We start from the raw sequence: 57,671 nt of genomic DNA, 5'->3' as shown, positions 1-57,671 counted from the left end.
TCCTCCCGTTCGCCCGGCAATGGCGCCAATGTGTAAAATGCCACCGTACAGACCTGCAACTATAACCAGACTGCACATAATCGTTTGTAACCATCCTGCCCATGAATAAGGGAAGACAACCACAAGGAAACTTGTTAATGCAAAGAATGGCAAGGCAAAAACGGGGATCCACATTTGCCATTTATGAAATTTACCTCTGTGGTGCCATACGGTAATTTGCAACCAAATCATTAATATGCCTAGCGTTAGGAGGAGGGTAAGTACTTTTCCTAAGGTCCATGAATCCCAGTTTTCTAACATACGGTCACCTCATCTATGTATTTACATCTATTTTTGGCAAATATGGGGACGCTATACATCGTCCACCTAGACAGATGGGGAGATTTAGCATTACGATAGTTAAGAGAGAAATTTTTGACAGAAGGGACAAGTGAGTCATGTCAAAGTTAGATTTATCCCAATTTGAGAAGAAAGTTATTGTTCGAAATATAAGGCATGAAGATATTAAGCCAATCATGAATTTGCAGTCGATTTGTTTTCCAAATATGGAGCCTTGGGAAGAAGCCCATTTAGAGAGTCATCTAGAGCACTTTCCTGAAGGACAATTTTGCGTAGAAGCTGATGGAGAGATTGTGGGGAGCTGTTCAAGTCTCCTTGTAAACTTTGATGAGTATGACGACCAGCACACGTGGGATGACATTACTGATGAGGGGTACATCACGAATCACGATCCTGAAGGGTATAACCTTTATGGGATTGAAGTTATGGTTCATCCAGAGTATCGAGGATTAAAGATCGGACGCCGTCTATATGAAGCGAGAAAAGAATTAGCCCAGCAAATGAATCTGAAAAGTATCATCATCGGAGGGCGGATCCCAAACTACCATCAGTACGAAGATCAAATGTCGCCACGAACGTATGTAAAAGAGGTTATGAATAAAAACATCTATGATCCGGTATTAACATTCCAGATTATGAATGGGTTCACGGTCATGCGAGTAAATCCGAACTACTTACCTGATGACCAAGCATCTAGCAAGTATGCAACGCTAATGGAGTGGAATAATGTAGACTATCGCCCGACGACAAAACGCTATTTTAAGACCTCCTACCCTGTACGCATTACAGCGGTACAGTATATGATGAAAAATATCAGCACGTTTGATGAATTTGCCCGTCAGGTAGAATATTACGTTGATGTTGCAAGCGATTTCGGATCAGATTTTGCTCTGTTCCCAGAGATCTTCACAACGCAGCTGATGTCTTTATTCAATGAGAAGATTCCATCTAAAGCTGTACGAAAGGTAACAGAGTACACGGAAGATTATATTGAACTGTTCACACATTTAGCTGTAAAATATAACGTCAACATTATCGGTGGTTCTCATTTTGTAGAAGAGCAGGATCAAATTTATAACATTGCTTATCTTTTCCGAAGAGATGGAACAATTGAAAAACAGTATAAAATTCATGTAACACCAAATGAAAAGAAATGGTGGGGCATTCAGGCAGGCGATACGGTGAAAGTGTTTGATACAGATTGCGGTAAGATTGCCATCCAAGTCTGTTATGATGTTCAATTCCCTGAATTATCTCGCTATGCTGTAGACCAAGGGGCGAATATTATCTTCTGTCCATTCTGTACCGATGACAGGCAAGGATACCTTCGGGTACGCTATTGTGCTCAAGCGCGCGCTGTAGAAAACCAAGTATACACGGTCATTGCTGGTACGGTTGGGAACTTGACGCAAGTAGAGAACATGGACGTGCAGTACGCCCAGTCAGGAATCTTCACACCTTCTGATTTTGAATTTGCAAGAGATGGAATTGTAGGAGAAAGTCAACCAAACACCGAAACCGTCGTTGTAGGAGATGTAGACCTTGAGGTGTTAAGGCGTCAACGAAAATCAGGAACGGTCCGACAACTTCGTGACCGTCGCAAGGATTTATTTGAAACGAAGTATAAGAACTTAACGACAGAAGTAGTAGAAAACGAATAATAGATCAGGGGTGGTCGAGAATGTTTGAAGGACAAACTGCCATAATCACAGGAGCTTCTAGAGGGATCGGGAAAGAGATTGCCCGTCAGTTTGCTGAAAAGGGGGCGAAGCTTGCCATACTCGGAAGTTCAGATCACATTCACGCGACGAAACACGAATTAGAGAAAGAGGGATACGGTGACATCCTATCCTTTCAAGCTGATGTAAGTAATGAAGATGAAGTAGATCATGTCGTAGAAGCTACGAAGAATGCGTTTGGACGAGTAGATATCTTAATCAATAATGCGGGAATTGGTATGTTCAAACCTGTTGAAGAGGTCACAGTAGAAGAGTGGAGAAAGGCGTTTGAAATAAACGTACAAGGGGTGTTTTTATGCACCAAAGCTCTAATTCCTACTTTTAAGAAACAAAAAGCAGGTACAGTCATAACGATTTCTTCTGATGTGGGCCGCTACACGATCCCTAATGGTTCGCTGTATACTTCAACGAAATATGCCGTTCAAGGCTTTATGGGGGCAGTGGCTCAAGAGGTGAGAGAATACGGTGTTCGAGTAGGAACGATTAACCCAGGAATGGTCGATTCCTATTTTGCTGATTCAAAACAAGGCGACCCCGAGAAAAAGGATTGGCTAAAAGTAGAGGACATCGCAGAAGCTACGGTTTATATGGCTAGTGCCCCAAAGCATATGCAAATCGATGAAATGCACCTTCATCCACTTGTTCAAGAATATCCAAGAACGTAAACTCTCAGGCGGTCAGCTTTTTTAGCTGGTCGCTTGTAATCGTTAGAACTGTAAAACATTTTAAAGAGTGTTATGATTTGGAGAAGCCCCTTCTCTGGCAACGTATACATACCAGATATTAAGACTGTCAAAGGAGGAAGACCATGAACATTGTGGTTATAAACGGTACACCAAGAAAGTACGGCCGCACTCGTATTGCGGCAAAACACGTAGCCGAACGGTTAGATGCTCATTTAGTGGATTTAAGCACGATGAATTTACCTATGTTTAACGGGGAAAAAGAGCAAGGAGACCTTGCTGAAGTTCAATTGTTACAAGAAACCGCGATGGAAGCCGATGCTTTCGTTTGGCTTTCTCCAGAATATCATAGTGGCATGAGCGGAGCTCTAAAGAACTGTTTGGATTTCCTCGGCGGTGATCACTTCCGTCATAAGCCGACCTTACTTTTCTCCGTTGCAGGTGGTGGTAAGGGCGGGATTAATTCCCTCAACCAAATGAGAATTATAGGTCGTGGTCTTTATGCGAATGTTATTCCAAATCAACTCGTTCTAGATCCACATTGTTTCTTAAGGGATGAGGATTGTTTAACAGACGATGCAGCAGAGAAAGTGCAAGTGGTCTTAGACGAATTTAAAAGCTATATAGAGCGCTATGTAAAGTAACAATAAGGAGAGGGGGACCCTCGCAGTTTAGGCTGCGGGGGTTTTTGGTGCATTCAAAAAAGGTGCTCCTGTAAAGGAACACCCTGGATGCTAAACTTCTTCGGTATATTCTGAAATAGAAAAGGCAGGCATATGGATCATCGCGTGATCAATATAGTGCATTAAATCTCCATGCGACGTCATAACTTCCTGATCATTCTGGGAATAATGATACGAATGAAGGAACGACTCAATTTTCTTCGCCAAAAAATCATCTTTCGTTCGTACCATTAAGATCAGTAAGTCGTCCCACTGCCCCCAAAGTGTGAAATACAAAGCTTTATCATAATCAGCTATATAAACTGTCACTGAGGCATTGCCCCTTTCAAAAAGGGTTACTTCTAGTTTGACCAGAATGAAGTTCTTCACTCTTTAACGTTGTTGGTGATCTTGTCAAACAATGCCTGAATAGTTCTGAGATTCATTTAGGATAATAAATGTATGACAACTAAAAGGAGTGATGAACCATGACAAGCCGAAATGGAAGTAAAGGAAGCCAAAATCAGAACTCACCGAAACGAACAGGAAAACTAAAGGGTGGGAAAATGAACGAAGAGTTCGGAAAAGAAATCGCTTCTGGCGATAACAATAAAAACACAGAATACCGTTCAAAAAAAGGAAGTAAATCACAACTTAAGAACCCAGGAAACCACTAAGGTGAATGATACAAGCGCGTCCAAAAATTGGGCGTGCTTGTTTTTGTATAAACCGATATGAACGATTCCATACTAAGGGCACAAATACAACTAGGAGGTACCAACATGAACATGAAATTAGTAGGCGTAACGATTCTTTCTGCTGCAGTATTATTTGGTTGTACAGCTGAAGGAGATAAAGAATCCCGTATGGGTACTCAAGGCAATAACTATGACGAAAGTGCTCATAATCAGCAAAACTACGATGCTCAAAGAGATGGCTTTAACCAAGTCGACTATGACAACGGTCCATACAATGGCCAAATGAATAACGGTCAGGACTACGGCGAGGAAAACGTAGGTAATGAAGACACATACAAAGATGACAGAGATAATAACCGTCGTTACAGCGTAGCGGACAAAGTTGCTGACAAAATTACAGCAGATATTGATGAGGTGAAACGTGCATACGTTCTGAAAACAGACCGTAATGCATATGTTGCTGTTGTGAAAAAAGGCGAAAGTACACAAGAACTAAATGATGATTTAAAGAAAGAAATTTCAAAAGCAGCAAAAGCAGCAGACAAAGACATTAACAATGTATTTGTTTCATCAAATCCAGATTTCTTCGACATGACAGGTGACTACGTACGCGACGTACAAAACGGTGATCCTGTAAGAGGATTCTTTAAAGAATTCGGTCAGATGGTCGACCGTATATTCCCTGAAGCTAACTAAATATAAGGTAGCCCCTGTTTTGGAGTGCCCCCGCGCGCTTTGGAGCGGGGGTTTTTCTATTGGTTTTGGTGCGTCAGGTTGTCTGAGGCAGGGGAGTGGCTCAAGTTCATGTGGAGCGGCTCAAGATCATGGAGAGCGGCTCGAGTTTGGTGAAAGAGACTCAAGATGGTTTGTAGTGGCTCAAGCTGATCGGAAATTGACTCAAGTAGGAAAAAAATCGGCTCGAGTCAGCAGAGATCGGCTCACGTTGAATAGCGGCCGGCTCAAGAAGAAAAGAAGTGGCTCAAGATTTGGAAAAAATGACTCAAGTGGCCAGTGCTGGTTTGGGGAGTGGCTCAAGTTCATGGGGAGCGGCTCGATTTCGGTAAAAGAGACTCAAGATGGTTTGGAGTGGCTCAAGCTGAGCGGAAATTGACTCAAGCAGGAGAAAATTCGGCTCGAGTCAGCAGGAAGTGGCTCAAGCTGAATAGAGGCCGGCTCAAGAAACGGAGAAGCGGCTCAAGATTTTAGAAAAAAGGCTCAAGTGAAGGGGGAGTATAACTGTAGCGACTCAAGTTCATGGGAAAATGGCCCTATTCTTACCCTACACACTCAGGATCAGAGACAACTTAACTCCATATAAGACTAATCTTTTCCACTAAACGGTAATTGTTGTTATATTAAGAGGTGAAAGGAAGTGGTTTATTGGTAAATGTCAAAAAGAGAACAGTTCCTCCTGTGATTAGGCAAACTGAGGCTTTGCTTAGACGATTGCCTCAAAATCATCCAAAACGTGACACTATTGAAAAGGATATAAATAAAAGGTGGGCTGGATATAGAGGGGAACAGGCCTTAGATTATTTTTTAGGTTTTTTGCCGTTCTCCACATATCGAATTTTTCATGATCTTCGTTTGAGCGTTTATGGGAAATCGTTTCAAGTAGACACCCTTATCCTTACACCTCATGTTGGCTTTTTAATTGAAGTGAAGAATTTGGCTGGTGTTATTACAGTAGATGATGAGTCAGGTCAATTCACGGTTGTGAAGCATGGAAGTGCTAAGAGGTACCAAAATCCTCTGGCTCAAGTTAACCGGCAGCTCTCTCAACTCAAACAGTGGCTCCATGTCCATGAAGTCTACACTTATCCCTTACTTCCTCTAGTTGCAATTAGCAATCCTAACGCTGAGTTAAATTTTAAAGATACACTCTCCGTTCCTATTACACACCTTGATGTGACCGTGGAGCGAATAAAAAAACTACACGCCTCTTATGAAAACAAAAAGTCATTCTCCTTAACTCCCCTTGAACAGTCATTACTTCAAAAACATCGCCCTTATTATTCTGATATCCTACAGACGTTTTCTATTCCTTCCTCTCATATCCAAACAGGAATCCGTTGCCCTACATGCAAAGAATATAGTATGACTCGTAAGAAGCTCTCTTGGGAATGTCCTACCTGTACGACTCGCTCTCGCATGGCACATAGATTAGCCGTGGCGGATTATTTTTTATTATATGGTTCTACGTTGACAAACCAAACGTGTCAACATTTCCTCGGACTCGATTCAAGACATGCTATTTCGAAGCTGTTAAGTCGAATGCGTCTTTCCTACACAGGTTCTACTAATGCTTTAACCTACGTCAGACCCTCCAACATAGAAGAACTCATTGGGCAATAAAAAAACACTCAAGATGCCTTGAGCGTTTAATTCGGTGGCGGGTATTCACTGGTGTGGATGGTGTTGTCCCCGTCTAAGACATAGGCGAAAAAGATCGGAAGAGTTGAAGTATAATTTTGTTTTTTGAGTTGTTCTAGTAACCAGGTTTCATCTTTTTCAATAAGAGATAAATTACGGTGCTGAATTTTTCCTTCAACGATTACAGATAAAGGAATCCCTTGATAAGGTAATTCCATTCCCATATCAGCAGGGGTGAGAGGGGCGCTCTCTCGTTTCGGGATGACACTTACGTCTCCGTTTGGTTCTAAAAAGGCGTATTCAATTTCTTTCACGCGTGGATGACCGGAAGTCCTTAGAACAGAGAGCAATTCATCTAAGGAGAACCTTGATTTCTTCAAGTTTTCCGGTAAGATTACCCCGTTTCGGACTAATACTGTTGGCTGTCCAATAATAAGGTGTTTAATGCCATCCATTAGACTCATACGAGAGAGAGCGTAGTGGGTTAGTCCGATTCCTATAATTCCGATAAACGATTGGAAATATGTATCAATCTGTATCGGTTGAAAAGCCACATAAGCCAGGAAAAACAAGGCCGCAAAATCGTGTGGGGTCAATTGGGCGAGGGCTGACTTTCCCAATAAGCGGACCACGAGAATATATAAGACAAAAATCAGTATCAACGGTGGAAGAAAGTTAAACATACGATCCCGCCTTCCCAACAACATTAAACGTTAGTCTATGTTGGGAAGTGAAATGTATGCACGTTATTTTGCTACCTTCATGCGTTCTCTTTCTTCCATCTCAGCTGGGCGAATCCAAGCGATTTTACTTGAATGATCTAAATGTTCCTGCAGATTACTCTGAATTGTTTCGATATGACTGACCATTGTTGAGACTGTCATTTCTAACTCCATTAAGTGGGATTGTTGCTCCATTGTAAGTTCTGAGGAGCCTTCCGTTTTAGAAGTAAGCCCCTCTGTGAGGTTCATTACTTCTTGCATCATGTCAATCAGGCGTTGATTTTCTGATTCGACTTCTGTTGAATCTTTTTTGATTTCAAGTGATTGAGCAGAAAGAGTCCGGATGCTTGTGATTACGTCATCAAAAATATGGATCATTTGCGTCCCTTTTTGTTTGCCCTCTTCTAATACATGTATATCGCGCTCATATGATTTTTCTTGGTCGGCAATACTCGTATTTACGTCCGTAACGATTTTCTCAATGGTTTCGGCACTTCCTTTAACTTGGGTGGAGAGCTTCCGAATTTCTTCTGCTACAACACCGAATCCTGCTCCGTGACTACCAGCGCGAGCCGCTTCAATTGATGCGTTAAGAGCAAGCAAGTTTGTTTGATTTGAAATGTACTCAATGCTACTTAGCGCTTGTGTCACTTCTTTCATTTTGACAAGAAGTTGTTGATTATATTCGCCGAATTGTTTGGTAATCGTGATGATTTTAGAGAAGACGAGGTTAAAGTCGTCTGCTTTTTGTTTACCTGAATTGGACAGTTCGGTTACTTCCTCAGTCGTAGCATTTGTGACTTCAATAATGGCATCTAAATTTTGAATCATGCCATTAATTTTACCAAGCTGATCTCCAAAATGGTTGATGTGGTCTTGTTGTTGGTAGATGTCTTGAACCATTTCCATCAGCTGATCATTGACTTGTTCTGAAGAAGAGCTTACTTGGCTGTTCATGGAGTTCATATGGCCAATATGAGTTTCTAAATGACGCAATTCTTCTAAAGACGTTTGGATTGCGTTTGTATTAGTTGAGGTGCCTTCTTCATTAGGTATAGACTCAGGGTTCTCACTTTTGTTTGAAGGTTTATGGTTAATCAGGTAAATGAATGCTAAGATCACCGAAGCGAAAAGAGATCCACCAATTGCAAAGAACAGGTTTGTGCTATAGAAATTATAAACAGTCAGGACCAGGCTATAGATGAGAAGCGAACAGATGGATATAGTCGTTTGTTTGGAAAACGTCATCTTCATGTGATTAGTCTCCTTTTTTGTAAGATTCGTTGAAGTTTAAAGGAAAAAGGCAGTCCAACAGCGTACACAAACAAGATTTTAATCAAGTTAAAAGGGATGATGACGAGTAAGACGGCTGTACGGAAGTCGGTTACATATGGATTGGCCTCTGTGAAAGAGGTTAAGTATTGTTCCATGTTTAGTCCTAAGAGGTTCATGATGGTAGGAAGTATGAAATAGTAATTCAAAAAGAACATGGCTGTTAGAAAAACCGTTATGGATAAGACAAAGCTTTTCCAATTGAGTTTCTTTTGGTAGTGATAGAATCCTCCGATTAATCCAACAATTAGGGCTCCTGAAAGGAAGTTGGCAATTTGGTTAATGGGTAGTCCAACGTAGCTGCCGTGGGATAGGTATTCGAGTATATTCTTTAGCAATTGCACCATTACCCCTGCAATAGGTCCCATTGTAATTGCGCCAATGAGAGCAGGGACATCACTCACATCGAGGGTTAGGAATATCGGGAAAAACGGAAGGGGTACCTTAAAGAAATATAAAATCATACTGATGGCCGCTAATATTCCAATGGCGGTCATTTTTTGTAATTTAGTCATAGAAATCTCCTTTATTGATTAGATAGAAAAAAAGAAAAAGGCAACCTTATGTGTGATTGCCCTTCTTGGATAGGACGTTACGCGATAGGGGTTGCTTTTGTATGAGGAGCAAGAAGGTCTGTCGCTTTGTTAATGACGCGTGGACTAGAGGACTTCATTCCTCTGAATTTACGATCTTCTTCAATTTCGTGTGTCCCGAAACCTTCCATATCATAAGCAACCATCATTGATTTAAACTTTGGTGAGTCGATCACAAGGAACCATTCGCGCATAAGTTCACTTTCTGGTGGGATTTCAATATAGTTAATGCCGTCGTTAGGGTCCATAGCAGCATCATTCTGTCCAAAAATGTACACGTTGCTGTATTCTGCCATGGCTTGGAAACGATCGATTACGTTCTTGGCACGGGAGAACTTTTGGAAACCAGCGTATACGTTTCCTTCTAGTTTCTTGGTCAGCACCATATTCTCCATCATCAAGCACATATACTCAAGCTGAGGTACTTTGGTTTCGTATTTAAGGGAACGAGCGTTTAATTGTGAAAGGGAAGCATCACTTAATTTGTCTGTAGCACCTTCTACTTCACCAAAACATTCTTTGAAAAGGGATAAACTTTTTAAATCCATCTAAATTCCTCCTAATAATGTAGTGTTTTCCTTAAGATTAAGACTAAAGAACTAGAACGAGGTCAAAAAAAAGCAGCCGACTAAACGGGCTGTAAAACGAATTATGTAGATCTTTAAGAAGTATAGAGTTGTATATACGTTACCTCGCTAATGTATCAAAGTTTATTTACCCTATTAAACATGCTTTAAACATAAAAGATAAAAAAACTAAAATTTTTTAGTTGTATGATTCATAACCCCTGGTGAAAAGGTAAGACTATCCTATTCTAAAGGAGATTCGGTTATGAAATCTATAATGGTAAGTATTATGGCTCTTCTTATAATGGTCCCAGCTGCTGGATTTGCTCAAGATGCAGATCGTACAGCTGCATTTGTGAGGAACGGGGATTTGTGGGTGGTTCAAAATGGTGATGAGAAGAAGGTTACGCACACCAAAACAGTGACAGGTAAGCCGATTTGGTCCCATGACGGTCAATATGTTGCGTTTTTGCAAAAGGGTGTATTGAATGAGCAAGGAGAACTTTCCAATGAACTTTGGACTTATCGTATCGATGACCAAAAGAAACAGAAAGTATATACAAATGCATTCAATCCACAATGGTCGCCTACAGACAATCGAATTGCGTTTCAACATGAAGGAGCCTTGAGTATCTCAGACTTACGTAAATTCTATAATGTCTCAGTAGGAGTTGGTGGGTACACATGGCTTCCTGAGGGGGATGGATTCTTATTGTCCTCGAATGCAACGCTCACCCCAGATGGTTGGACGAATGCTGTTCTTTATAAAAAAATGATTCCGGATAAGCTTGTGGATGCAATCGATAAAGGAGCAGAAACGTTCTATACAATTCCGAAACAGTTGGAGACTGGTGAGGCGGAAATTCCTGCGATCGGGGCAGAGGTATTTCGTTTTTCCCCGAGTGGAGAATGGGTTTCTTTTATTGTGTATCCGACAGCTTCCTGGTCGATGGACAGCAACATGCTTAGTGCGATTCGAACAGATGGGTCTGGTTTTTCGGTAGTCGATGAGGTCATTACGGGAGTTGGAGCACCTAAGTGGGCAGCTACTAAAGACATTCTCGCTTATATTGGAGGGAGCGGGCGGCTTGTCTTCGGGTTTAAGGATAAGAATTTGAAAGTTAAAGAGTTTCCAGCTTCGAATTCGCTTACCCCGAATAAGTATGCGGAGCTTGATTTTACATGGATGTCAGATGAAGAGCTCGTTACCTCCCGGGTGAAAGAAGCGGAATGGTCAAATGATCCTACCATGCGTCCGAAGCCATCGTTATATACAGTCAATATTAATGACCAGAATCAAACTCAAATTACCTCACCGAAAGAGGGAAAGGGAGACTATCGACCAGTCTATTTAAAGAAAGAAGAAAAACTTTCCTGGGTAAGAGGAGAGAGTCTTACTGATGAACACCTGGAAGTATGGATTGGGGACAAGGACGGAAAAAATGCAGAGAAATGGCTTGAAAATGTGAGTGAAATCTCGTTTTATCAACCATAACACTCCGAAAAACGTTCATTCCTAAACAACCTCCTTCATACAATTGTTATAAGACTTGTATGAAGGGGAGATCGATGTGAGTAGTGAATATAATAAGCAGCTTGAATATGCGATCGACGAGATAACGGAAATCGCTGAAGGATTTGGGCTTGATTTCTACCCGATGCGTTATGAAATTTGCCCGGCGGACATTATCTATACATTTGGCGCATATGGAATGCCGACCCGTTTCTCTCACTGGAGCTTTGGAAAACAGTATCACAAAATGAAACTACATTATGACTTGGGTTTGAGTAAAATTTATGAGCTCGTGATCAACTCTGACCCATGTTATGCATTCCTATTGAATACGAATAGCTTAGTGCAAAACAAGCTTATTGTTGCTCACGTATTGGCCCACTGTGATTTCTTTAAAAACAATGTTCGTTTTCAGAATACGAACCGTGACATGGTCGAGAAGATGTCGGCAACGGCTGAGCGTGTTGCTCATTATGAGAAGGTTCATGGACGTAAAAATGTCGAAGAGTTTATTGATGCCGTCTTAGCCATTCAAGAACATATCGATCCATCACTCCTCCGTCCGAAGCTCGCCTGGTCGCTTGAAGACCTTGAGGAAGAAGAGGAAGAAACAGCACGAATTACACCATATGACGATTTATGGTCTCTTGATGAAGCGAAGAAGCAAGAAGAGGCACCTAAGAAGAAGCGGAAGAAATTCCCGCCGCGCCCAGAGAAAGATATTCTTCTTTTCATTGAAGAGCACAGCAGAGAACTAGAGCCTTGGCAACGTGATGTGCTAACCATGATGCGGGAAGAAATGCTTTATTTCTGGCCTCAGCTTGAAACAAAAATCATGAACGAAGGCTGGGCTTCCTATTGGCACGCACGTATTTTACGCGAAATGGATTTAACAAGCGATGAGGCAATCGAGTTTGCGAAACTGAATGCTGGCGTTGTACAGCCATCTAGAACGCAAATCAATCCGTACTATTTAGGTCTTAAAATATTTGAAGATATTGAAGAGCGGTATAATAATCCGACTGAAGAAATGAAGTTAAATGGCGCTAAGCCTGGGGCTGGTCGGGAGAAAATGTTTGAGGTACGAGAGATCGAGTCGGACATCTCCTTTATTCGAAACTATTTAACGAAGGACCTTTGCTTTAAAGAAGATTTATATTTGTTCCAAAAGCAGGGCAGGGATTATAAGATCACGGAAAAAGATTACCAAGCCGTTCGCGATCAGCTCGTCACCATGCGAGTAAACGGTGGCTTCCCGTACATCACTGTGCAGGACGGGGATTACTTACGGAATGGAGAATTGTATTTAATGCATCATTTTGAAGACGTGGAGTTAGACCTGACGTATCTAGAGCGAGTTCTTCCGTATTTGTATCAGCTATGGGGGCGCACTGTTCATATGCAAACAATGGTGGAAGGGCGTAGCGTGTTGTTTACGTACGAAGGGAAGAAGGTTGGCAGGAAGTTTATATCTTAAGAAGGAGAGGGGCCGTCACGTGCGGTCTCTTTTTATTTGTTAAAATTTCTTTAATACATACGGGAACCTTTTTCCAATCTTTACGTCAAAGGTAGTGGAAAGGGAGGAGGGAGTGCCACCTTGGAAATTATGGATGGAGAGATACAGGAAATGCTTCAGGATGAAGAGATGAGAGAACGATTTATTGAGCGAATGATTGACCAATATAACCAGCAGATCCTCTGGCTTGCATATACCTATGTAAAGGATCATGCGCTGGCTGAGGAGATTACGCAGGATGTTTTCCTAACGTGCTATCACAAGATTGATACGTTTCGAAATGATTCTAGCATACGTACGTGGCTATATAGGATTACGATAAATAAATGTAAAGATAAGCTAAGGAAAAAGAAGCTTCGGGCTTTCTTAACGTTTGAAAGTCAAAAACAAGACAATCTTGCGGTTGAAGAGCATCACCCTGAATCGATTACCATTCAATCAATGGAAGATCAGATATTGTCAGAGCGTGTGCTGGCGCTGCCAACGAAATTCAAGGAAGTAATATTTATGCATTACTTTGATGATATGAAGATCCGAGAGATCGCTGACGTGTTGAGTGTGAAAGTGAACACGGTGAAAACACGATTGAATCGCGGACGGAAAATGCTCAAATCCATGTACGAGGAGGGGTCGGAATGAGTGTTGATGACAAATTGAAGAACCTTCGAAAATCTATGAAAGAGACTTCCTTGAAAGAGGTTGAGGCGGATAAAGAAAAAACGAAACAGTATGTGATGAGTCATAAGAAAAAACGCTTTTCTATGAAGGGGCCTAAACGACTTGGTCAAATTGGTGCAAGTATAGTGGGCATGGCGGCCCTTATATTATTTGTCGTTTATGCTGGGAGTGGAGAAATGAATTTAACTCAAGGGGATCAGTCAGGCTTTGGCCAAGAAGAAGCAAATGAAGATCTCCGCTATGAAATGGTTGTCATCGATGATGAGGAAGAGTTAGAAGATAAGGAGTGGAAGTATCTCTATAATAAACAACCGATGGAAAACTATATGAAGGAGACACGCGTCCTTTCTGATAAATCTATGGAAGCTAGACGCATACTAGCAAGCAACCCAAGGCCAGAGGGAATGTATTTTCCAATTGCCTATGTGTTTGACTCTGAGAATGATCAGCTCCTCTATCGGACAGATCAACTAAAAGATCTGAAAGACTTCCTTCCTCTTTTATACCAATCGCCGGAATCAGACGTAGAGAAAGGGGTGTATACGCTTAACGGTATTACACTAGGGGATTCCTTTAACACAGTGTTAGAACAATTAGGAGAGGCGAATGTTTACAGTCCTAATCCAGATCAAGGGCCCCCCTATGCGGTATACAAAGAAGGAAAAACAACAGTGATGGGTGTTTCTCTAAGCGAAGATAATGATGTGGGCGAAATCCGTGTAGAGGTAGCCAAGACTAAGGAAATGGAAGTTCCTCGAACGATGAAGAGCGTGAGAGAACAGTACGGAGAACCAACGAGCTCGATAGATATTGTTTGTAGCGAACAAGCTACGTGCCTTGTAGAACAATTTGGTCGTTTGAATGTGAAGTATAAGCCAGATGGTGAAACCGTAGAGTATATTGAATACGATACACCAGAATCGGTAGAAGAGTTTATACAAGCTCTCTTACCTAAGGAAAAAGGGACGCTTAGTGCCATATATGTTGAAGGAGAAGATGAGGTTGAGGGAATGCAAGATGTGATGAAAGAACATCGTGGCCTGGCGCTTTCTAATCCACTATCTATACAGGAACCATCCAATCCACTATCGCCTTCCACGTATAATGTAATGCTCCCTGTTTTCTTAGCTTATAATCTTAATGAGCATGGGGAAGTCCTGCTTATCAATGACGAAGGAAAAGTGGTATTACGAACAAAGGAAATTGAAAAAGTAGATGAATTCTTAGAGAACTGGGAAGAAAATAAGTGAATAAGGACCACGCAAGAGCTTAAGCGCTTGCGTGGTTATTAATTGAATCGGGTATTGGAGGTGATTTGTAAAATCCAACACGAAATGAGAACAGTTATCATTGACGTTGATCTTTTTATCCTTATAATTGTAGGTAGATGAGAATGAGTTTCAATTATAGGGAGAGTTGTAGATGGAACTAAGAGAAGCCATTATGAATAGAAGATCCATTCGTTCCTTTAAGAAAGAAGAAGTAGACGTTTCTGCTATAGAGGAACTATTAGAGATCGCACGGTATGCACCCAATCATAAAATGACGCAGCCATGGCGTTTTGTCGTATTAGATCGTCACGATCAAGCGCCTCTGCAACATCTCATTAAGAGCAAAAAGGCGCTTAAGAAAGGCAAGCCAGTTCCGGAAGAGGAGCCGATTGCAGATGATGCCCCGTCTCATATGCTAGCCGTCATTATGAATGTAAATGAAAAAGAGAAAGTCTACCGTGATGATTATGGAGCTGTTTCAAGCTTAATTCAGAACTTCTCGTTACTCGCTTGGGAGAAGGGGATAGGAGTCGTTTGGAAAACGCCTGGATTCATGCAAGATGAAGAAATGAAAAAACTCCTTGATATAGGTGAGACTGAAGAATTGGTAGGGCTTCTTCATATAGGATATCCCGCTGTCGTACCAAAAATGAAAGAACGAGATCCACTCGAATCAAAACTCCGCTATGGCTTAACTAGGGATTCTGAGTAATCTTTCTGATAGAGGATCGTCTTAATGATTGCAATAGGAAAGCTTGCGCTTGTTGATCAAGCGCAAGCTTTTTATGTAGTCATAAATGGCGAATGAAACGCTCAGGATAATTCAGAAAATCCTTCGTTAATTTAACGTGCTCAATGTCCTCAAATGAAACGTTCTTCAGTTCTCCTTCTTCAATCTGATAAATGTCAGCCTCAGGTAACGCCATTAACATTGGAGAATGGGTGGCGATGATAAACTGAGCATCCTTCTTCACCATCTCTTTAATCATAGAAATGAGGGATAGTTGCTTTAATGGAGACAACGGGGCCTCCGGTTCGTCTAGTATGTATACGCCTCCTGGTTTAAACCGGGCTTGGAAGAGATCCAAAAAGCTCTCACCGTGTGAACGGATCTCTAATCCTTCCCCGTATAATTGCTTGAGATCATGGACGGTTCTAGCATAGGGGAGTACCTCTAGCGAATACGGATCTTTTTCTTTAATTTCACGTAATTTTTCTTTCGATTCATCGCGTACTTCTGCTATTCGTTTCGTAAACGAAATGAAATCCTCTGCCCGAAAGAAGAGTCCCTTTTTCGTTCGGGCTCTCCACGTTACCTTCATGGCATCTCCTAAAGGTCTCACAGGATCGAGGGAAGGGTCAAGGTCAATAGACTCACCGCCGATTAGGATGCTTCCAACATTAGTGGCGAGCCCTTCTAGAAATGTGGATTTACCTGTACCATTTTCGCCAACAAGAATTGTAATAGGTTTGTTAAAGGTAAGGTGATCAAATGTTTGAATGAACGGAAGCGAGAAAGGATACTCATTCTTCTTTGCTTTTTTCTGGAGTTCTACGGACTTTAGTTGGATCATACGTTCACTCCTTTTTAAAATGTTATCGGATGAAGAAGAAATAGACGCACACAATTCCGATATCAGCTAGGGAGTGGCTGACCATTGTTCCGATCATGGTATTGTACTTGTGCCTCATCCATCCCCAGAATAATCCTGCGACAAATACGGGAACCACAAACAAAAAATTAACAGGCCACTCAAAAATGGGAACAAGGGAAAGGAGGTGGTACAAAGAATAGAAAAAAGCCGTGATGAAAATGGCTCGTCTAAGTCCTTTTCGTTCCACAATTTTAGTATGCATATATCCGCGCCAATACGTTTCTTCAAGAATAGGGTTAATAACGACCAGAACGAGGACCATCACAATAATGCCTTTGTCTGTAATTCCCCATCTTTCTAAAAGTGATATGGCTTTTTCTTTATTTATAATCCAATCATGAAGAACAGCCACTCCACCGAAGATAGATATAAAAGCAATAATTCCACTGATTAGTCCGATCTTAATGGAGTGGTGCGGCTTGTGAAAGCATATCCAGTTCAATGTTTCGCGCCACGTATTGCGCTTTATAAGCAACCCATCGATTAATGGGACGAGGAGTAACCAACTATAGAAGAGCCAAAAGGTGAGTGGAACGCTTGAGAAAATTTGCAACCCAATAAAAATCATCACCGATGGCCCGAAGTACAACACATACCGCATGCCAATATCCTCCAATCGAACTCCCCTTTAGTGTAACAAAAGATACTCGTTTAGTCGTAGGAATATAGGATAGGAGCCCGTATTAATCTTTTGTATTCTTTTTGTTTTCTAAGCTCGTCACGACTATTAATAAATAACATATAAAACGCTTCCCACATAAATATCCAACTCCCAACCGTAATGCTTTCAAGAAGGAAGTGTTGAAATAAGGCTAAGTCTGTTGCATTTCTTAAATAGAATGAACCGATGATAAACACGCTCGAGATTAGCATGAACAGAAAAGCCTGCCTACGCTTAAAGGTGATATTTTTTCGTTCGACAAATAGTAAATATTCATAGTATTTATGAATGCCTTCCCGGATTGTCTCCTCTTTATCAAGATCAGGTTGTTCTTTGGATAAGTGGAAACGCAGTCCAACATTCCGAGACAAATCGATGTCTTGTGAACAATCGGAAATGAACGATTTAAGGCTGCTATCCAAATCCCGGACATTATATACAGAGGAATCCCAATTATTAAAGATGTCGTCGTATTCCTTGAGTTTAATTTCGATCAGGAAATCACCGCTCTTCTTATCAACCGTATAGAACTGTTCAAGGTAATGCTTGGGTTTTCTCACCTCTGCCCCCTCCTCTTGTGTGAGATTCTTCTTTATATTTTGGTTCAAAAACGGTCACAATAATCTTTGATTCTTAAAGAAGGTGAAAGAATGAAGAAATTATTTGCGGTAACTTTAATCGTATTGTATATCGTGGCTATGCCCATAATGGCAAAGTATAACGTGACATGGGCTTCTAGCATAAACCAGCCTATCCCGGATTCTTATCGAATGAAGATCCCTGTCATTCGACAAATGCCTGAACTTCCACGCGGTTGTGAAGTAACGAGTCTTGCCATGGTTCTTCACTCAAAGGGGATTGAAGTAGATAAAATGGACCTGGCAAGAAAAGTGAAGAAAAATCCAGAGATCTACCAAGTTAAAGGTGGAAAGGTCTATTTTGGAGATCCGAACGAGGGATTTGTAGGAGATATGTATACGTATAAAAACCCAGGGCTAGGTGTGTATCACAAGCCAATTCATGAACTGGCAACTTCTTATGTAGGTGACCTTGCGGTTGATTTAACAGGTCAACCGTTCGAAGAGATTCTTCGTGAAGTTGCAAAAGGTAATCCGGTCTGGGTAATCCAAAATTCTCGCTTTAATACCCTCCCACCACAACAGTGGGTGACATGGCATACATCAAATGGAGCCATTCGTGTGACGTACCGAGAGCATTCGGTTGTCATTACAGGTTATGATTCCAAGTACATTTACGTAAATGACCCTCTCACAGGAGAGCAAAATCGTCGTTTGCTTCGATCATCCTTTATAAAAGGGTGGAAACAAATGGGCTCACAAGCGATTACGATCCAAAATGGGAATAAGGAAGTGTTTCATTTTTGGCAAAGTATTAATTAAGATGGATGATGTAAGAGCACTTTTAAAAAAGTGCTCTTTTTTTTGTTAGAACAAATTGTATATAATTGGATTTTTATTAATAATATTGACTTAATTCAAAATGAGAATAACGTATGTATGCTCGTTAAAGAGGCTTTTATGTAATAAAAAGGATATAAAAGGGACTGTATTAACCATGAATAAGTATGAATAAATGATAGAAATATATCAGTTTCTTGCACTGAGAGAAAAGGTAAGTGAGAGAGTGTGAGAGAGTTCTCATAACAAAATTTTTAAGGAGGAGAGAAATGAAGAACTTTTTATCGATCTTAAAACGCAAAGCAGTGGTGACAACAGCGCTCGCGACAACGCTAGTTGCAGGGTCATTATCCACGCAAGTCCAGGCTGAGGTGGACGAAGATACTTCCGTATGGTCCTGGGAACAAGCAGATAAGATTGAGCGTACGGACGAAAACACAGCACCGCAAATCTCTGAAGAGGAAATTAAGGATATTGCTCCAGACCTCCATGTATGGGATACGTGGCCACTGCGTAATCGCGATGGAAGTGTAGCGCGTGTGAATGGCTATAAGGTGATCTTTTCCTTAACGGCTAAGAAAGAAGGCGTAACTCCAAGCGAACGTCATGGTATTGCAAAGATTCGTTATTTCTACTCTAAAGATGGAAAGAGTTGGGAGATGGGCGGCTTAGCTTATGATCCTGAACAAGCTCTAGGATCTCGCCAATGGGCAGGTTCAGCTATGATTGATGATGGTAAGGTAAACTTGTTCTATACAGCAACAGGTCGTAAATCGAATGAAACGAAAACATATGAGCAGCGTTTAGCAAAAGTATCCGCTGATATTGAAACAAATAAAGATGGTGTTGAACTTACAAGTAATGGTGACCACGAAATCTTACTTGAAGCAGATGGAGAACACTATCAGACACTAGAACAGTCTGAAGGTAAAGGAGTAATTTACTCTTTCCGTGATCCTTGGTTCTTCCAAGATCCTAAATCTGGTGAAGAATACTTAGTATTTGAAGGAAACTCTGCAGGAACAGCTTCTGAACAAACTTGTCAACCTGCCAACTATGGTAGTGAATCATTCCAACAGACTCATGATGCGCCTGAAGATGCAAAGCTTTATAACGGTGCAGTCGGAATCGCGAAGAAAGGGGAAGACCTTTCTGATTGGAATCTTCAAAAGCCAATCTTAGAAGCAGATTGTGTGAACCAACAATTAGAGCGTCCACACTTTATGGTGAAAGGGAACCAATATTACCTATTCACGATTACGCATAAGTTTACGTTCGCTCCACAAATAACTGCTCCAGATGGTCTTTATGGTTTCACAAGTGATTCACTACACGGTGATTACAAACCATTAAACGATTCTGGTCTTGTTATTGCGAACCCTGAAAATGACCCGCTACAAGCTTATTCTTGGGTAGTCCTTCCGCACGGTGAAGTATCAAGCTTCGTAAACAAGTACAATACAGAAGACGGTGAACAGAAGTTCGGTGGTACCCTTGCTCCAACGCTTAAACTATCTGTTCATAAGGACGAAACAAAAATCGTTAATGAATCGAAGTTCCCTAAAATTAAATAACACACCACGAAAAAGGAACAACCCTTTAGTGATGTGAATGAGTGAAGGGGGACAGGTACATGTCAGTGCTTTAATGCATAGAAGCGTACCTGTCCCTTCATTAAATTAAGAGGAGTTGAGAAATGTGAAAAAGGTGTTGATGGCTTCTGTGTTGGCGGTAACGAGTGTGCTTCCGACAACAATGTTACATGCAGAGCCTAAAAGTGAAAGTCCAGCGGCTTGGTCACACCAGGAAGCAAGCAAGATTGAACGTGATTCGAGCAATACGGCACCACTTATTGAAAAGGAAGAGATTGAACAGATGGCGCCGAACCACTGGGTTTGGGATACATGGCCTCTACGGAATAAAGATGGCTCTGTCGCTAAGGTAAATGGTTATAAAGTTATTTTCGCTTTAACAGCTCCTGATGATGTACTTCCAGGTAAGCGTCACGACATTGCGACGATTCGTTATTTTTACTCGAAGAACGGCCAGGACTGGAAAATGGGTGGAGAAGCCTTTGATCCTGAACAAGCATACGGCTCGAGACAGTGGGCAGGTTCAGCGATGGTGGAAGATGGCAAAATCCACTTATTCTACACAGCAACAGGACGAAAAGGTGAAGATGGAATTACGTATGAACAACGTCTAGCCCTTGCGAATGGTGAGATGAGCGTATCAAAAGATGGGATTTCTTTCTCAGATTGGTCTCATGATATCATCCTTGAACCACAAGGCGAGTACTATCAGACAGAAGAACAGTCTGAAGGCGGGATTTTGTATTCCTTCCGTGATCCATGGTACTTCGAAGACCCTAAAACAGGAGAAGAATACATTACATTTGAAGGGAACTCAGCAGGACATGCGAGTGAACAAACGTGTCAGCCTCGTAACATAGGAGATGAGCAGTATCAGGGATCGACTGAAGTTTCTAATGAAGCATCAGCTTACAATGGTAATGTTGGCTTAGCGAAATTAGATAGTGAAGACTACACAGAATGGGAGACCCTACCGCCTGTACTTGAAGCGGATTGCGTAAACCAACAGCTAGAACGTCCTCACTTCGTAATGAAGGGAAATCAGTACTATCTGTTTGTGGATAGCCATAAGTTTACCTTCTCCCCTGGCATCGAAGGACCAGATGGGCTGTATGGATTTACAGCAGACTCTCTATATGGGAATTATGAGCCATTAAACGAAAGTGGTCTTGTTGTAGCTAATCCAGAAGATAATCCGTTCCAAGCTTATTCATGGATTGTCCTTCCAAATGGAAACGTGATTAGCTTTGTAAACTATATCGATCTTGGAGACGTTAGCTTAAAAGAAGTTGGAGCTCAACCCGTTGATTTCCAATATGAACATTTCGGGGGAACCCTTGCCCCGACGTTGAAGTTGTCTATTCACAAGGATGAAACTCGTATTGTGAATGAACTTCAATATGGAAAAGTGAACTAAATTTAAGTTGGGAAACCACGAAGCTCTTTGGCTTCGTGGTTTTTTAATTGGTGGTTGATGTTATGAGCGGGGCGGAGAGGCTCAAGTTTTGGGGTTGTGGCTTGAGAGTGTGGGGAGTGGCTCAAGTATGCGCGGCACATGATTGGAGGTCGGCGCACCGGCTCAAGTCTCGGTTTAATGGCTCAAGATTGTGGGCGACCGGCTCAAGTTAGGGGTTTACGGTTCAAGAGCGGAGAAAACCGGCTTAAGTTTTCGAATTAATGACTCAAGAGGGAAAAATAACAGCTCAAGTCCAGTAGAACCGGCTCAAGTGGTGAGAGAGTGGCTCAAGAAGAGAGATGCACGGATCGAGTTAGAGAAATAACGGCTCAAGTATGCACAGTACATGATTGGAGATCGGCGCACCGGCTCAAGTCTCGGTTTAATGGCTCAAGATTGTGGGCGACCGGCTCAAGTTAGGGGTTTACGGCTCAAGAGCGGAGGAAACCGGCTTAAGTGGTGAGAGAGTGGCTCAAGTGGGGAGAGGGTGGCTCAAGAAGAGGGATGCACGGCTCGAGTTAGAGAAATAACGGCTCAAGTATGCGCAGCACTGATTGGAGATCGGCGCACCAGCTCAAGTTTCAGTTTAATGGCTCAAGATCGTGGGCGACCGGCTCAAGTTAGGGGTTTGCGGCTCAAGAGCGGAGGAAACCGGCTTAAGTTTTCGAATTAATGACTCAAGAGGGAAAAATAACAGCTCAAGTCCAGTCGAACCGGCTCAAGTGGTGAGAGAGTGGCTCAAGAAGAGGGATGCACGGCTCGAGTTAGAGAAATAACGGCTCAAGTATGCACAGTACATGATTGGAGGTCAGCGCACCGGCTCAAGTTGGAAGAGTTCCTATCCCCATAGGAACTCTCCCCTTGCTAAAACCATCTCATCCCCATGATTAAAGAGTATCTAAAAAAAGATTACATTACAGAAGCCTAACAATTAGAGCATAACTGTACACAATGTTGCGACAATTTGATACACTATATCGAACCGGAATTTATAATGGGACAGGTGGAACTAGTCGTTGTCCCTTTAAGAAGAGTAACCTAACGAGATGAGGTGGTTCAAAATGAGTATAAAGCCATATTTGTTAACGGATCAGGGGTTTGTAAATCGCGATGAGCTTTATTATCCGTTTGAAGAACGGGGGCTTCAGTTTGGTGATGGAGTCTATGAAGTTATTCGAATCTATCGCGGAAACTATTACTTAATTAAAGAACACGTAGAGCGTTTGTTCCGTTCGGCAAAGGCAATCAAGATTAATGTGCCTTACTCGAAAGAAGAAATGTATGAGAAATTAGATGAACTTCTTACAAAAAACAGTGTAGAAACTGATGCCAAAGTATATTTACAATTAACGCGGGGATCAGCTCCTCGTGATCATGCTTTCCCTAAAGATGTTCAGGCGAATTTGTATGCGTATGTGCAGGACCTTCCTAGGAAAGTGGAACCTTTGCAAAACGGTGTTACAACCATCACGCAGCCAGACGTTCGGTGGGATTATTGCTACATTAAAAGTTTAAATCTATTACCAAACGTTATGGCTAAGCAAGAAGCGACTGAAAAGGGTGCATTTGAAGCCATACTCCATCGGAATAAAAAAGTAACAGAGGGTAGCTCATCAAATGTTTATCTTGTCAAAGATGGAATTGTTTACACGCATCCTGCAACAGAAAATATTCTGCATGGGTGTGTTCGTATGCGTGTTGTAGCGTTGACGACTCAACTTGGCTTCCCGTTTATTCAGGCGGCATTTAGTTTAGAGGATATTGCGGAGGCTGATGAATTGTTTATTACGAGCAGTACCGCAGAAATAATGCCCGTCGTTAAGGTAGATGATATTCAAGTTGGAACGGGTAAGCCAGGACCTGTAACACAGCAACTTCAACAAGCCTATGAAAAAGACGCTAAAATCCCTCAATCAGATTCAATCTTTCCTGCCGCTGCTCAAGAGCGCCCTGTGTCCGGATAGATGAAAAGCATGGTTCCCATAATTATTGGGACCATGCTTTTTTTGTGTTTCCTTGGTTTGAACTGTAAGGTAGTGTGATCTAGCGAAATTGCTCTGCAATTAGTAGGTTTTCTTCATAGGGACGATCTTATTCTACGTTTTCGTCTAACCATTCGGTAATGATCGTAGCAATTTCTTCGTTATTCTTATCTTGCATCATAATGTGTGTATTTCCATCAATGCCTTCTTCTGTTAACTCGATTACTTCAGCTGTGCCACCGTTGTCTCTGATAATCTGCGCTGTTGTTTTAGTAGCTTCTAGTCTGCCGGTTTGATTACGAGATTCTATATAGTCACCGTACACGATAAGGTAAGGGATGTCGGCGAACTTCTCTATTACTTCTTCTTCGTTGGTAGGTGACCCAACAGGTTCAATTGCTACAAGCGCTTTGACAAGATCTGGTCGCTGTCTTGCAACTTCATAACCAATTTCGCCTCCCATGGAATGAACGAGTAGCACGGACGGGCCTTTATCTTCTAATAGCTTAATCATGTTCTCGACTTCTTGTGTATTTACCCTCGAACTGCTCGCTTTGCCACTTGTTGTATCCGTTCCCGTTCTTTGACCGCCGGAAGCTTTCCCTTGTCCCTGCTGCGAGGATTGAGCTGAACTATTTCCTTGGCTGCTGCCTGATGATGCATTCGTCTGCGAAATTTGAGGGGGGATCGCGTTAAAGAATTGGTCAATAGATTCTGTTGGGTATTGTGTATCTTCATACGGCTGACCTTCGCTTGAACCAAAGCCCCAGCGTGCCCATACTGTCCCTTCTTCCCAGTCAGATAGAGATGGTTGAGTGGAAGGGTCAGCTTGTCCCGATTTCACTGCTTGGAAGGGTTCTGGATTTAAACCAGAGACGACAAGGTCAGACGTATCAACTGTGTAAACAGGGTGTCCATCCTCAGCGAAGTGATAGGCCCAGCCATTTCGGCCATCTGGTGTTGTGTTATAAATATAAGAACTTAAGCCTAATCCAGGCACCATGACAACAGATGACTCATCGGCATTGGTTGGGATATACGAGTGAATAAAGGACTGTGAAGAAGAGTCCCCTGACTCACTTCCTATGTAAAATTCTCCGAGTTGTTCAAATGCAAAACCCGACGGATTAGATGGTTCAGTTTCTTTCTCATCTGTCGTGGTATCGTCTTGGCAGCCGCTTGCAATTAATAAAGCTGCTAGTGTTCCGGTTGCTATTTTTTTCATATGTATGCCTCCTTCTAAAAGTACTTGTTCAGTGTAAGGGTCATTTGTGGCACAAATGTGGCATGGGGTAGGAAATATGGTGGAAATGATGGATTTCCTGTATGTTTCATACATACACTGTACTAGTTGTCCATTTTGTACTTCTTGAGTGGAAGTACATATACACATACGAGAGGGGAGAACATGCATCATGAATGCACTAGTACTTAAATTGTTTAACCTGGCTAGTTTTGTTTATTTAATTGTCACTTCGGTTTTCATTGCGGACTTTATGGGTGGGGCCATGGAACAAGTTTATGTTATGCCTGCGCCGTATGCCTTTTCGATTTGGGGACTTATTTACCTGTTGCTACTATGGTTCGTTGTGAAATCTTTTTTTGCAGACGAAGAATTGGATCGAGTCGTGAAGGGCATTGGTCTTTGGTTCCCGATTAGTATGATCTTATCGGGAACATCGGTCGTAGTGGGTACGAACCCTTCGATCCTGTTTATCGCGTTGTCACTACTTACGCTTTGTGTGGTGTATACGATTATTCAAGGGTTAGGCTTATCATCGACTAATTATCGCATTCCGTTCTCGATCTATTTAGGGTGGACATCAATCGCGACCATTGTTGCGGCCTTTGTAGCGATAAAAGGGAATGGAATTGAGGAGATTCTTTCCATTGGTGAACTTGGTTGGGCAGTTATTATGCTCACAGCCGGAGGCCTCATTGCACTGGCTTTTCATTTTCTGCAAAAAGATTACTTGTTTCCTCTCGTTTTTGTTTGGGGGTACGTGGCGATCTATCTCTATCAAGACAGTGCTCTTATAAAATTTATTACGGGTGGATTTGCGGCTCTGTTGTTGATTGTTCTTTGTGTGAACTGGTTTAAAACGAAAGGGAAATAACCCCAAAAAAACCTGCCCTATATATAGAGCAGGTTTTTTGATGCGAAGAATAACTGAATTTGCTATTGTGTAGGATCTATATAAACGGCTGGGAGTACTGTAAAATATGGAGGACAATGCCGATCGTACTTAAGGCAAGCCCTATAAAGAAGGGCCATGCGTTATCGTGTTTTTTTCGGTCAAACGTGCGGACTGTAATGATGCTATATACTAACGCGGCAGTGGGAATAGAGATGTAAAATGAGCCAAATGCAAAGCCAATCCCGCCAAAAAACATGGCCAGAATACCTAAGTGGTTTTGTTGTGGGAGACTTTCTAAGTACTCTTGTTCTTCTGGTGAAAGATCTTTCTGAATCACAGGTTTTCTAGGTCTGTAAAGCAAATGTAACGACCTCCCTTAATCCAATTGCTTTTTCTCATTATATGGTAAGGAGTGTTCATTTGTAAAAGATTTCGAAAATAACCATTACTACTCTTCTCTTTAAACTTCAAGACTTGATTTCATAGATGAAATCTATTACGATATACACAAGATATATGGATGTATATAAATGAAACACTACATATTGATTTATAAGCGAGTTGCAAGGTGCCTATTCAAGGCTTGAAAGGGAATCTGGTGAAAGCCCAGAACTGTCCCCGCAACTGTAAGTGTGGACGAAATGAGAGATTCCACTGTGCTAAAAAAGCATGGGAAGGTCTCAGAGTAGGACGATGCACGAGTCAGGAGACCTGCCTGCCCTCGCTAAAAGTTTCTTTTTCTTCGGGGATTGAGAAGATGAAACGATAGCCTCAGCTGGATGAGCCTAACGTTGGTTCGTCTTGTTGTCCTGTCGTTTGATCCGTTTCTCTTTCCCGAGTGGAAGAGGAACGGGTTTTTTTATTTTAGAGGAGGTTATCACATGACAATCGTTCAAAAAAGTACGGGGATTTACGCTGTTTTAGAAGAAGCATATAAAGAGTATCCACATCTTGATGTAGAGAGGTTAAGTAGGCTTGCCGATCAGTTGATTCAAACAAAAGGGATCGAATCCTATCATCAACTTTACAATGAGGTGATCTTAAAAGGGTTGGATCAAATGGATGAAGAAGAGCCGGATTGGACATTTTTATGTGCGCGAATTTACGCTCAATATTTGTATGAACAAGCAGCCCTTCATCGCCACCATACAAAGGAAGAAGCTTATCCAGACTTTTATTCCCTTATTCAATCGCTACATACAAAAGGGATTTACAGCGAACGTCTGTTAACAAGTTATACGAAAGAAGAGGTTAAAGAATTAGGAAGTGAAATCGTTCCAGAGCGTGACGCGTTCTTCACCTATATTGGGTTGAAAACACTGGCTGACCGGTACTTGGCGACAGACCATGATGGATGTTTATACGAGCTCCCTCAGGAACGATTTATGATCATTGCGATGACGCTAATGGCGGAAGAAGATACGGATCACCGTCTTGATCTTGTAAAAGAAGCGTATTGGGCGCTCAGTCATTTGTATATGACCGTGGCGACACCGACGCTTGCTAACGCAGGGAAAAGCTACGGGCAGTTATCGAGTTGCTTTATTGATACGGTTGATGATAGTTTGCAAGGCATATTTGACAGTAATACAGACATTGCCAATCTATCGAAAAGTGGAGGCGGACTCGGTGTTTACCTTGGGAAAATTCGTTCCCGCGGCAGTGATATTAAAGGCTTTAAAGGTGTGGGTTCGGGTGTAATCCCTTGGATGAAGCAGCTGAATAATACCGCCGTAAGTGTCGATCAGCTTGGGCAGCGTCAGGGGGCGATTGCCGTGTATTTGGATATCTGGCACCGTGATATCTTCTCGTTCCTAGATGCCAAGTTGAATAACGGGGACGACCGTCAGCGTACCCACGATTTATTTACAGGCGTCACGTTACCCGATTTGTTTATGGAAGCGGTAGAGAAGCGGGAAGACTGGTATTTATTCGATCCTCATGAAGTACGAACGGTAATGGGGTATAGCTTAGAAGATTATTATGATGAGAAAGAAGGTGCTGGTAGCTTCCGAGAAAAGTATTGGGATTGTGTGAATGAACCTCGTTTAGAGAAAAAGAAGGTTCCGGCAATCGACATTATGAAGCGGATTATGGTCTCACAGCTCGAAACGGGTACGCCGTTTATGTTTTACCGTGATGAAGTGAACCGTAAGAATGCCAATAGCCATAAAGGAATGGTGTACTGCACGAATCTATGTACGGAAATTACGCAAAATCAAAGCGCAACGACGGTGAAAGAGCACTACACGGAGGATGGTCAAATTGTCACTGTGAAAGATGCTGGAGATTTTGTTGTCTGTAATCTATCGAGTATTAATCTTGGTAAAACTGTCCCGGATGAGGCGCTTCGGCGTTTGATTCCGATACAGGTGCGTATGCTTGATAACGTCATAGAGCTGAACAACATCCCTGTCTTACAAGCACAGCTCACGAATCAGCGCTACCGTGGTATTGGACTTGGAACCTTCGGATGGCATCACCTTCTGGCTGTACAAGGGATTCGCTGGGAGTCAGAAGAGGCTGTTCAGTACGCCGATTCGTTATATGAAAAGATTGCGTATCTCACCATTCAAGCTAGTCATGAGCTAGCGCGAGAGAAAGGTGCTTACCCTTACTTTGAAGGGTCGAAGTGGCAAACGGGCGACTACTTTACGGATCGAGGGTATGACAATGAAGAATGGACGGCATTAAAGGATGTGGTTCAACAGAATGGCGTACGAAATGGATATTTGATGGCGGTTGCACCAAACTCCTCAACTTCTTTAATCGCTGGTAGTACAGCGAGTATTGACCCAATCTTCCAGAAATTTTACTCAGAAGAAAAGAAAGATTATAAGATTCCTGTTACGGCACCTGATTTAACACCGACTACTTATTGGTTTTATAAATCTGCGTACGAAATCGATCAGAAATGGAGCATTCGTCAAAACGCTGCCCGCCAGCGTCATATTGACCAATCAATTTCGTTTAATATGTACGTGAAGAACACGGTTCAAGCGAAAGAGCTATTAGACATGCATCTGACAGCTTGGAGAGAGAAGTGTAAAACAACGTATTATATGCGTTCAACAAGTACAGAGGATCTTGAAGACTGTGAAAGTTGTTCATCTTAAGGAGGGGAAAAGCGTGAAGACTCAATTACAAAAGAGAAACCTATATGACATTGATGCTCCAAATCGTTCAACGGGCATTATAAATGGGAAAAGTTCAAACGTATTAAACTGGGATGATGTACGATTCAGCTGGGCCTACCCGATGTATAAAAATATGCTAGCAAACTTCTGGATCCCAAATGAAATCAATATGGCGAACGACCTGAGGCAGTGGAGCGAACTGAGCGATAAAGAGCAGGATACGTTCAAGAAGATTATTGGGCTTCTGGCCTTTTTGGATTCGATTCAGACCGATTACAGTGGGAAAGTAGCTGACTATTTAACAGACTCAAGCTTAACAGCCCTTATGCAGGTGCTGTCCTTTCAGGAAGTTGTTCATAATCAGTCCTATTCCTATGTATTATCTTCACTTGTTGATAAGCAAGAACAAGATGCTATATTTGAATATTGGAAGCATGATGAAGTCCTGCTAGAACGAAATGCGTTCATTGCGGAAGGCTACAGAGACTTTGTCGAAGAGGAATCGGTCGAATCATTCTTAAAGTCGATTGTGTATGACGTTGTATTAGAAGGCCTGTTCTTCTATGCAGGGTTCGCTTTCTTTTATAATTTAGCTCGTAATCAAAAGATGGTTTCAACGAGTACGATGATTAATTATATTAACCGAGATGAACAGATCCACGTTAATTTATTTCAGCACATTTTTAAAGAAGTGCTCGCTGAAAATCCTGACTATAATACCGGTGAATTATTGCAGTTTGTGACGGATACATTTAAGGAAGCAGCCGACCTAGAGATTAAATGGGGACGCTATATTATCGGTGATGATTTTGAAGGTTTATCGATGCAAGAAGTTGAGGACTATATCAAATTCATGGCCAATAAACGGTGCAAAGAACTCGGTGCCGAGAAACCATTTGAAGGCTATGCCAAAAATCCTCTTAAATGGATAAAAGCCTATCAGGACGTCAACAGCGGAAAATCAGACTTCTTCGAACAGAAATCACGCCAGTACACCAAAGTTCACTACCAAGACAACGGATTCGATGACCTCTAACGTGGTACACTAAACCATAACAAACAAAACCGTGCCAGACACCCTTTAGCAGAATAAAGGGTGTCTGGCACGCGCTGTTGCTTTAGAGTGGTGAAGAGTGCCTGGCACGCTTTAGTGCTGTGCAGTGATGAGGGAGGCTTTATTTGGTGATTGAGAAGGTAAGAGAACTTGAGAGGGAATATGATGTGAAGGTGTTGTACGCGTGTGAGGCGGGGAGTCGTGCGTATGGGATCTCGAATGAAACGAGTGACTATGATGTGCGGTTTATTTATGTCCACCCTCTTGATTGGTATTTATCCGTTGAGGAGAAGCGGGATGTCATTGAAAAGCCGATTTCTAATCAATTGGATATGAGCGGTTGGGAACTACGAAAGGCGCTGCAGCTTCTTAAAAAATCGAATCCATCGATTCTTGAGTGGCTTCATTCTGATATTGTGTATGATGAGGATGAAGGTTTTATGAATACGGTACGAGACCTCGCCCAGAAGGCATTTAATCCGATAGCGGTACTGCACCATTATCACAAAATGGCGAAGCGGAATTTGAAAGAACTGGGGCAGGGGGAGGAGGTAGCGGTTAAGAAATATCTCAATGTAGTGCGACCCGTTTTGATGTGTTTCATGATTATGAAATCCGGTCAATTATTTGGGATTAATATCTGGTACGCTGTGGATGCGCTGGCTCACAATAAACGTCTAAACGAAGAATTAAGATCTCTATTAGAAACTAAGGTCCATAATCCGAGTCAAACAAAGTTGCATCGACTTTGTCATGTAGATGCTTTTATTGAAGAACAAATGGAAGAAATAGAAATCTATTTGCAGAATGCCAAAAGAAGAAGTGTAGATATTACAAAGGATTTAAATGATCTTTTTAGAAGTACAGTTAAAAAGTATGGACAATAAAAGGCGTAAATGAATGGTGTATCCAGCGTGTGTGTACATAAGTTTAACCCCTCAAAAGCTTGAGTATATGGACTAATACTGAAGCTTTTTTATTTAAAGAACTAATTGAAGGAGAGAATAGAAAGCTTATCACAAATCAAATAACATTTTTCCGGTAATTGTAAACCAAACATTCTCTACAAATCCAACCAGTATCACGGCTGCAAGGAATGCAAATATGGACAAAACGATTTTACTTCGTTTATTGATCTTTATAAAGGGGTTATATATCCTATCTATTTGATTTATAAAAGGAAAGAAAATTAAGGAAGCAACCATTATAGCTATGACGTCCACCTTATTAAATGGTGGGCTAATGTAATGGTTAAGTAGGACATTTAGTACAAAGCCAACGCTAAAGATAAACATCTGAAATAAAAAGAACTTCTTCATAACATAACCCCGATCTTTTATAGATAGGTTCATTATACATAAATGAAAATTGCCAAAAAACCTCTTTACCTTAACGTGACGTTAAGGTTTACGATAGATTTATAAACAAAAGGGGGGGACGATATTTTGAAAATAAAAGAAGCCGCTAATCGTTTAAATACGACGCCGAGAACGATTCGTTTTTATGAGGAAAAGGGATTGATTCAGCCTGACAAAGGAGAAAACGATTATCGCTCCTACAATGAACATCATCTATGGAAACTCCAAACGATCTTGTCGCTAAGGGAAGTGGGTATGTCCACGCAGCAAATTAAGCACACGCTTCAAAATGAAGAAGAGGTTGAGTGTTATTTAAATGTGCAACGCTCGGCTCTATATGAACAATGGTTAGAAATCAAAGATATGATTGGAACAATTGATCAAATGCTAGATAAGAGTACGGATGAAGGGTTCGTTAAAGAAGATATCTTCGCCCTAGCTGATCAGTTGAAAAACGTGAAGGAGAAGCGTAAAGGGTGGCAGGATCAGTGGGATTTTAACGGCCAGGCGCGTGACTATGATAAGAGTCTGAAGATGAATGGCTATCGTTTTAATGTTCATGAACATTATGAAGAAGCTCTAGAAAAGGCCGTTGAAGTTGTTCAACCAAAAGAAGGGGAAAAGGGTGTTGATATTGGCATTGGCACAGGGAATCTTGGTTCACAGTTTACCCCCAAGGGGGCTTGTATCATAGGTGTGGATCAGTCGGATGAAATGCTTAGCGTGTGCAAAGAAAAACACCCGCAGATCGACGTTCGTCATGGACATTTTCTCGCGCTTCCCGTCATGGACGGTGAGGTTGATTTCATTACGACGAGTTATGCTCTTCATCATGTGACAGAAGAAGAGAAAGAGCTGGCACTTAGGGAGATGGACCGTATTTTAAAGCCTAATGGACGGATTGCAATTGTGGATCTTATGTTTGCTGATCAACATGATCGTGAGTGTGTTGTTGGTGATTTCAAAGATGCTGGCAACCAGGAAGCGATTTTTGCTATTGAAGATGAATACTATGCGAATCGATCGAATTTGGTGGCTTGGTTTGAACAGCTTGGGTACAAGGTACACACCCATTCGTTTAACAATATTTTGCATATGGTGTACGCAGAAAAACAGTAGACTTACTAAAAAACACTCAGACCTTAACATCTGAGTGTTTTCGTGACTTTGCCGAGACATTACTCGCAAAAATCCTCGCCATTCGCCGTTCCCCAATCATGCATCGCATGAAGAATCGGCATTAGCGTTGTCCCTTTATGTGTTAATGTATATTCAACTTTTGGAGGCATTTCATCGTATTGTTTACGGTGAATAAATCCGTCAGTTTCTAGTTCTTTCAGCTGCTGCGTTAACACCTTATGTGACACCCCTGGTAACAAACGTCTGAGTGCATTATATCGGTAAGCACCTTCAGTTCCAAGGTGCCAAAGGATAACCGGCTTCCATTTCCCGCCCATTTTCTTTAGTGTATATTGAATCGAACATTTTAATTTTCCGTGTTCATCTGTTAAGAGAGTATCGTCCATGTTTTGCCCTCCTTTTCTTACTTTTAGGTTAGTCTCTAACCTAAAAGTGCATACTTACATACTGAACTATACTTATATACAATGACAATTGTCAAAAGATAAACAGGAGGGAAAAGATATGCAACCATATCCAAGAAATTTCTCACACATTGGACTTTCAGTACCTAACGTTGATGAAGCGGTTAAATTTTATACAGAGGTTTTTGGGTGGTATGTCATTATGGAGCCATCTCCGGTTTACAATGATGATACACCAGTAGGTCAAATGTGCCGTGATGTTTTCGGCAATGACTGGGAAGAATTCCGTATTGCCCACTTATCTACAGGAGACCGCATTGGAGTTGAGTTATTCGAATTTGGAAACAATGAAACGCCAGAAGACAATTTCGAGTATTGGAAAACGGGAATCTTCCACTTCTGTATTCAAGACCCAAACATTGAAGAAATGGTAGAAAAAATTAAATCATACGGCGGTAAGCAGCGCATGCCGATTCGTGAGTACTACCCAGGCGACAAGCCTTATAAAATGGTATATGTAGAAGATCCATTTGGAAATGTGTTTGAAATTTATACACACAGCTACGAGTTAACATACTCTGCTGGTGAATATTAAGAATATTACCCCCTAGTTTAAAGACTAGGGGGGTTTTTAGTATGGGAAGGACTTTTTTAATCTGTCTTAAACTATTCATTGACTCTCACGTTACGTCATAGCTTATTGTTTTCATTAGGAAGGAGGTTACCACCTTGCTAAAAGTAAAAGAGGTTGCTGATCTAACAGGAATTAGTGTGCGTACGCTTCATTATTACGACGAGATTGGCCTTTTGACCCCCAGTAATACGACAGATGCGAGTTATCGGATTTACTCGGATGCTGATCTTGAAATGCTTCAGCAAATTCTCTTCTTTAAAGAGATGGGCTTTCCGTTAAAGAAGATCAAAGAGATTATCCATTCATCTGACTTTGACCGCATCGAAGCACTTGAGTTGCACCGAAATCTTTTAATTGAAAAGCGAAGTCGGTTGGATCAAATGGTTATGACAGTGGATAAAACAATTCAGCACGCCAAAGGAGGCACGACTATGACAAACAAAGAAAGATTTGAGGGATTTGATTTCAGTCAAAATCCTTATGAACAAGAAGCAAGAGAGAAGTATGGGGATCAAGCAGTTGATAAGTCTAAACAAAACATCAAGAAAATGGATCCGGAGAAGATTAAAGAAGAAACGGGTACAATCTATAGGAAACTTGCTAAATTACGTTATGACGCACCTGATACAGACGAAGCGCAAAGTACAATCGGGGAATGGTATCATTTTCTGAATCGTATTGGCGACTATTCTACAGAAGCTTTCAGAGGACTGGGGCAATTGTATGTGGATGACGAGCGATTCACTAAAAATATTGATCAATACGGAGAAGGACTAGCGGCTTTTATGAAAGATGCCATGGCACATTACGCTGACAGAAATAAGGGTTAGATAGACTGCTTTTCTAACGGCCCCCCGTGTGTGAGTGTTGCGGTGCCCTCTAGAATCTATATGTGCCCTAATTCCGTTTCCACCTTAAGCTCATAAAGCTATCGGAAACAATCTCTTACCTTGAGCACTGCTCCAATATGTCGGAGGAACCTTGCTATATTTGTCGAATGATAAATATGGAAGGGGACAATCAATTGAATAAAGTGGCGATTATTACAGGAGCAAGTCGGCCTAATGGGATTGGGGCGGCGGTTTGCAGGAAGCTTGGTAACGATGGTTTTGATATCTTTTTTACTCATTTACATCATTATGATGTTAAGACTGGGTATGACGATAGAAAGAGGGATTTTGGAGAAAGATTCTCTGAAGAATTACGAGAAAAGGGGATCCGTGCTGCTCATATGGAACTTGATTTAGCCAGGGAAGATTCGGCAACTATGCTTCTCCAGGAAGTAGAACGGACCCTTGGAACGCCTGCTGTGTTAGTAAATAATGCAACCTTTTGTGTGGAGGTAGGGCATAATGAATTAACTTACGAATTATTGAATCAGCATTGTGCCGTGAATGTTACAGGGACGTGTATGCTTTCCGCTGAGTTTGCGAAACTTCTGACGGCCCGCCATAAGAAAGGAAAAATCATCAACTTTGTATCGGGGCAAGATAAAAGCCCTGAACCAGGGAACTTAGCTTATGTGGCGACAAAGGGTGCTATTTCAGCGTTCACGAAGTCCCTTGCAATGGAGCTCGCTGGTCAATCCATCACCGTAAATGCACTGGACCCGGGGCCGACCGATTCAGGTATGGACTTGAAAACGAAGGATTTCTTAAGAGGGAAGTTTCCAACTGGTAGAATCGGTACTCCCGAAGAGGCTGCTAATTTAGTAGCTTTCTTAGCGAGTGAAGAAGCGAACTGGATTACGGGTCAGATCATCCACTCTGATGGAGGATTTCAGGACTGAGCAGATAGGGGGATTTTTTTTGAATTTGTTTATTACTATTGCATTTGGGAGTGCTGCTAGTATTGCCATTATGTATAGCCTGATTAAAGGGAAAGATTCTCGCACGAAGGCGATTTACAATAAGGTTTTTTTTACCGTAATTGTCCTTAGTATTTTTAGTGCACTACTTTTAACACCATATCATAATTACAATCCTAATCTTTATAGTGGTGGATATGCGATTTTGTTTATCCTGTCCATTGTTGTTGGCTGTATGGCATTAATAGGATATTTGTTAAGTTCAAACTATGATTGAGCTAAAAACATTTAGGTAATGAAACAAGGCGATTAACATATATGTTAATCGCCTTGTTATTTGTACATAAATCCCTTCCTTCATGGCTCATGATGTTTCAATGAGGCGGAGGAAGAAGTGCGCCTATTGTACGAACAAAATACATGGCGTTTATAATGGAAAAATGAAACAAAGAGGGGCCATCTATATCTTGAAGCTTTTATTTAACTTAAGGAGGGGTAGTATGAACATAGTGACTGTTATTGTACTTCTATTCATAATCTTCGGTATAGTCGTAATGGGTAACCTGAAAAAAGTAGATAAAGAGTATAAACAAGTGAAAAATAAGGTGGATCGAATAAAGAGGGACGTGGATGTGTCAGAACCTGAGGTAAATGAAGAACTTAGAACGCTCATACAAAAAGGCGAAGAGGTTAAAGCGGTGAAAAGAGCCCGACAAGCTTTAGGGTTATCTCTCTTGGAAGGAAAGCAGTACGTAGATGTGTTAAACCGAGAAACAGAATGAAAGAAAAGCTCAGAAGTTTATAGAAATTTTATATTTTAATTATATAGTGTAAATAAGTTCTCATTAAGCTACTAGTGAAATGTTTAGAAAGAATGCATTGGATATGGAGATGCTGAATAGAGACGGGTGATGGGATGAGTTATACAATTTTATTAGCAGAGGACGATGAGAATATTATTGATGTTTGTAAACGTTATTTAGAGAGGGAAAAGTATTCTGTTGTTGTGGCTAGAGACGGTCAAGAAGCTACAGATAAATGGAAAGAATCGAAACCGGATGCTGTTATTTTAGACATTATGATGCCAGTTAAAAGTGGGCTTGATTTAGCAGAAGAAATCCGATTCGAAGAAGAAACGCCGGTTATACTATTAACAGCTCTAGGCCAAGAAAAAGATCGCCTTGCTGGTTTGTCCATTGGTGTGGATGATTATATAACAAAGCCATTTAGTCCTCGTGAACTCGTTTTAAGGCTTAAAAATGTCATGCGACGTTATGATCTTCACGGTAAGGATCAGGTCCAGCAATTTGGTTCCGTTACAATTGATGCTACAAAAAGAGCAGTTTGGAAAGCTGACCAACTGATTGAAACAACAGCTAAAGAATTTGATTTGCTCTGGTTTCTTGTTCAACACGAAGCCCAAGTTTTCTCGAGATCGCATCTTTTAGAGAGGCTATGGGGGTTTGATTATGAAGGAGATACCAACACCATTAACGTTCACATTCGAAAACTCAGAGAAAAAATAGAAGAGGATCCAGCTAAACCTGTCTACATTAAAACGGTCTGGGGCATTGGTTATAAGTTTGAGAGGCAAACTTCATGAAACTTAGGACCATACTAATCTTTTCAAACTTGTTATCGATCTCGATTATTATCATTTTCTTGCTCATAAGCTATGTGCATATGTTCCTTTCAACAGATGTCATCTTACTATTGTCACTGATTACAATTGGAGCCGGCCTAGTCTCGATTGTTTCACACTTGATTGTGACGCATCCCTTATTAAAAGGGGTGAGAGAACTGTCTGAGACATCCAAGAAGCTAGCAGAGGGTGAGTTTAATACTCATATTAAGGAGTCAGGTCCTAAAGAGTTTAAGGAACTAGCTGCAAGTTATAATCGAATGGCCGATGACTTGAATCAAATGTTCCAAAAAGTAAAAGAGTCAGAAGCATTTAAGCAAGACTTAATCGCTAATATGTCCCATGACCTCAAAACTCCGGTTGCTTCTATTAATTCGTATGTAGAAGCTTTGCAAGATGATGTTTTAGAAGATAAAGAAACAAGAGATGCTTATTTAGCTACCATTCATACTGAAACACAGCGAGTTTCTCAACTTATCCAAGAATTATTGGAACTATCCCAGTTAGAGAGGAATGAAGGAGCTTTAAAGACGGAATGGATTCATCTGGACCAAGTAGTCATCGAAACCTTACAGGAGTTTGATATCCTGTTACGAGATAAATCTTTACAACTCGATGTGAATTTAGATGAAGGATTGAAACCTGTTCGAGCCTTGCCGAATCAGCTAAAGCGTGTGTTGAGCAATTTGGTTGAAAATGCCATTCGTTATACGCAAGATGGTGATAGAATCACGCTGCATATTTCACAAAGCATGAGTGAAACACGTTTTACACTAGAGGATACAGGTCCTGGCATAGAAGAAACCGATCAGCGGCATATATTTGAAAGGTTTTATCGGGTAGAGAAATCAAGGAATAAAAGTTACGGTGGTTCTGGTTTGGGACTGGCGATTTGTAAAGAAATCGTTGAGCGCCATGGAGGGGAAATTGGTGTGAAAAGTCAGCTCCATGATGGGGCCATATTTTGGTTCACATTACCATTCAACATGAAGGAGGAAACAAAAGAATGAAATTAAAGTGGGTTCTTTCTGCCGTTGTTGTTGTCGTATTGGGGATTATTTTCATTCCGATGGGTTATAAATATGTGTTTGAACGATCAACAGGAAGCGAAGCGGTAAATGCTGATGAATATGAAGCCGTAGCCACATTCGCAGGCGGTTGTTTCTGGTGTATGGAGCCTCCTTTTGAGAAGCTAAATGGAGTAAGTGAAGTCCTGTCCGGTTATACAGGTGGAGATATGGAGAATCCATCCTATAACGATGTTTCCTCAGGTTCCACTGAACATATTGAATCGGTCCAAGTCCACTACGACCCTGATGTTATCAGTTATGAAACCTTACTAGAAGTTTTTTGGAGACAAATCAATCCAACTGATGATGGAGGTCAGTTCGTAGATCGAGGATATCAATACACGACAGCGATCTTCTATCATGATGAAGAACAAAAGAAAGCTGCAGAAGCTTCTAAGGAGAAGTTAGCGGAATCAGGTCGATTTGATAAAGAGATTGTCACTCCAATCCGTGAAGCGAAAACCTTTTATAAAGCAGAAGATTATCACCAGGATTATTATAAGGAAAATTCAGTTCGTTATAAGATTTACCGAAGCAACTCTGGACGGGATGACTATTTAGAAAATACTTGGGGGGAAGACTTAAAGGTTGAAATCCCAGGTAACTATTCAGAGGAAGAATTAAAAGAAATGCTTACAGATATGCAGTATAAAGTGACTCAGGAAGACGGCACAGAGCCGGCGTTTGATAATGCCTATTGGGATAATAAAGAAGAAGGCATTTATGTGGATATTGTTTCTGGGGAACCATTGTTTAGCTCTAAAGATAAATATAAATCAGGTACAGGATGGCCGAGTTTCACAAAGCCACTAGTCGAAGAAAACGTTGTAACGAAACCTGATCCTGGACTATTTGGAACACGCACTGAAGTTCGAAGCAAAAAAGCAGATTCCCATTTAGGGCACGTATTTGAGGATGGTCCTGAACCAACGGGTCTTCGGTATTGTATGAACTCCGCAGCACTTGAATTTATCCCTAAAGAGGAAATGGAAGAAAAAGGGTACGGAGAATTCTTGGATCAATTTGAAGAATAACAACGATAAGGGGCAGTTGGAGTAGTACTCCCGCTGCTCCTTTTTGTTTTGTGGATAGGATTTCTTGGTAGGGGTAGAGAAGTTATACAGGTAAGGGGATAGGGAGCGCAAATGATTTACTGGGAGTGATAGCCTCTCTAGATAAGATTTAATAAAGGTTTAAATTTTTGTCAATTAAAGTCTGAATATTCGTTCTTTTCGTCGCCTCTCCATTATATTTATAGAGTAAGAGAATAGAAGGAGGGGAAATAGAGGTTATATTACATCATTTCCGATTTAGATTATCGTCCATTGTCTTTTGTCCTGAATTATGAACAACAATGAGGGAGGAAAAAGATGAAAAAAGTCGAGATCACTGAGCGTGTGGTAGGGAAAGTGAATGGAGATGGCTTTGAACTGTTTCTTAACAAGGATCGTATTGGTGAAATATCGTTACGGAATAACAAGAAAGAGTATTTGCTTCAATCCGGATTTGTTGCAGAAGGAAACCGCATATATAAAGTGGAAGAAGCAGGTGAACCTGTCACTCAATTCGTTCATGATTGCGACTTAGGTTGGTGCTAATCTAGTGGGGGTGCTCTAGCGAACGTTGCAGAGCACCTTTTTATTATATGTTTGTTTAAGTCCTATGAAAGACTCAAAGTTCAGATGGCTTTGTTATGCGATGGATGGAGAGTCGTTTCCGTTTGCCTAAATGGAGCGAAAGGTGGGCCTGAAAATCACTCGCTTTCCGCGGCCCCACACGACGTGGGGTCGTTCGACGTTGTCACAGGACGTGACGGTCTTAGTCGAACTTCCTCTTTCACTAATGAGGCTCCTACTGCCGCAGGAGTCTCGCAATTTCCAGGCCCACCTTTGCTGAATGAAGAGTAACCCAAACGCGCCATATATGAGAATGTGAGGGTTGGCCCTGGGATTGTATGAGGTCCGTTCATCACCCATGGCAGGGCTTGCTCGGGGACTGCGAGACTCCCGCGGGATAAGGAGTCTAGGGGAGACCCCACAGAGAGCGCTAGCGAACGAGGAGGCTTCCCAGCTCCCCGCAGGAAAGCGAGTTGTCCCCGAGCAAGCCCAATCACTATTAAAGCAACGGACCTATCCGCCTCAAATGTCTCAGCTTCAAGTCATCAACAATCCTTCCTATTATGAAAACTTTGTTCCATTTAACAAACCTAAATGAAAAGGAGCCTATTCCATCATGAATACATTACATCATGGATTTTGGACGTATGTCGCATTGCGTAAGAAGAAAGAAGCTGTTCCTTATGCGCTTGTAGGGAGTGTGTTTCCTGATTTGATTTACTATATTATGTTCTTTTATATCTTAATTTTTGGCGATATTTTTACTGCTAATGCGATAGAAGAGATGGGGTGGGCTGGGGTTGTGCATGATCTGGCTCATGCTTTATTTGCTCATCCGGTTGTGGAGGTATTAAGGGAGGCGGGGCATTCAATCTTTATTTGGGGAATTGTGTTTGCTTTGGTTGTTTATTACAAAGGGTGGAAGATGAATAAATGGACAGGCTTTATGTATGGGTGGCTTGGTCATGTTGTTATTGATCTACTTACACATGTTAATGATGCCATACCTATCTTTTATCCAGTTAGTGACTTGATTATAAGAGGGCCTGTATCATACTGGGACAGGCGTCATTATGGAGATATCTTTTCTTTAGTGAACGGAATCTTAATTGGTTTGGCTATTATTTATTTGATTATAAAAAAAGTGAACGCTAGTAGAAAGCGTTCACTCTAATACCGAGTCTTGTTTTTTTGAAGCTTTAGAGTGACTGAGTCGCTCTACAAAGCCTGTTATCTCATAGAAGTATTGAATAATAGGTCCGAGGAATAAGGCGGTAATGACTGTTCCTAGTCCAACTACATCCCAACCACCTAAATAAAGACCTAGGCCAGCAAGGGCGAACTCAAAGAGAATTCGTACCACTCGTTTAGATTGGTTTGTCTTTTCATTTACAATCATCATGAAGTGATCAACAGGAATATGAGGGAATGGAGCGCGTAAATACATTCCGATTCCAAGTCCCATGAACACGACTCCAATAACGAACACACCCCATTGGGCCCACAACACATCAATGCGTGTATTGTTTAACACGTTGTATAACCATAGGTTTAATGTCCATCCTCTTAAAAGGATGGGTAATAATGATTCAAAACGAGGTCGTTTCCCTTCAATCTTGGCATTTACAAGGACAAGGGCTATAAATCCAATGATAAGTAAATAACCAATTTTGATATCAAATCGCTTAGATAAACCAAGTGCTACACTATCCCCGGGAGCTACCCCGACAGCTGAGATCACAAGAAGCGCTAATCCTAGGCTAGAGATTACAATGCCGAATAAGTAAAGTGAAAATTGTAACCATTTTTGTTTTGAACCTAGGTAATGATGATACATTTCAGAAAGTTTAGACATGTTGAATCTCCTTTTTTCAGATTCGCCTTTTGAAACGTCTATGGAAAGGGTATACATATCAGTATGAGCAATTGATGATGCTTACTGTACTAAGGATAAAGCAAAATCAGTAAAAAATGAACTCAAATGTATAGATTATACCTATTATACCCAATGAGACTTTTGTTTAGATAGAAAGAATGACTTTTCATTTTAGGGTCTTTTAATTGATTTTGTAAACACATAACGGTTATACGGTATGCGGAGATTGACAGTTGAACGAAACTATTTTGATGAGGGGGAAAAGGGATGTATCCTCGAAATTATCGGTTTTTAGAACTGGCTAAGGAATTTGTTCAGAATGAGCTTGTATATAGCACATACGCCATTTTAGTTGGCTCTGTAGCTAGAGGGGAAGCAGATAAGTACAGTGACATCAACATTATTTGCTATACAGGCAGAGAGCAATATTTGGGAGATCGCGTCATTTTTTATAGAGGTGAGTATATTCAACTTCATACGAAATCGATCTTGGAATTTCCAAATAAAGAATTGTTGGCATACAACCCATGGCATTATCGCTTCCTCAGTGAGTCTGTTATTTTAAAGGATACAAATGCTGAGTTGAGTAAATTGCAGAACTGGGCCAAGTCTTATTTTTCCTCCATCAAAGGGGAAAAAGGATCGATCCAGGATGTTGAAAGGTTAATTGAAGGGCGTATTAAATATGCAGAAGACCAAGTCGGGGCAGGACGAGCATTTGGGGCGACGCATGCCGCGCTTGCAGCTTTCACGGAGAGCATGCTATTACATCAATTTATATACGAGAATAATGTAAGCTTAGGTCATATCGTCACGCACTTACGAAAGCTTGATCGCTCGTCTGAAATTATGGATGTATTGCCATTTTCCCCTGCTTCAAGAGTTACCTTTGAGGAAGTAGCTCAAGTGATGACCAAGCTGCGTGAACATCTTCGTAAATCTGGATTTGATCATGTAGGTGGTTTATCAGAACTTGAAGATGATCTCTGGTCAAGAAAGGCTAAAAGGAAAGCGGAAGAGGGCGACGAAGCAAATGTATTATGGCATGCCTACAACAAAGCATTCTCCCTTTTACTTGAAACGTCTCAGGATAAGGAATTTGAAGATTATTTCAGAACGTTGCCGTCTCAACTTAAGAGAAGTTTAGAGGAGATCGGATTTATTTCCTTACCACCTCAAGATATTGAAGGATTACTAACCTATACGAAATACGTCATAGATGATTCTAAACACAAGCTTAAATTGGAACAAAAATAATAAGCCGCTAAAAGTGCGGCTTTTTTGATCTTCCTGAGAATGATCTGTTTGAGGGAAAGGTCCATAGGGAAAACGTTCTTAGTCAGAAGAAAATCTCTTGAAAAGGAGATCATTATGAAACCTCAAATACAACTTACTTTACTCGTTTTACTAGGCATCGCTTTTTTGGGTGTATTTTTACTTCCGCTTAGCTTTATGTTTCAACTAATCTTCGCTCTTTTTTACATAGGAGCTATTTTAGTCATATCTTTTTATATTATTTTGGAGCGTAGGTCATCGACAAATACACTTGTGTGGATCCTTTTGATTCTCCTTCTTCCAATAGTAGGTTATTTCTTTTACATTTATTCAGGACAGCTTTCAAGACAAGGGATTCTATTCCAGGATAAAAGAAAGAAAGCTCATGAAGTGTTTGATGAAGAAGAGCCGGAAACAGGAAGAAAGGATATTAAGCCATTAAATGGTCCGCAAGAGCGCATTCGTAAAATAGTAGAATCCTATGCACAAACGCCACTCCGTAATGAGAATCACGTCAAGATTTTAACAAACGGTCAAGAAGCTTTCCCTGAAATTATGGAAAAGCTAAAACAAGCGAAATCATTTATTCATATGGAATACTATCTATTTAACAGTGATGAAACAGGCCGTGAAATGAAAGAAATTTTGAAACAGAAGGCGCAAGAAGGAGTTACTGTTCGTCTTCTTTATGATTCCGCTGGTAGTTTGAAACTGAAGAAAAAAGACGTGAAAGATATGCAGGAAGCAGGCATTGAAGTACATGTATTCTTGCCAATTGCTAGTGGGCTTGCAACCCAAACATTTAACTTCCGAAACCATCGTAAGATTATTGTCATTGATAATGAAATTGGATTTGTCGGAGGAATGAACGTCGGGGATGAATATCACGGAATTAGTGAGGAATTTCCAGACTGGCGTGACACACACATGGTTCTACGTGGTGCTGCCATCAAGGACCTACACTTGATCTTTCTTGTTGATTGGTGGTATATCACGGATGAGAACTTGGTAGAACAATATAGTACAGAAGCCATACCAGAACCAGAACAACCTAATACAAATACTCAAGTGGTTCCAAGTGGTCCTCATAATGAACACCAGATTATGAGAGATGTATACACTACGCTAATTCACAGTGCCAAGAAGTCTGTAAAGATTGCTACACCTTACTTTGTACCTTCAAGAGAGATTCATACAGCCCTTCGAATTGCAGCTCAGCAAGGTTTAGATGTGAAATTACTCATTCCAAAACCTTCTGATAACTGGCTTACTTATTATGCTGGTCATTCGTATTTCCCTGAACTCCTTGAAGACGGAATTCAGATCTATTTATATGAGAAGGACTTTATGCACCATAAGATTATGATTATCGATGATGAAACAGCTTCAATCGGTACGGCTAATATGGACTTACGAAGTTTTTATCTAAACTTTGAGGTAAATATGATTTTATATGGCGGAGAGCCTGTCGATAAGTTGATTGAGAATTACTATAAGGACTTAGAGGAGTCTAGTGAAGTGATTTACAATGAATTTGCGAAGCGAAAGACTTCAGAGAAGTGGAAAGAAGCCTTCGCCCGACTCTTCGCACCTCTGCTATAGAGAAAAGAGCATCACATTGCCAGCAGCAATGTGATGCTCTTTTATGTAGCTCTTACCTGTCCGTTACGATAAAAGTGCTTGGGCTGGATGGAGGACCACTCGCTTTCCTGCGGGGAGCTGGGAAGCCTCCTCGTTCGCTATCGCTCTCTGTGGGGTCTCCCCTAGGCTCCTTACCCCGCGGGAGTCTCGCAGTCCTCCATCCAGCCCTGCTTGAAAGTAGGTGAACGGACCTTCGGAGAGAATCACGGATCTGTACACTCCCCTTCAGGCATGTTTCCGTTCTCTTTTCTAAGTCAAAGGTGGTCCTGGAAATTGCGAGACTCCCGTGGAAAACGGGATTCCGAGATCCCGCAGAGAGCGAAGCGAACGAGGAAGCTCGGGAGTTCGTCCACAGGAAAGCGAGTGATTTCCAGGACCACCTTTCTCTACAATATCGCTAACGGAAACATTCTCTCAGCTCCGAATATTCAAGATTACCGAGCTTCCACTGAAAGATCGTTGAAGCGTTGTGGAATAGGGCTGAACTATTTCTTGTGTGTTACTGCTTTCGGGATGGTTGTACTAAAAACGTTAGTACAAAAAACAATGCAAAGCTTACTAATACTAGCGTTCCTCCTACGATGTAGAAGACGGTTGTGAAACCTTTGGCAAGTTCTAAAGGGTTTACCATGTACAGCCACATACCAAGTGTTAGGCCAGAGGTGCCGATAATGGCTGTCCAGGCATGGGTTTTTGCTAGTTTTATAAATCGGGTTTCGAATAGTTGATAAAAGGCGGACCAGGCAAATAGAGATAGCCACCCTACGACTAAGATGTGAGCGTGAATGGGGCGAAGGGCATAGGCTCCTCCTTGTGAGCCGGCCATGTGTGAACCGATGAAGGCTCCGATTAAACCAAACAGGCCTGCGAAACGTAGTAACAATAGACTTATAGAATTCATAAACATTTCCTCCATATCATCAATCTTCGTGTTTCTAACTTTATCATAGTTGTAAAGTTAGAAAATATGCTAGTCCGAATGTTCAAAAATTCGACAAAGGTTTGCTCGCGTGTTCCGCAGGAAAACCCGATTCCTCTCGCGAAGAGAGGGATCGGGTTTTTATATGCTTTGTAGCTGTTTTAATTGGTTCATGAGAGAAGGATAAAGCTCTTTATATACTTGAAACATTTGTTGGTAGGTTTGGTGGTGTTCTTTGTTTGGTTCAATCGTTTCGCTCATAGGAATGGACGTTTTAATACTATGAAGGGATGGAACTTCTCCTAAGCTATAAAGCGCAGTCCAGGCTGCTCCCCAAGCTGAACTTTGATGACTTTTGGGAATATGTACGTGTTTTCCAAATACATCGGCCAGCATTTGGGTCCATAAAGCGCTTCTTGCAAATCCCCCGCTTGCGTACAAGGAGTCATGTGAGTGTCCTAATCGTTCTAGTTCGTGAGCGATATGATAGATGCTAAAGATTACACCTTCCATCCCAGCCCTTACCATATGTTCTTTTCCATGAGTAGAACGTAAACCTATAAAGTTGGCTTTTGCACTTGCATCCCAGAACGGAGCGCGTTCTCCATTTAGATAAGGGAGGAAGAGTAATCCGTCGCTACCTGTGCTTACTCTTGCAGCCATTTGGTTGAGTTGCTCAAATGAGAGGGAGTATCCTTCGTGTGAGAATAAGTCTTTTAACCAATTAAGTACGATCCCGCCATTATTTGTGGGACCTCCTGTAATCCACAGATCCTCTGTGAAACTGTAACAGAAGACGCCTTGCTTTTCGTCAACAGCTGGAGCAGAAGTAAACTGACGAATCGCTCCACTTGTTCCAATCGTGACGGCAGTTTCACCTGGTTTAATAGCTCCAATGCCTAAATTCGCCAAAGGACCATCACTTCCACCAATAATGAAAGGAGTGCTAGAGGCAAGTCCCATATATTCTGAAGCCTCTTTAGAAAGCCCTTTCATTTCATGCGTAGCAGGAACTACTTTTGATAGTTGATCTCTGGAGATGCCAGCAAGTTTTAGGGAGGTTTCATCCCAATCCTGCTTATGGATATCATACATACCAGAAGAGGCTGCAACAGAATAATCCACGACAAACTCTCCAAACCATTTGTACAGCACATATTCTTTTATAGAAATATACTTATGGGCCATTTGATAAGGCTCGTAATGATGGTTCTTCATCCAGATCAGTTTTGATAGAGGAGACATAGGATGGAGTGGGGTACCAGTGCGCAAATAGGTCGTCGAGTGGTTTTCTTTGAGATATTCTGATTCCTTTACACTTCTTCGGTCTGCCCATGTGATAGAAGGGGAGATCGCTTGCCCTTGTTCATCCACACAAAGAAGCGAGTGCATAGCTGAGGACAAGCCAACTCCGATAACATCCTCCTTTTTGATTGAACCTTTATCCATTGCTGATCGAACAGAGTCCATAGCCGCTCTATTAATGGCGTCTCCATCTTGTTCGGCATAATCGGGTGCTGAGTGAAGGAGATCATATCCTTCCTCGTGTTCGGATAGGACATGTCCATTTCTATTAAACACAACAGTCTTCGTGCTTGTGGTACCGATATCAAGTCCAATAATGTATTTCATGGTTGAAAAATCCTTTCTACATTCTCTTTAGCGAAATGGCTTCTCTCATATTCTTGATGGCTTCTTTGGATTGTTCTTGATTCTTCATACAGTAGTTAACATAAAGGGCATCAATAATGGTTAACTCAGCAATTCTTGAAGCAAGAGCTTCTGATCGATATTCTGTCTCTTGAGCAGTGGTGTACAAGCAATAGTCAACTCGCTTCGCCAAAGCAGATTTAGCTAAGTTTGTGATGGCGATGGTAGTAACTCCTCGTTGCTGCACGACATCGACAACATCCATTATGTCTTTATTTGATCCAGAGTGAGAGATGAGGATCGCGACGTCTTCAGAAGACATTTGTGAAGCTGCCATCACTTGTAGGTGTGATTCACTGTACGCGTGGGATGGCATTCCTGTACGTATAAACTTGTGCTGGCCATCCATCGCTACAATTCCTGACCCCCCTGATCCGAAAAAGCTTATAGAGCGGGCATTCGATAGAACATCCACAACAGATTTCATGATTTGTTTATCTTGTAACTCTTTGGATTGCTCTAAGGCATTCATATTCGCTTTAAATACTTTTTGAGTGATGTCATATTCAGAATCTTCTTCAGTAATCGTTTCATGAATGTCTTGGATGGGGTTAACCAATTCAGATGCTAAAGCGATTTTCATAGCTTGATATCCTTTGAAACCTAAGCGCTTACAAAAACGAAAGACCGTTGCATCCGCAATTGTAAGATCATCCGCAATTTGATTAATAGTAGAATGAAGAATCCTTTGAGGATCTTTCATCATATAATCTGCGATAAGTTTTTCTTTTTCACTTAATTGATTATATATAGCACGAGTTCGCTGAATCACGTGCATCGATGCTGTCTCTTGCATACGATTCCCTCATTTTTCTAAGAATTTAATACATTAAGTGTAAACGATATCAAAAAAGAAATGAAGCGTAATGGCGAAAAAAAATTTCATGAAAACGCTTGCTACGAAAAAAATTTTATGTATAATTGGAATTAACGAAAAAATATTTCTTAAAACACTATAAATATAGTTGTTTGCATACAGAGAGGGGTCATTCTATGAAACTAGGATTAATTGGACTAGGAAAGATGGGGTATAACTTAGCCTTAAATCTTTTAGACAATCAACATGAGGTTGTAGCAACAGATGTAAACAGCAGCCAAGTAGAAAACATCGCAAAAGATGGTGCAACTTCGGCGCAATCCATTGTAGAACTTGTTAACAAATTAGAAGCACCGAGAACAATTTGGATGATGGTTCCGGCAGGAGAGATTACGGAACAAGTATTATCTGAATTGAAACCGCTTTTATCTGTTGGTGATCGCGTTATTGATGGTGGAAATTCGAACTATAAAGATACACTACGCCGTTCTGAAGAGATGAGCACGTACGGAGTTCATTATTTTGATGTTGGTACTAGTGGCGGAACAGAAGGAGCTCGCAATGGAGCTTGTTATATGATTGGCGGAGATGAAACAGAATTTAGAAAAATTGAACCTATATTTAAAGATACAGCAATTGAAAGCGGTTACCATTTTGCGGGGCGTACAGGCAGTGGTCACTTTTTGAAAATGGTACATAACGGAATAGAATACGGAATGATGCAAGCCATCGGTGAAGGTTTCGACATTTTAGAAAAGAGTCCGTTCGATTATAACTATGAGCAAGTGGCGAATGTATGGAATCACGGTTCGGTTATTCGCTCATGGTTAATGGAGTTAACTGAGAGTGCATTTAGTAAAGATGCAAAGCTAGAAGACATTCGTGGGGTAATGAATTCTTCTGGAGAAGGAAAATGGACGGTTGAATCAGCACTTGACTTTGAAACGGCGGCTCCCGTCATCGCCTTATCCTTGATGATGCGCTATCGTTCACAAGAAGACGATACGTTCACAGGAAAAGTAGTTGCTGCTTTACGTAACGAATTCGGCGGACATGCGGTCGTAAAGAACTAAAGAACTGAATAACTAATCATAAGACAAAGGGGAGACTGAGTATGAAACGTTTATTAACTGTAGCGGTAACAGCAATGCTTATCCTAGTGTTAGCGGCTTGTGGAGGAACAGAATCTGAAGGAAATAGTTCGAATGGTGATGGAAGTGATTCTGGGGAAGAGAAAGTGATTCGAGCAGGTATTGGGTTAAACGACAAGCACCCTCAGTACAAAGGTTTGCTAAAGTTTAAAGAAATCGTTGAAGAAAAGACAGATGGTTCTATTAAAGTGGAAACGTTCCACAGTGGCCAGCTAGGCGATGACCGTACGATGATTGAGAACTTACAGATTAACAGCCAGCAGGTGGTTATTCCATCTACAGCTCCAATGGCGAACTTTGTCCCTGAATTTAGTGTATTTGATATTCCGTTCCTATTCCCAAGTGAAGATGTAGCAGATCAGGTATTAGATGGAGAAACAGGACAGAAGATTCTAGATAAACTAGAAGGGCAAGACTTAAAAGGTTTAGCGTATTGGGAAAATGGTTTCCGTGACCTGACAAACTCGGAGCGTGCCGTTTCTTCCGTAGAAGATTTCAAAGGTCTTAAGATTCGTACAATGGAGAACGATCTTCACTTAGACGCATTTAAAGAGCTAGGTGCAAACCCTACTCCAATGGCATTCACTGAACTATTTACAGCGATGCAACAAGGAACTGTAGATGGACAAGAGAATCCATACGCAACGATCTATTTACAGAAATTCTATGAAGTTCAAGACCACGTTTCAAATACGCACCATATCTATAGCCCATTTGTATTCTTAATGAGTAAAACATTCTTTGATAACTTATCTGAAGAGAATCAGAAGATTGTCAAAGAAGCAGCAGAAGAGGCAGGGGAGTATGAGCGTAAACTTAACCGTGAAGCGAACGAAAAATACCTTAAGAAGTTACAAGAAGAAGGTATGGAATTCACAGAGATTACTGACGAAGCACGTGAAGAAATGAAGAAGAAAGTACAGCCTGTTGTAGACGAGTATAAGAGTAAAATCGGCGAAGACATTGTAGATGAAGTCTATAAAGCCGTTGAAGAAGCTTCCAAATAAGGGTTAAAAACAAGGGTTTCCTGGCTCTAGACCACACCTTATCCAGGTGCCCTTTTTTCTACTAATGTAATTGACAAGCATGATCTGAGGTGAAAACGATGAGATTACTAAAATTAATTGATCAACGATTAGAAGAAGCTTTGTTAGTTGTATTTTCTTCAGTCATGGTATCCGTAATCTTTCTGCAAGTAGTGATGAGGTTAGCGGGGAATTCACTTTCTTGGTCTGAAGAGTTGGGTCGATATTGCTTTATATGGCTTGTCTACATCGGGATCAGCTATGGTGTTAAGAAACAACGCCATTTAAAAGTCGACGTAATGCTTTTGGTGTTAAAAGATAAAGGAAAGCTAATTCTATCTATCTTGTCTAATCTGCTCTTTTTGGTTTTTGCTATTATTGTGATGAAGTACGGATCAGCTATTGCGATGAAACTTTTATCGTTTGGTCAACAATCTCCAGCGTTACATATACCGATGGGTCTTGTTTATTTATCAGCGCCAATTGGGATGGGCTTAGCGGCAATCCGTCTGCTTCAAAATATCTACAAGCAATTTAAGATGCTCATTGGAAAAGAAGAAATGAATGTGTCGGGTGACCGTGAAAGATTGCAAGAAGAGAAGGGAGGAGTCGAAGCATGACAGCGGGTGTTTTATTTGGAAGTTTCACTCTGTTTCTCTTATTAAGTGTTCCTATTGGAATCGCTCTTGGATTATCGTCGCTTGCAACAATCCTTTATACAGGAGCTCTTCCACTAGATTTTCTTATGAAGGAACTCGTGACAGCGGTAGACTCTTTCCCAATCATGGCAGTACCTTTCTTTATACTAGCAGGTGAGATCATGGGGAAGGGCGGCATATCAGAACGACTCTTTGATTTTGCAAACGCCTTGGTTGGTAACAAAACAGGCGGCTTTGCAATGGCGACCATTGTTACTTGTATGTTCTTTGCGGCGATCTCAGGTTCTGGACCTGCAACCGTTGCGGCGATTGGGGGAATTATGATTCCTGCGATGGTTCGTAAAGGATACGATAAACAGTTTGCCACAGCTGTAGTGGCTGCAGCCGGTTCAATTGGAGTCATTATCCCGCCAAGTATTCCAATGGTTATTTATGGTGTAGTTGGTGGTGCTTCAGTTGGTAAAATGTTTATGGCAGGAATTATCCCTGGGATCTTAGTTGGGGTTGCTCTAATGATTTGGGCGTATATCTACTCCAAGAAACACAATTACGGTGGAACTGGTGAGAAAATGACACTCAAAAACGTGTTTACTTCTTTCTGGGAAGCGAAGTGGGCCCTTATTATCCCTGTTATTATATTAGGTGGTATTTACGGTGGTTTCTTCACTCCTACCGAGGCAGCGGTCATTGCCGTAGTGTACAGTCTGATTGCAGGTTTATTCTTGTACGGGGAACTGAAAGTAAAGCATATTCCTAAATTATTAATTGATTCTTCACTAACTACTGCTACGATCTTAATTATTGTAGGTACCGCAACAGCATTTGGGCGATTGCTTACAATTGAACGAATTCCAGAACAAGTGGCAAGCTTTATGTTATCTGTAAGTGATAGTAATATTGTTATTATCTTAATGATTACCATCCTTCTTCTTATTGTGGGTTGCTTCATGGATACATTAGCTGCCATTATTATTCTTACACCGATCTTACTGCCAATTGCTACGAACTTAGGTTACGACCCGATCCACTTTGGAATTTTAATGGTTGTAAACTTAGCGATTGGATTTATTACACCACCTCTAGGTGTTAATCTATTCGTTGGTTCAGGGATATCTGGACTTTCAATTGAAGAACTATCAAAAGCGATTCTACCTTTCTTTATAGCTATGTTAATCTCGCTTGGTCTGATTATCTTTATTCCACAACTATCTTTGTGGTTAGCTAATTTGGGAGGATAAGTACTTAACAGGATTCTTTACTTTATGTAAAGAATCCTCGTTATGTTTATGAATAGTTCAGAAGTTTGCATCGGTTGGGAATAAGAAGCAAACGTGATGAAGGAAAAGCAATTGTGAATGAAAGAAGGGATCGCAAGTGAGTGTGTTTATCCAGGTCGTTTTTCCTGTGCTTCTTGTGTTTTTATGTGGGTTTGGTATTCAGAAGTGGAAGCAGTTAGATATTAAATCAGTATCCACAGTTGCCATCTATATCTTAACGCCGTGCTTAGTGTTTGAAACATTTTATGATGCGAAGCTAAATGGTGAATATATCATTATTGTAGCCTTTTCGGCGTGTCTACTTGCGGCTATTATAATTATTAATAAGATCACAAAAGTCATAAAGGGATATGATCAATCTGTTGAGAGCGGTATGATTTTATCTACCGCATTTATGAATTCAGGTAATTACGGGGCTCCAATTGTCCTGTTTGCATTTGGTGAGGAAGGGTTTGCCTATTCAGTATCCTTTCTTGTCTTACAAGCTATTATCATGAATTTCTTTGGCGTGTATTACGCGGCAAGAGGGCAGTCTGGCATGAAGTTGGCTGCACAATCGGTTATGAAAATGCCGGCTACCTATGCTGTCATCATTGCATTACTCATGAATGTATTACATATCCCAATGCCAGAGAATCTATTTTCTGCTATTCATCTTATTGCTGACGCTGCCATTCCTGGAGTTATGATTGTCTTAGGGATGCAGTTGGCTGATATATCAGTGAAATCGATGGAGTGGGGGAAAGTAAGCTATGCATCAAGTCTCAGACTTCTGGTTTCACCTCTTATTGCCCTGCTTCTAGTATGGATTATGCCAGTGGATCCTCTGCTTGCTAAAGTATTAATTGTATCTGCCGCAATGCCTTCAGCAGCAACCACGACGATGTATGCAGTTGAATTTAATGCCAGGCCAGAACTTGTCTCAAGCATTACACTTGTGACTACATTAGCGAGTATTGTGACGATTTCAACATTGTTAACATTTATTTCATAGGAATGAATATGCTCCTTATTTTTATGTGGACGAATACTATTCAACAAAAAAATTAAAAAGGTGGAATATAAGGTGGAGCAGGTATCTGAATCAATTACAGTAAATATTGATGAAACACAAACGATTATTGAATTAAGTAATAAAATTCAACGCTATGACTCAGAAATTTATCTTGTGAAGAATGTGGAAGGAAGTATGGTAGAGGTAAACTTAAAAAGCTTCCTCGGGTTGATTAACTTAAGACTTAAAAATGGAGATCGCCTTTTAATTCGATGCGAGGGTAGAGATTGTGCGGAAGCATTAGAAGAAGTCAAACAATGGCTAACATAACTAAAAAGAGCGGTACTGGCTATGAAATGCCAGTGCCGTTTATTATTTTAACACAATAAAAGGGTTTACATTTGTAGCAAAAAAGGGAATGGTCTGGTAAGAATAAGGAGTGAACTGAAATGTTGATATCTTATGTACCGTTTGATGAGACGAGCGGTTATATAGAAGATGTAGTGTCTCTGTCTCTTGAAATGTGTGAAGGTGAGAAAACAGGTGAGTCTATTCGCTCGCAAATTATAAAGGATGCTTATGAAGAAGGTCATAAAGGTTGGATTGCTCTGTGTAAGGGGAAGGTTGTTGGATATGCGTATGGCTATCATTGTGTAAAGAAGGACGTGAAACGATCTGATTTAGAACCTGCAGGTGAGCATAGAGCCGAAGGCATTTATGATTGCTTCGAATATGTTGAGTTGACCGTATCTCCGAAATATAAACATGCAGGAATTGAGTCCACGTTAGAGAAGCGTTTACTAGATGAAACGCTGGCACATAAAAAAGAAGAAACCGTTTAGGTTGATTACAAGAATGTAAATATATCATTCATGCTATTGCCTCCAAAGACGCTTCCCTATAAAATGAGGGGGATGTTTAGTGAAGGAGGCAATTGTGTGAAGACATACATAGAAATTTTGCTTGTCGCTTTTCGGTTGGGGTTGACCTCGTTCGGAGGCCCTGTTGCTCACTTGGCGTACTTCCAAGATGAGTATGTGAAAAGGCGAAAATGGCTTGATGATAAAAGTTATGCAGACCTTATTGCGTTGTGCCAATTTTTACCTGGTCCTGCTAGTAGTCAGGTAGGAATCTCTATTGGTATGGTTCGTGGTGGAATCTTAGGGGGGATTTGTGCGTGGATTGGGTTTACCCTTCCGTCTATTGTAGCCCTAATCCTCTTCGCGCTCACGGTTCATTCTTTAGGAATCCAAGATGCTTCTTGGGTGAAAGGATTAAAAGTTGTCGCTGTAGCGGTAGTGGCTCATGCGATCATGAATATGGGCAAGAAGTTAACACCGGATCGTCCTCGTATTACGATTGCGATTCTAGCAGCTATCGCATTGCTGTTTTATCAAACTGCTTTATTCCAGATTGTTGTGATTCTAGCTGGTGCTATGAGTGGTATTATCCTCTATCGTAATGCTGAGTTACCTGAAGGACAGGATGTGGGACTTCGCTTCAAGAAACGAACAGGAATCATCTCCCTAACGATCTTTGCTGCTTTGCTTGCGTTTATTCCTGTTGTGGCGAATGCTAGCTCATCCATATACGTGACGATTTTTGATATCTTCTATCGAGTTGGTTCTATTGTATTTGGTGGAGGTCACGTCGTTCTGCCTATGTTAGAAGCTGAAGTTGTGTCTGCACTTATTTCTAAGGATCTATTCTTAGCAGGGTATGGGGCAACACAAGCTGTACCTGGCCCTATGTTCACGTTCTCAAGTTATATTGGGACAGTCGTAAAAGGTGTCCCAGGCGGAATTGTGGCATCCTTAGCGATGTTTCTACCATCATTCTTGCTGTTAATTGGCGTCCTGCCTTTTTGGAACTCACTCCGCAAGGTAAAACGAGTACGTGCGGCCTTGCTAGGTGTAAATGCAGCTGTAGTTGGTCTATTGCTTGCAGCATTCTACGATCCGATTTGGACAAGTGCGATCCAAGCACCTAAAGATGTAGCAGTAAGCCTGGGCTCATTTGCGCTATTATATTTCTGGAAGCGCCCTGCGTGGCTCGTTGTAATCCTGACAGTCCTTGCCTACGTTGTTGTATCGGCAATCGTATAAATAATGTTGAAGTGGAAAAGATATGGGAAACCATATCTTTTTTTTTGTACACGAAGCTGAGACATTTAAAGTGGTGGGATTAAAGTCTACTATAAAAATATAATTATCAGACTTGTCAGACAATTGAGGGGTGTGGTATGATGGGTTCACAAAATGAAAACGTTTACAAAAGTGGTGATTAGAACTGATGGAAGAGACCAAATTGCGTAAACAAGCCATGGTATCACTCACGGGAAGAGAGCAACAGTTTTCGAAAGAGAATAACTTCTTGTTTAACTATGGAACACTTGTCCTTACATCACTCGCACTTCTTGTACAACATTATTTCATGTAAATCTACACAGCAATCGTTACCCCCTAAAATGATAGCATAAAAAAGATCCCCTGACGCTTAGCGGCAGGGGATCTTGCATTTTTTAATGGCCAGATGCTTTGGCATTTGGTTTATCGTGGACAGCAAGTTTGTTTACTAAAGTAGAGCTTGCGTCATTAAGTCCCATAATTTCCACGTTGGTCCCTTGTTCTTGGAATTTCATCACGACTTTATCAATCGCTCCAACCGCTGAGTCGTCCCAAACGTGTGTGGTACTAAAGTCAATCGCTACTGTGTCTACTTCTTCTTTATAATCAAAGTAATCCGCGAATTCGGAAATAGATGCGAAGAACATTTGACCGGTTACACGGTACATACGCTTACTATGCTCAGCATCTAATGTCTTCTCCACGTGAATATTAGAGATTTTTGCAACGAAGAAGATCGCACTTAAGATAATACCTGCAAATACTCCAAGGGATAGGTTGTGTGTGTAAACAACTGTTCCTACGGTTACAATCATAACAGCTGCGTCAGTAACGGGCATACGATGTAGCTTCGTTAGAGAAGACCAATCGAAAGTACCGATCGATACCATAATCATTACACCTACAAGAGCTGCCATTGGGATTTGGACAAGGATATCTTGTAAAACGAGAATCAAGAATAATAAGAACAAGCCTGCTATTAAAGTGGAAAGTCTTCCACGTCCACCGGATTTTACATTAATGACAGATTGACCAATCATCGCACAGCCGGCCATGCCGCCAAAAAATCCAGTAACGACGTTAGAAATACCTTGACCACGAGCTTCTTTGTTCTTGTCACTCGGCGTGTCCGTCATGTCGTCTACGATTTGAGCTGTTAGTAACGATTCAAGTAGTCCCACGATTGATAATGCAAATGCATATGGGAATATAATTTGAAGCGTTTCGAAATTTAATGGGATTTCAGGAATCAGGAACATTGGTAGTTCACTTGGTAATGTACCCATGTCTCCTACTGTTCGAACTCCCACGCTTGTTGTTAGAGCAATAACTGTCATAACGATAATGGCAACAAGAGGAGCAGGGATCACAGTTGTAAAGCGAGGTAGGATGTAAATAATCGCAAGAGAACCTGCAACCATTAGGTACATGGCCATTCCTTCACCTTCAAAGTGTGGAAGCTGAGCTGTAAAGATCAGAATTCCCAAGGCGTTTACGAACCCGATCATAACTGAGCGGGGGATAAACTTCATAAATTTGGCGACCTTCAATACACCAAATAAATATTGCAAAATACCGGTTAAAATCGTAGCAGCCAATAGATATTCTAAGCCATGATCTTTAACCAGTGTCACCATCAAGAGCGCCATAGCCCCTGTGGCCGCTGAGATCATACCAGATCGACCGCCGGTAAAAGCAATGACAACCGCAATACAGAAGGATGCATACAAGCCGACTTTAGGGTCTACGCCTGCAATGATAGAGAAGGCGATAGCTTCAGGAATCAGAGCAAGAGCAACGACAATACCAGCCATAACGTCACCCTTAACGTTACCGAACCATTGTTGTTTAATTGTTTCTAGGTTCAAATCGACACCTCTTTCTTCAGTTTTTAATGTTGGCTTTCGACCGCGCCGAAAGCAAATCCGATTGCAACGAGAGTGATTATAACACGAAGACCGTAAAACAAATAACCCCATGTAAGCGTTTAAATAAGGTTTTTTCTTCAAATTCCTCGTACATGCTTGCCTAAAGACCCCTGAACCATAAAAATGACATTTTTTTGTCTGAATATTTAAGGGTCCTTTAGAGCTTAAAACCGTGGTATGATAAGAAGTATAGCCATATATTAGGGGGGAGTTTTGTTATGTATCAACGAATACTTCTAGCCACAGATGGATCTGAATCTGCTCTGAGAGCTGCTCATAAAGCTGCACACCTTGCTAAGATTGAAGCATGTGCAAGGATAACCATTGCCTATGTCGTCGACCCAGCCGCCTCTAAGCACGATGTTCTTACAGAGGGAAGCAGTATGAGTCTCCTAGAACAAAAAAGGCACGAACGCGTTAAACCGATTGAAGGTTTATTCGATCGCAAAGAAGTAAGTTATGATTTTAAACTGTTAAAAGGTGATCCAGGAACAGAACTCACTCGCGTAGCTAACGAAGAGGAATACGATATTGTCATCATGGGGAGTCGAGGTCTAAACGCTCTCCAAGAAGTCGTTTTAGGTAGTGTTTCTCACAAAGTGACCCTTGGAGCTCAATGTCCGGTTATGATCGTGAAGTAATAAATAAGGAAGAAAGTTGGTATCAATTAAGCCAGAACCCGTAGCGGGTTCTGGCTTTTTTTGGTGTGCCCGGCATGGACGTAAGCTTTAGGGTTAAAGTCCCGAACGGTGAAGGTCGTTGTAGCCGTTAGCCAAAGACAAGGGTGTCTGGGGCGACCCAGAATCTAAAGGAAGTCGGAGGCA

General features: G+C 41.3%; 59 protein-coding genes and 1 riboswitch (1 of these 60 running past the window's edge). Of the genes, 42 read left to right on the top strand and 17 right to left on the bottom strand.

Translation table 11 applies throughout. The features are described 5' to 3' along the window. A protein-coding gene (locus IEW76_RS12080) for a hypothetical protein (RefSeq protein WP_188654181.1) crosses the window boundary here: on the bottom strand, nucleotides 1-300 show its 5' portion. The gene continues 96 nt to the left of window position 1, outside the view; only the first 300 of its 396 coding nucleotides appear in the window; its start codon is at nucleotides 298-300; the stop codon falls past the left edge of the window. A gap of 137 nt (nucleotides 301-437) precedes the next feature. Here IEW76_RS12080 and IEW76_RS12075 point away from each other — a divergent pair, with 137 nt between their 5' ends. The 3 genes from IEW76_RS12075 (at nucleotide 438) to IEW76_RS12065 (ending at nucleotide 3,405) form a co-directional block, all read left to right on the top strand. Beyond that, nucleotides 438-2,000: a GNAT family N-acetyltransferase gene (locus IEW76_RS12075; RefSeq protein WP_188654179.1), complete on the top strand. Its 1,563-nt coding sequence runs from the start codon at nucleotides 438-440 to the stop codon at nucleotides 1,998-2,000. A 20-nt stretch (nucleotides 2,001-2,020) separates the two neighbouring features. Continuing rightward, a complete protein-coding gene (locus tag IEW76_RS12070) occupies nucleotides 2,021-2,743 on the top strand; it encodes an SDR family oxidoreductase (protein WP_188654178.1) in 723 nt (240 codons plus the stop codon). A gap of 143 nt (nucleotides 2,744-2,886) precedes the next feature. Then, nucleotides 2,887-3,405, top strand: coding sequence for an NADPH-dependent FMN reductase (locus tag IEW76_RS12065; protein ID WP_188654176.1), 519 nt, complete (start codon nucleotides 2,887-2,889; stop codon nucleotides 3,403-3,405). 90 nt (nucleotides 3,406-3,495) lie between these two features. Here IEW76_RS12065 and IEW76_RS12060 read toward each other — a convergent pair whose 3' ends face one another. Then, on the bottom strand, nucleotides 3,496-3,753 hold the full coding sequence (locus tag IEW76_RS12060) for a YhdB family protein (protein ID WP_188654173.1): 258 nt from the start codon (nucleotides 3,751-3,753) through the stop codon (nucleotides 3,496-3,498). Between the two features lie 158 nt (nucleotides 3,754-3,911). Between IEW76_RS12060 and IEW76_RS12055 the strand changes: the two genes are divergently transcribed. The 3 genes from IEW76_RS12055 (at nucleotide 3,912) to IEW76_RS12045 (ending at nucleotide 6,476) form a co-directional block, all read left to right on the top strand. After that, nucleotides 3,912-4,100 (top strand): imidazoleglycerol-phosphate dehydratase, encoded by a 189-nt coding sequence (locus IEW76_RS12055; protein WP_188654171.1) that lies wholly within the window; start codon nucleotides 3,912-3,914, stop codon nucleotides 4,098-4,100. Nucleotides 4,101-4,205: 105 nt separating this feature from the next. Next, the gene (locus tag IEW76_RS12050; protein WP_188654169.1) at nucleotides 4,206-4,817 is read left to right on the top strand and encodes a YhcN/YlaJ family sporulation lipoprotein; all 612 of its coding nucleotides are present in this window, start codon (nucleotides 4,206-4,208) and stop codon (nucleotides 4,815-4,817) included. A gap of 684 nt (nucleotides 4,818-5,501) precedes the next feature. Continuing rightward, a complete protein-coding gene (locus IEW76_RS12045; RefSeq protein WP_188654167.1) occupies nucleotides 5,502-6,476 on the top strand; it encodes a nuclease-related domain-containing protein in 975 nt (324 codons plus the stop codon). Nucleotides 6,477-6,502: 26 nt separating this feature from the next. On the opposite strand, the gene IEW76_RS12040 is transcribed toward IEW76_RS12045, so the two are convergent. The 4 genes from IEW76_RS12040 to IEW76_RS12025 form a co-directional block, all read right to left on the bottom strand. Further along, complete coding sequence (locus IEW76_RS12040; protein ID WP_188654165.1) at nucleotides 6,503-7,177, bottom strand: DUF421 domain-containing protein; 675 nt, start codon at nucleotides 7,175-7,177, stop codon at nucleotides 6,503-6,505. A gap of 63 nt (nucleotides 7,178-7,240) precedes the next feature. Continuing rightward, nucleotides 7,241-8,470: a methyl-accepting chemotaxis protein gene (locus tag IEW76_RS12035; RefSeq protein WP_188654163.1), complete on the bottom strand. Its 1,230-nt coding sequence runs from the start codon at nucleotides 8,468-8,470 to the stop codon at nucleotides 7,241-7,243. Next, nucleotides 8,467-9,063, bottom strand: coding sequence for an ECF transporter S component (locus tag IEW76_RS12030; RefSeq protein ID WP_229721223.1), 597 nt, complete (start codon nucleotides 9,061-9,063; stop codon nucleotides 8,467-8,469). The genes IEW76_RS12035 and IEW76_RS12030 overlap by 4 nt, the downstream gene beginning before the upstream one ends. Nucleotides 9,064-9,140: 77 nt before the next feature. Beyond that, a complete protein-coding gene (locus IEW76_RS12025) occupies nucleotides 9,141-9,689 on the bottom strand; it encodes a DICT sensory domain-containing protein (RefSeq protein WP_188654161.1) in 549 nt (182 codons plus the stop codon). Nucleotides 9,690-9,972: 283 nt separating this feature from the next. Here IEW76_RS12025 and IEW76_RS12020 point away from each other — a divergent pair, with 283 nt between their 5' ends. From IEW76_RS12020 to IEW76_RS12000, 5 genes are all read left to right on the top strand, one after another. Further along, the gene (locus tag IEW76_RS12020; RefSeq protein WP_188654159.1) at nucleotides 9,973-11,202 is read left to right on the top strand and encodes a TolB family protein; all 1,230 of its coding nucleotides are present in this window, start codon (nucleotides 9,973-9,975) and stop codon (nucleotides 11,200-11,202) included. Nucleotides 11,203-11,278: 76 nt separating this feature from the next. Further along, on the top strand, nucleotides 11,279-12,697 hold the full coding sequence (locus IEW76_RS12015) for a SpoVR family protein (protein ID WP_188654156.1): 1,419 nt from the start codon (nucleotides 11,279-11,281) through the stop codon (nucleotides 12,695-12,697). 129 nt (nucleotides 12,698-12,826) lie between these two features. Next, nucleotides 12,827-13,375: a sigma-70 family RNA polymerase sigma factor gene (locus IEW76_RS12010; protein WP_229721226.1), complete on the top strand. Its 549-nt coding sequence runs from the start codon at nucleotides 12,827-12,829 to the stop codon at nucleotides 13,373-13,375. After that, entirely contained in the window at nucleotides 13,372-14,664 is a 1,293-nt protein-coding gene (locus IEW76_RS12005) for a hypothetical protein (RefSeq protein ID WP_188654152.1), read from the top strand. The genes IEW76_RS12010 and IEW76_RS12005 overlap by 4 nt, the downstream gene beginning before the upstream one ends. Nucleotides 14,665-14,836: 172 nt before the next feature. Next, the gene (locus tag IEW76_RS12000) at nucleotides 14,837-15,397 is read left to right on the top strand and encodes a nitroreductase family protein (protein ID WP_188654150.1); all 561 of its coding nucleotides are present in this window, start codon (nucleotides 14,837-14,839) and stop codon (nucleotides 15,395-15,397) included. 79 nt (nucleotides 15,398-15,476) lie between these two features. Here IEW76_RS12000 and IEW76_RS11995 read toward each other — a convergent pair whose 3' ends face one another. From IEW76_RS11995 to IEW76_RS11985, 3 genes are read right to left on the bottom strand one after another with little or no spacing between them, the layout of a single operon-like run. Next, nucleotides 15,477-16,259 (bottom strand): AAA family ATPase, encoded by a 783-nt coding sequence (locus IEW76_RS11995; RefSeq protein ID WP_188654147.1) that lies wholly within the window; start codon nucleotides 16,257-16,259, stop codon nucleotides 15,477-15,479. 22 nt (nucleotides 16,260-16,281) lie between these two features. Beyond that, complete coding sequence (locus IEW76_RS11990; protein ID WP_188654145.1) at nucleotides 16,282-16,941, bottom strand: CPBP family intramembrane glutamic endopeptidase; 660 nt, start codon at nucleotides 16,939-16,941, stop codon at nucleotides 16,282-16,284. A 50-nt stretch (nucleotides 16,942-16,991) separates the two neighbouring features. Further along, a complete protein-coding gene (locus IEW76_RS11985; protein WP_188654143.1) occupies nucleotides 16,992-17,561 on the bottom strand; it encodes a hypothetical protein in 570 nt (189 codons plus the stop codon). 90 nt (nucleotides 17,562-17,651) lie between these two features. Here IEW76_RS11985 and IEW76_RS11980 point away from each other — a divergent pair, with 90 nt between their 5' ends. From IEW76_RS11980 to dat, 4 genes are all read left to right on the top strand, one after another. Continuing rightward, entirely contained in the window at nucleotides 17,652-18,401 is a 750-nt protein-coding gene (locus tag IEW76_RS11980) for a C39 family peptidase (protein ID WP_188654141.1), read from the top strand. A gap of 287 nt (nucleotides 18,402-18,688) precedes the next feature. Continuing rightward, nucleotides 18,689-19,993, top strand: coding sequence for a glycoside hydrolase family 68 protein (locus IEW76_RS11975; RefSeq protein ID WP_188654139.1), 1,305 nt, complete (start codon nucleotides 18,689-18,691; stop codon nucleotides 19,991-19,993). 124 nt (nucleotides 19,994-20,117) lie between these two features. Continuing rightward, entirely contained in the window at nucleotides 20,118-21,428 is a 1,311-nt protein-coding gene (locus tag IEW76_RS11970; protein WP_229721222.1) for a glycoside hydrolase family 68 protein, read from the top strand. 1,100 nt (nucleotides 21,429-22,528) lie between these two features. Then, on the top strand, nucleotides 22,529-23,431 hold the full coding sequence (gene dat / locus IEW76_RS11965) for a D-amino-acid transaminase (protein WP_188654137.1): 903 nt from the start codon (nucleotides 22,529-22,531) through the stop codon (nucleotides 23,429-23,431). Between the two features lie 127 nt (nucleotides 23,432-23,558). On the opposite strand, the gene IEW76_RS11960 is transcribed toward dat, so the two are convergent. After that, complete coding sequence (locus IEW76_RS11960) at nucleotides 23,559-24,674, bottom strand: alpha/beta hydrolase family protein (RefSeq protein WP_188654135.1); 1,116 nt, start codon at nucleotides 24,672-24,674, stop codon at nucleotides 23,559-23,561. A 190-nt stretch (nucleotides 24,675-24,864) separates the two neighbouring features. Between IEW76_RS11960 and IEW76_RS11955 the strand changes: the two genes are divergently transcribed. Continuing rightward, on the top strand, nucleotides 24,865-25,566 hold the full coding sequence (locus tag IEW76_RS11955) for a TspO-related membrane protein (RefSeq protein ID WP_188654133.1): 702 nt from the start codon (nucleotides 24,865-24,867) through the stop codon (nucleotides 25,564-25,566). 76 nt (nucleotides 25,567-25,642) lie between these two features. On the opposite strand, the gene IEW76_RS11950 is transcribed toward IEW76_RS11955, so the two are convergent. Beyond that, nucleotides 25,643-25,948, bottom strand: coding sequence for a cell division protein FtsK (locus tag IEW76_RS11950; protein WP_188654132.1), 306 nt, complete (start codon nucleotides 25,946-25,948; stop codon nucleotides 25,643-25,645). A gap of 188 nt (nucleotides 25,949-26,136) precedes the next feature. Beyond that, nucleotides 26,137-26,320, top strand: a riboswitch (cobalamin riboswitch). A gap of 148 nt (nucleotides 26,321-26,468) precedes the next feature. On the opposite strand from IEW76_RS11950, the gene IEW76_RS11945 reads away from it, so the two are divergent. The 4 genes from IEW76_RS11945 (at nucleotide 26,469) to IEW76_RS11930 (ending at nucleotide 32,255) form a co-directional block, all read left to right on the top strand. Next, complete coding sequence (locus tag IEW76_RS11945) at nucleotides 26,469-28,703, top strand: ribonucleoside-diphosphate reductase subunit alpha (protein WP_188654130.1); 2,235 nt, start codon at nucleotides 26,469-26,471, stop codon at nucleotides 28,701-28,703. A 13-nt stretch (nucleotides 28,704-28,716) separates the two neighbouring features. Continuing rightward, nucleotides 28,717-29,760: a ribonucleotide-diphosphate reductase subunit beta gene (locus IEW76_RS11940; protein ID WP_188654128.1), complete on the top strand. Its 1,044-nt coding sequence runs from the start codon at nucleotides 28,717-28,719 to the stop codon at nucleotides 29,758-29,760. Between the two features lie 146 nt (nucleotides 29,761-29,906). After that, a complete protein-coding gene (locus tag IEW76_RS11935) occupies nucleotides 29,907-30,665 on the top strand; it encodes a nucleotidyltransferase domain-containing protein (protein ID WP_188654126.1) in 759 nt (252 codons plus the stop codon). Nucleotides 30,666-31,223: 558 nt separating this feature from the next. Beyond that, a complete protein-coding gene (locus tag IEW76_RS11930; protein ID WP_188654124.1) occupies nucleotides 31,224-32,255 on the top strand; it encodes a MerR family transcriptional regulator in 1,032 nt (343 codons plus the stop codon). 59 nt (nucleotides 32,256-32,314) lie between these two features. On the opposite strand, the gene IEW76_RS11925 is transcribed toward IEW76_RS11930, so the two are convergent. Next, on the bottom strand, nucleotides 32,315-32,662 hold the full coding sequence (locus IEW76_RS11925; protein WP_188654122.1) for a winged helix-turn-helix transcriptional regulator: 348 nt from the start codon (nucleotides 32,660-32,662) through the stop codon (nucleotides 32,315-32,317). Nucleotides 32,663-32,780: 118 nt separating this feature from the next. Between IEW76_RS11925 and IEW76_RS11920 the strand changes: the two genes are divergently transcribed. The 10 genes from IEW76_RS11920 (at nucleotide 32,781) to IEW76_RS11875 (ending at nucleotide 40,623) form a co-directional block, all read left to right on the top strand. Continuing rightward, entirely contained in the window at nucleotides 32,781-33,275 is a 495-nt protein-coding gene (locus tag IEW76_RS11920) for a lactoylglutathione lyase family protein (protein WP_188654120.1), read from the top strand. 134 nt (nucleotides 33,276-33,409) lie between these two features. Continuing rightward, nucleotides 33,410-34,144: a MerR family transcriptional regulator gene (locus IEW76_RS11915; RefSeq protein ID WP_188654118.1), complete on the top strand. Its 735-nt coding sequence runs from the start codon at nucleotides 33,410-33,412 to the stop codon at nucleotides 34,142-34,144. A gap of 167 nt (nucleotides 34,145-34,311) precedes the next feature. After that, entirely contained in the window at nucleotides 34,312-35,103 is a 792-nt protein-coding gene (locus tag IEW76_RS11910; RefSeq protein ID WP_373285984.1) for an SDR family oxidoreductase, read from the top strand. Between the two features lie 19 nt (nucleotides 35,104-35,122). Then, entirely contained in the window at nucleotides 35,123-35,398 is a 276-nt protein-coding gene (locus IEW76_RS11905) for a hypothetical protein (protein ID WP_188654114.1), read from the top strand. Between the two features lie 223 nt (nucleotides 35,399-35,621). Further along, nucleotides 35,622-35,903, top strand: coding sequence for a hypothetical protein (locus tag IEW76_RS11900; RefSeq protein WP_188654112.1), 282 nt, complete (start codon nucleotides 35,622-35,624; stop codon nucleotides 35,901-35,903). A 134-nt stretch (nucleotides 35,904-36,037) separates the two neighbouring features. Beyond that, complete coding sequence (locus IEW76_RS11895) at nucleotides 36,038-36,724, top strand: response regulator transcription factor (protein WP_188654111.1); 687 nt, start codon at nucleotides 36,038-36,040, stop codon at nucleotides 36,722-36,724. Next, nucleotides 36,721-37,773 carry a sensor histidine kinase gene (locus tag IEW76_RS11890; protein ID WP_188654109.1) on the top strand — a complete coding sequence of 351 codons (1,053 nt, stop codon included), beginning with the start codon at nucleotides 36,721-36,723 and terminating at the stop codon, nucleotides 37,771-37,773. Before IEW76_RS11895 ends, IEW76_RS11890 begins: the two co-directional genes overlap by 4 nt. After that, nucleotides 37,770-38,867: a peptide-methionine (R)-S-oxide reductase MsrB gene (gene msrB, locus IEW76_RS11885; RefSeq protein ID WP_188654107.1), complete on the top strand. Its 1,098-nt coding sequence runs from the start codon at nucleotides 37,770-37,772 to the stop codon at nucleotides 38,865-38,867. The genes IEW76_RS11890 and msrB overlap by 4 nt, the downstream gene beginning before the upstream one ends. A 336-nt stretch (nucleotides 38,868-39,203) precedes the next feature. Next, on the top strand, nucleotides 39,204-39,431 hold the full coding sequence (locus tag IEW76_RS11880) for a DUF2553 family protein (RefSeq protein WP_188654105.1): 228 nt from the start codon (nucleotides 39,204-39,206) through the stop codon (nucleotides 39,429-39,431). A gap of 634 nt (nucleotides 39,432-40,065) precedes the next feature. Beyond that, the gene (locus tag IEW76_RS11875) at nucleotides 40,066-40,623 is read left to right on the top strand and encodes a metal-dependent hydrolase (protein ID WP_188654104.1); all 558 of its coding nucleotides are present in this window, start codon (nucleotides 40,066-40,068) and stop codon (nucleotides 40,621-40,623) included. Here IEW76_RS11875 and IEW76_RS11870 read toward each other — a convergent pair. After that, nucleotides 40,615-41,304, bottom strand: coding sequence for a YczE/YyaS/YitT family protein (locus IEW76_RS11870; protein WP_188654102.1), 690 nt, complete (start codon nucleotides 41,302-41,304; stop codon nucleotides 40,615-40,617). The genes IEW76_RS11875 and IEW76_RS11870 overlap by 9 nt on opposite strands. A 288-nt stretch (nucleotides 41,305-41,592) precedes the next feature. On the opposite strand from IEW76_RS11870, the gene IEW76_RS11865 reads away from it, so the two are divergent. Together IEW76_RS11865 and cls are read left to right on the top strand one after the other, a co-directional pair. Then, on the top strand, nucleotides 41,593-42,582 hold the full coding sequence (locus IEW76_RS11865; RefSeq protein WP_188654100.1) for a nucleotidyltransferase domain-containing protein: 990 nt from the start codon (nucleotides 41,593-41,595) through the stop codon (nucleotides 42,580-42,582). A gap of 114 nt (nucleotides 42,583-42,696) precedes the next feature. Further along, complete coding sequence (cls, locus tag IEW76_RS11860) at nucleotides 42,697-44,202, top strand: cardiolipin synthase (protein ID WP_188654098.1); 1,506 nt, start codon at nucleotides 42,697-42,699, stop codon at nucleotides 44,200-44,202. A 538-nt stretch (nucleotides 44,203-44,740) separates the two neighbouring features. Here cls and IEW76_RS11855 read toward each other — a convergent pair. The 3 genes from IEW76_RS11855 to IEW76_RS11845 all read right to left on the bottom strand — a co-directional run bounded on the left by IEW76_RS11855 (nucleotide 44,741) and on the right by IEW76_RS11845 (nucleotide 47,666). Next, on the bottom strand, nucleotides 44,741-45,142 hold the full coding sequence (locus IEW76_RS11855; protein WP_188654096.1) for a hypothetical protein: 402 nt from the start codon (nucleotides 45,140-45,142) through the stop codon (nucleotides 44,741-44,743). Nucleotides 45,143-45,301: 159 nt separating this feature from the next. Continuing rightward, a complete protein-coding gene (locus IEW76_RS11850; RefSeq protein ID WP_188654094.1) occupies nucleotides 45,302-46,792 on the bottom strand; it encodes a gluconokinase in 1,491 nt (496 codons plus the stop codon). A gap of 16 nt (nucleotides 46,793-46,808) precedes the next feature. Further along, complete coding sequence (locus tag IEW76_RS11845; RefSeq protein WP_188654092.1) at nucleotides 46,809-47,666, bottom strand: MurR/RpiR family transcriptional regulator; 858 nt, start codon at nucleotides 47,664-47,666, stop codon at nucleotides 46,809-46,811. A 197-nt stretch (nucleotides 47,667-47,863) separates the two neighbouring features. Here IEW76_RS11845 and gnd point away from each other — a divergent pair, with 197 nt between their 5' ends. The 9 genes from gnd to IEW76_RS11800 all read left to right on the top strand — a co-directional run bounded on the left by gnd (nucleotide 47,864) and on the right by IEW76_RS11800 (nucleotide 55,232). Beyond that, nucleotides 47,864-48,760 carry a phosphogluconate dehydrogenase (NAD(+)-dependent, decarboxylating) gene (gene gnd / locus IEW76_RS11840; RefSeq protein WP_188654090.1) on the top strand — a complete coding sequence of 299 codons (897 nt, stop codon included), beginning with the start codon at nucleotides 47,864-47,866 and terminating at the stop codon, nucleotides 48,758-48,760. A gap of 41 nt (nucleotides 48,761-48,801) precedes the next feature. Further along, complete coding sequence (locus IEW76_RS11835) at nucleotides 48,802-49,845, top strand: TRAP transporter substrate-binding protein (protein ID WP_188654088.1); 1,044 nt, start codon at nucleotides 48,802-48,804, stop codon at nucleotides 49,843-49,845. 98 nt (nucleotides 49,846-49,943) lie between these two features. Beyond that, nucleotides 49,944-50,483, top strand: coding sequence for a TRAP transporter small permease (locus IEW76_RS11830; RefSeq protein WP_036787913.1), 540 nt, complete (start codon nucleotides 49,944-49,946; stop codon nucleotides 50,481-50,483). Further along, nucleotides 50,480-51,760 carry a TRAP transporter large permease gene (locus tag IEW76_RS11825; protein ID WP_188654086.1) on the top strand — a complete coding sequence of 427 codons (1,281 nt, stop codon included), beginning with the start codon at nucleotides 50,480-50,482 and terminating at the stop codon, nucleotides 51,758-51,760. The genes IEW76_RS11830 and IEW76_RS11825 overlap by 4 nt, the downstream gene beginning before the upstream one ends. Nucleotides 51,761-51,896: 136 nt before the next feature. After that, nucleotides 51,897-52,793, top strand: a complete 897-nt coding sequence (locus IEW76_RS11820; protein WP_188654084.1) for an AEC family transporter — start codon at nucleotides 51,897-51,899, stop codon at nucleotides 52,791-52,793. A 72-nt stretch (nucleotides 52,794-52,865) separates the two neighbouring features. Further along, entirely contained in the window at nucleotides 52,866-53,123 is a 258-nt protein-coding gene (locus IEW76_RS11815) for an HPr family phosphocarrier protein (protein WP_188654081.1), read from the top strand. Between the two features lie 119 nt (nucleotides 53,124-53,242). After that, a complete protein-coding gene (locus tag IEW76_RS11810; RefSeq protein ID WP_188654079.1) occupies nucleotides 53,243-53,635 on the top strand; it encodes a hypothetical protein in 393 nt (130 codons plus the stop codon). 96 nt (nucleotides 53,636-53,731) lie between these two features. Further along, the gene (gene chrA, locus IEW76_RS11805; protein ID WP_229721221.1) at nucleotides 53,732-54,898 is read left to right on the top strand and encodes a chromate efflux transporter; all 1,167 of its coding nucleotides are present in this window, start codon (nucleotides 53,732-53,734) and stop codon (nucleotides 54,896-54,898) included. A 187-nt stretch (nucleotides 54,899-55,085) separates the two neighbouring features. Then, a complete protein-coding gene (locus IEW76_RS11800; RefSeq protein ID WP_188654075.1) occupies nucleotides 55,086-55,232 on the top strand; it encodes a hypothetical protein in 147 nt (48 codons plus the stop codon). 82 nt (nucleotides 55,233-55,314) lie between these two features. Here the strand turns inward: IEW76_RS11800 and IEW76_RS11795 are convergent, their stop codons facing one another. Further along, the gene (locus IEW76_RS11795) at nucleotides 55,315-56,787 is read right to left on the bottom strand and encodes a SulP family inorganic anion transporter (RefSeq protein ID WP_188654073.1); all 1,473 of its coding nucleotides are present in this window, start codon (nucleotides 56,785-56,787) and stop codon (nucleotides 55,315-55,317) included. Nucleotides 56,788-57,065: 278 nt separating this feature from the next. Between IEW76_RS11795 and IEW76_RS11790 the strand changes: the two genes are divergently transcribed. Further along, nucleotides 57,066-57,488 (top strand): universal stress protein, encoded by a 423-nt coding sequence (locus IEW76_RS11790; protein ID WP_188654071.1) that lies wholly within the window; start codon nucleotides 57,066-57,068, stop codon nucleotides 57,486-57,488. The last annotated feature ends 183 nt before the right edge of the window (nucleotides 57,489-57,671 follow it).

Origin of the sequence: Pontibacillus salipaludis (assembly GCF_014642405.1) — a bacterium.
GTDB classification, from domain to species: domain Bacteria; phylum Bacillota; class Bacilli; order Bacillales; family BH030062; genus Pontibacillus; species Pontibacillus salipaludis.
Note: the sequence above shows the minus strand (reverse complement) of the source record. Positions and strands in the feature narration are given on the sequence as shown.

Bases quoted from the DNA above. Each gene is read 5' to 3' on its own strand.
- IEW76_RS12075 (WP_188654179.1), top strand. From the start codon at position 438: ATGTCAAAGTTAGATTTATCCCAATTTGAGAAGAAAGTTATTGTTCGA.
- IEW76_RS12070 (WP_188654178.1), top strand. From the start codon at position 2,021: ATGTTTGAAGGACAAACTGCCATAATCACAGGAGCTTCTAGAGGGATC.
- IEW76_RS12065 (WP_188654176.1), top strand. From the start codon at position 2,887: ATGAACATTGTGGTTATAAACGGTACACCAAGAAAGTACGGCCGCACT.
- IEW76_RS12055 (WP_188654171.1), top strand. From the start codon at position 3,912: ATGACAAGCCGAAATGGAAGTAAAGGAAGCCAAAATCAGAACTCACCG.
- IEW76_RS12050 (WP_188654169.1), top strand. From the start codon at position 4,206: ATGAACATGAAATTAGTAGGCGTAACGATTCTTTCTGCTGCAGTATTA.
- IEW76_RS12040 (WP_188654165.1), bottom strand. From the start codon at position 7,177: ATGTTTAACTTTCTTCCACCGTTGATACTGATTTTTGTCTTATATATT.
- IEW76_RS12035 (WP_188654163.1), bottom strand. From the start codon at position 8,470: ATGAAGATGACGTTTTCCAAACAAACGACTATATCCATCTGTTCGCTT.
- IEW76_RS12030 (WP_229721223.1), bottom strand. From the start codon at position 9,063: ATGACTAAATTACAAAAAATGACCGCCATTGGAATATTAGCGGCCATC.
- IEW76_RS12025 (WP_188654161.1), bottom strand. From the start codon at position 9,689: ATGGATTTAAAAAGTTTATCCCTTTTCAAAGAATGTTTTGGTGAAGTA.
- IEW76_RS12020 (WP_188654159.1), top strand. From the start codon at position 9,973: ATGAAATCTATAATGGTAAGTATTATGGCTCTTCTTATAATGGTCCCA.
- IEW76_RS12010 (WP_229721226.1), top strand. From the start codon at position 12,827: ATGGATGGAGAGATACAGGAAATGCTTCAGGATGAAGAGATGAGAGAA.
- IEW76_RS12005 (WP_188654152.1), top strand. From the start codon at position 13,372: ATGAGTGTTGATGACAAATTGAAGAACCTTCGAAAATCTATGAAAGAG.
- IEW76_RS12000 (WP_188654150.1), top strand. From the start codon at position 14,837: ATGGAACTAAGAGAAGCCATTATGAATAGAAGATCCATTCGTTCCTTT.
- IEW76_RS11995 (WP_188654147.1), bottom strand. From the start codon at position 16,259: ATGATCCAACTAAAGTCCGTAGAACTCCAGAAAAAAGCAAAGAAGAAT.
- IEW76_RS11990 (WP_188654145.1), bottom strand. From the start codon at position 16,941: ATGCGGTATGTGTTGTACTTCGGGCCATCGGTGATGATTTTTATTGGG.
- IEW76_RS11980 (WP_188654141.1), top strand. From the start codon at position 17,652: ATGAAGAAATTATTTGCGGTAACTTTAATCGTATTGTATATCGTGGCT.
- IEW76_RS11975 (WP_188654139.1), top strand. From the start codon at position 18,689: ATGAAGAACTTTTTATCGATCTTAAAACGCAAAGCAGTGGTGACAACA.
- dat (WP_188654137.1), top strand. From the start codon at position 22,529: ATGAGTATAAAGCCATATTTGTTAACGGATCAGGGGTTTGTAAATCGC.
- IEW76_RS11960 (WP_188654135.1), bottom strand. From the start codon at position 24,674: ATGAAAAAAATAGCAACCGGAACACTAGCAGCTTTATTAATTGCAAGC.
- IEW76_RS11955 (WP_188654133.1), top strand. From the start codon at position 24,865: ATGAATGCACTAGTACTTAAATTGTTTAACCTGGCTAGTTTTGTTTAT.
- IEW76_RS11945 (WP_188654130.1), top strand. From the start codon at position 26,469: ATGACAATCGTTCAAAAAAGTACGGGGATTTACGCTGTTTTAGAAGAA.
- IEW76_RS11925 (WP_188654122.1), bottom strand. From the start codon at position 32,662: ATGGACGATACTCTCTTAACAGATGAACACGGAAAATTAAAATGTTCG.
- IEW76_RS11920 (WP_188654120.1), top strand. From the start codon at position 32,781: ATGCAACCATATCCAAGAAATTTCTCACACATTGGACTTTCAGTACCT.
- IEW76_RS11910 (WP_373285984.1), top strand. From the start codon at position 34,312: ATGATAAATATGGAAGGGGACAATCAATTGAATAAAGTGGCGATTATT.
- IEW76_RS11900 (WP_188654112.1), top strand. From the start codon at position 35,622: ATGAACATAGTGACTGTTATTGTACTTCTATTCATAATCTTCGGTATA.
- IEW76_RS11895 (WP_188654111.1), top strand. From the start codon at position 36,038: ATGAGTTATACAATTTTATTAGCAGAGGACGATGAGAATATTATTGAT.
- IEW76_RS11890 (WP_188654109.1), top strand. From the start codon at position 36,721: ATGAAACTTAGGACCATACTAATCTTTTCAAACTTGTTATCGATCTCG.
- msrB (WP_188654107.1), top strand. From the start codon at position 37,770: ATGAAATTAAAGTGGGTTCTTTCTGCCGTTGTTGTTGTCGTATTGGGG.
- IEW76_RS11880 (WP_188654105.1), top strand. From the start codon at position 39,204: ATGAAAAAAGTCGAGATCACTGAGCGTGTGGTAGGGAAAGTGAATGGA.
- IEW76_RS11875 (WP_188654104.1), top strand. From the start codon at position 40,066: ATGAATACATTACATCATGGATTTTGGACGTATGTCGCATTGCGTAAG.
- IEW76_RS11870 (WP_188654102.1), bottom strand. From the start codon at position 41,304: ATGTCTAAACTTTCTGAAATGTATCATCATTACCTAGGTTCAAAACAA.
- IEW76_RS11865 (WP_188654100.1), top strand. From the start codon at position 41,593: ATGTATCCTCGAAATTATCGGTTTTTAGAACTGGCTAAGGAATTTGTT.
- cls (WP_188654098.1), top strand. From the start codon at position 42,697: ATGAAACCTCAAATACAACTTACTTTACTCGTTTTACTAGGCATCGCT.
- IEW76_RS11855 (WP_188654096.1), bottom strand. From the start codon at position 45,142: ATGAATTCTATAAGTCTATTGTTACTACGTTTCGCAGGCCTGTTTGGT.
- IEW76_RS11850 (WP_188654094.1), bottom strand. From the start codon at position 46,792: ATGAAATACATTATTGGACTTGATATCGGTACCACAAGCACGAAGACT.
- IEW76_RS11845 (WP_188654092.1), bottom strand. From the start codon at position 47,666: ATGCAAGAGACAGCATCGATGCACGTGATTCAGCGAACTCGTGCTATA.
- gnd (WP_188654090.1), top strand. From the start codon at position 47,864: ATGAAACTAGGATTAATTGGACTAGGAAAGATGGGGTATAACTTAGCC.
- IEW76_RS11835 (WP_188654088.1), top strand. From the start codon at position 48,802: ATGAAACGTTTATTAACTGTAGCGGTAACAGCAATGCTTATCCTAGTG.
- IEW76_RS11830 (WP_036787913.1), top strand. From the start codon at position 49,944: ATGAGATTACTAAAATTAATTGATCAACGATTAGAAGAAGCTTTGTTA.
- IEW76_RS11825 (WP_188654086.1), top strand. From the start codon at position 50,480: ATGACAGCGGGTGTTTTATTTGGAAGTTTCACTCTGTTTCTCTTATTA.
- IEW76_RS11810 (WP_188654079.1), top strand. From the start codon at position 53,243: ATGTTGATATCTTATGTACCGTTTGATGAGACGAGCGGTTATATAGAA.
- IEW76_RS11800 (WP_188654075.1), top strand. From the start codon at position 55,086: ATGGAAGAGACCAAATTGCGTAAACAAGCCATGGTATCACTCACGGGA.
- IEW76_RS11790 (WP_188654071.1), top strand. From the start codon at position 57,066: ATGTATCAACGAATACTTCTAGCCACAGATGGATCTGAATCTGCTCTG.